48 protein-coding genes and 3 tRNA genes (1 of these 51 running past the window's edge) are annotated in these 57671 nt (G+C 44.0%); 25 read left to right on the forward strand and 26 right to left on the reverse strand.

Annotated features, from left to right (window positions below; translation table 11 throughout):
* Positions 1-53: 53 nt before the first annotated feature.
* The gene (locus B3Q63_RS01465; protein ID WP_201564553.1) at positions 54-548 is read right to left on the reverse strand and encodes a pyridoxamine 5'-phosphate oxidase family protein; all 495 of its coding nucleotides are present in this window, start codon (positions 546-548) and stop codon (positions 54-56) included.
* A gap of 551 nt (positions 549-1099) precedes the next feature.
* Between B3Q63_RS01465 and purL the strand changes: the two genes are divergently transcribed.
* Both purL and B3Q63_RS01475 read left to right on the forward strand, forming a co-directional pair.
* The gene (gene purL, locus B3Q63_RS01470) at positions 1100-5110 is read left to right on the forward strand and encodes a phosphoribosylformylglycinamidine synthase (protein WP_296172958.1); all 4011 of its coding nucleotides are present in this window, start codon (positions 1100-1102) and stop codon (positions 5108-5110) included.
* Between the two features lie 200 nt (positions 5111-5310).
* On the forward strand, positions 5311-7215 hold the full coding sequence (locus B3Q63_RS01475; RefSeq protein WP_296172960.1) for a P-loop NTPase fold protein: 1905 nt from the start codon (positions 5311-5313) through the stop codon (positions 7213-7215).
* A 108-nt stretch (positions 7216-7323) separates the two neighbouring features.
* Here B3Q63_RS01475 and B3Q63_RS01480 read toward each other — a convergent pair whose 3' ends face one another.
* The 7 genes from B3Q63_RS01480 to B3Q63_RS01510 all read right to left on the reverse strand — a co-directional run bounded on the left by B3Q63_RS01480 (position 7324) and on the right by B3Q63_RS01510 (position 14685).
* Entirely contained in the window at positions 7324-7530 is a 207-nt protein-coding gene (locus B3Q63_RS01480; RefSeq protein WP_296172963.1) for a hypothetical protein, read from the reverse strand.
* A 29-nt stretch (positions 7531-7559) separates the two neighbouring features.
* Positions 7560-8444: an N-acetylmuramoyl-L-alanine amidase gene (locus B3Q63_RS01485; protein WP_296172964.1), complete on the reverse strand. Its 885-nt coding sequence runs from the start codon at positions 8442-8444 to the stop codon at positions 7560-7562.
* Between the two features lie 93 nt (positions 8445-8537).
* A complete protein-coding gene (locus B3Q63_RS01490; RefSeq protein ID WP_296172966.1) occupies positions 8538-9308 on the reverse strand; it encodes an MOSC domain-containing protein in 771 nt (256 codons plus the stop codon).
* 245 nt (positions 9309-9553) lie between these two features.
* On the reverse strand, positions 9554-9967 hold the full coding sequence (gene rsfS, locus B3Q63_RS01495; RefSeq protein ID WP_201564570.1) for a ribosome silencing factor: 414 nt from the start codon (positions 9965-9967) through the stop codon (positions 9554-9556).
* A gap of 153 nt (positions 9968-10120) precedes the next feature.
* Entirely contained in the window at positions 10121-11017 is an 897-nt protein-coding gene (locus tag B3Q63_RS01500) for a nicotinate-nicotinamide nucleotide adenylyltransferase (protein ID WP_296172969.1), read from the reverse strand.
* Positions 11018-11229: 212 nt separating this feature from the next.
* Positions 11230-13386, reverse strand: coding sequence for a phosphate acetyltransferase (pta, locus tag B3Q63_RS01505; protein ID WP_296172971.1), 2157 nt, complete (start codon positions 13384-13386; stop codon positions 11230-11232).
* 66 nt (positions 13387-13452) lie between these two features.
* The gene (locus tag B3Q63_RS01510) at positions 13453-14685 is read right to left on the reverse strand and encodes an acetate/propionate family kinase (RefSeq protein WP_296172973.1); all 1233 of its coding nucleotides are present in this window, start codon (positions 14683-14685) and stop codon (positions 13453-13455) included.
* 713 nt (positions 14686-15398) lie between these two features.
* Between B3Q63_RS01510 and lptM the strand changes: the two genes are divergently transcribed.
* From lptM to B3Q63_RS01530, 4 genes are all read left to right on the forward strand, one after another.
* Entirely contained in the window at positions 15399-15737 is a 339-nt protein-coding gene (gene lptM / locus B3Q63_RS01515; protein ID WP_296172975.1) for an LPS translocon maturation chaperone LptM, read from the forward strand.
* Positions 15738-15861: 124 nt separating this feature from the next.
* Positions 15862-17196 (forward strand): diaminopimelate decarboxylase, encoded by a 1335-nt coding sequence (lysA, locus tag B3Q63_RS01520; RefSeq protein WP_296172977.1) that lies wholly within the window; start codon positions 15862-15864, stop codon positions 17194-17196.
* Positions 17197-17482: 286 nt separating this feature from the next.
* Entirely contained in the window at positions 17483-18370 is an 888-nt protein-coding gene (gene dapF, locus B3Q63_RS01525; RefSeq protein WP_296172979.1) for a diaminopimelate epimerase, read from the forward strand.
* Between the two features lie 79 nt (positions 18371-18449).
* Entirely contained in the window at positions 18450-19490 is a 1041-nt protein-coding gene (locus tag B3Q63_RS01530) for a tyrosine recombinase XerC (protein ID WP_414706295.1), read from the forward strand.
* A gap of 68 nt (positions 19491-19558) precedes the next feature.
* Here the strand turns inward: B3Q63_RS01530 and B3Q63_RS01535 are convergent, their stop codons facing one another.
* Positions 19559-20446, reverse strand: a complete 888-nt coding sequence (locus tag B3Q63_RS01535; RefSeq protein ID WP_296172981.1) for a nitrilase-related carbon-nitrogen hydrolase — start codon at positions 20444-20446, stop codon at positions 19559-19561.
* Positions 20447-20789: 343 nt separating this feature from the next.
* Between B3Q63_RS01535 and rpoN the strand changes: the two genes are divergently transcribed.
* Both rpoN and hpf read left to right on the forward strand, forming a co-directional pair.
* Positions 20790-22532, forward strand: coding sequence for an RNA polymerase factor sigma-54 (rpoN, locus tag B3Q63_RS01540; protein ID WP_296172982.1), 1743 nt, complete (start codon positions 20790-20792; stop codon positions 22530-22532).
* 462 nt (positions 22533-22994) lie between these two features.
* Positions 22995-23375 carry a ribosome hibernation-promoting factor, HPF/YfiA family gene (gene hpf, locus B3Q63_RS01545; RefSeq protein ID WP_201564601.1) on the forward strand — a complete coding sequence of 127 codons (381 nt, stop codon included), beginning with the start codon at positions 22995-22997 and terminating at the stop codon, positions 23373-23375.
* 251 nt (positions 23376-23626) lie between these two features.
* Here hpf and thiS read toward each other — a convergent pair whose 3' ends face one another.
* From thiS to B3Q63_RS01565, 4 genes are all read right to left on the reverse strand, one after another.
* The gene (thiS, locus tag B3Q63_RS01550; protein WP_201564603.1) at positions 23627-23827 is read right to left on the reverse strand and encodes a sulfur carrier protein ThiS; all 201 of its coding nucleotides are present in this window, start codon (positions 23825-23827) and stop codon (positions 23627-23629) included.
* A gap of 152 nt (positions 23828-23979) precedes the next feature.
* Entirely contained in the window at positions 23980-24354 is a 375-nt protein-coding gene (locus tag B3Q63_RS01555) for a DUF423 domain-containing protein (protein ID WP_201629177.1), read from the reverse strand.
* 76 nt (positions 24355-24430) lie between these two features.
* Positions 24431-25294 carry an RNA polymerase sigma factor RpoH gene (rpoH, locus tag B3Q63_RS01560; protein WP_201545792.1) on the reverse strand — a complete coding sequence of 288 codons (864 nt, stop codon included), beginning with the start codon at positions 25292-25294 and terminating at the stop codon, positions 24431-24433.
* 241 nt (positions 25295-25535) lie between these two features.
* Positions 25536-26033 (reverse strand): sulfurtransferase TusA family protein, encoded by a 498-nt coding sequence (locus B3Q63_RS01565; protein ID WP_296172987.1) that lies wholly within the window; start codon positions 26031-26033, stop codon positions 25536-25538.
* Between the two features lie 640 nt (positions 26034-26673).
* Here B3Q63_RS01565 and B3Q63_RS01570 point away from each other — a divergent pair.
* Positions 26674-28209 (forward strand): M48 family metallopeptidase, encoded by a 1536-nt coding sequence (locus tag B3Q63_RS01570; protein WP_296172988.1) that lies wholly within the window; start codon positions 26674-26676, stop codon positions 28207-28209.
* 64 nt (positions 28210-28273) lie between these two features.
* Here the strand turns inward: B3Q63_RS01570 and B3Q63_RS01575 are convergent, their stop codons facing one another.
* Together B3Q63_RS01575 and rpsU are read right to left on the reverse strand one after the other, a co-directional pair.
* Positions 28274-28723 carry a GatB/YqeY domain-containing protein gene (locus tag B3Q63_RS01575; protein WP_296172989.1) on the reverse strand — a complete coding sequence of 150 codons (450 nt, stop codon included), beginning with the start codon at positions 28721-28723 and terminating at the stop codon, positions 28274-28276.
* Between the two features lie 204 nt (positions 28724-28927).
* Positions 28928-29143, reverse strand: a complete 216-nt coding sequence (gene rpsU / locus B3Q63_RS01580) for a 30S ribosomal protein S21 (RefSeq protein WP_010195908.1) — start codon at positions 29141-29143, stop codon at positions 28928-28930.
* A 416-nt stretch (positions 29144-29559) separates the two neighbouring features.
* Here rpsU and B3Q63_RS01585 point away from each other — a divergent pair, with 416 nt between their 5' ends.
* The 4 genes from B3Q63_RS01585 to B3Q63_RS01600 all read left to right on the forward strand — a co-directional run bounded on the left by B3Q63_RS01585 (position 29560) and on the right by B3Q63_RS01600 (position 32186).
* Positions 29560-29952, forward strand: a complete 393-nt coding sequence (locus B3Q63_RS01585; protein ID WP_296172990.1) for a hypothetical protein — start codon at positions 29560-29562, stop codon at positions 29950-29952.
* A 138-nt stretch (positions 29953-30090) separates the two neighbouring features.
* The gene (locus B3Q63_RS01590) at positions 30091-30603 is read left to right on the forward strand and encodes a c-type cytochrome (protein WP_296172991.1); all 513 of its coding nucleotides are present in this window, start codon (positions 30091-30093) and stop codon (positions 30601-30603) included.
* 94 nt (positions 30604-30697) lie between these two features.
* Entirely contained in the window at positions 30698-31756 is a 1059-nt protein-coding gene (gene tsaD / locus B3Q63_RS01595) for a tRNA (adenosine(37)-N6)-threonylcarbamoyltransferase complex transferase subunit TsaD (protein ID WP_296172992.1), read from the forward strand.
* 58 nt (positions 31757-31814) lie between these two features.
* Complete coding sequence (locus tag B3Q63_RS01600; protein WP_201619043.1) at positions 31815-32186, forward strand: CrcB family protein; 372 nt, start codon at positions 31815-31817, stop codon at positions 32184-32186.
* 85 nt (positions 32187-32271) lie between these two features.
* Here B3Q63_RS01600 and B3Q63_RS01605 read toward each other — a convergent pair whose 3' ends face one another.
* The 4 genes from B3Q63_RS01605 to potA form a co-directional block, all read right to left on the reverse strand.
* Entirely contained in the window at positions 32272-33162 is an 891-nt protein-coding gene (locus B3Q63_RS01605; RefSeq protein ID WP_296172993.1) for a LysR family transcriptional regulator, read from the reverse strand.
* Between the two features lie 132 nt (positions 33163-33294).
* Positions 33295-34137 carry a spermidine/putrescine ABC transporter permease PotC gene (gene potC, locus B3Q63_RS01610; protein ID WP_201625295.1) on the reverse strand — a complete coding sequence of 281 codons (843 nt, stop codon included), beginning with the start codon at positions 34135-34137 and terminating at the stop codon, positions 33295-33297.
* Entirely contained in the window at positions 34137-35015 is an 879-nt protein-coding gene (gene potB, locus B3Q63_RS01615; protein ID WP_201625296.1) for a spermidine/putrescine ABC transporter permease PotB, read from the reverse strand. Before potB ends, potC begins: the two co-directional genes overlap by 1 nt.
* Positions 35015-36295: a spermidine/putrescine ABC transporter ATP-binding protein PotA gene (gene potA / locus B3Q63_RS01620; protein ID WP_296172994.1), complete on the reverse strand. Its 1281-nt coding sequence runs from the start codon at positions 36293-36295 to the stop codon at positions 35015-35017. The genes potB and potA overlap by 1 nt, the downstream gene beginning before the upstream one ends.
* Positions 36296-36810: 515 nt before the next feature.
* Between potA and B3Q63_RS01625 the strand changes: the two genes are divergently transcribed.
* Both B3Q63_RS01625 and gloA read left to right on the forward strand, forming a co-directional pair.
* The gene (locus tag B3Q63_RS01625) at positions 36811-37449 is read left to right on the forward strand and encodes a carbonic anhydrase (protein ID WP_201564647.1); all 639 of its coding nucleotides are present in this window, start codon (positions 36811-36813) and stop codon (positions 37447-37449) included.
* A gap of 113 nt (positions 37450-37562) precedes the next feature.
* Positions 37563-38162, forward strand: coding sequence for a lactoylglutathione lyase (gene gloA / locus B3Q63_RS01630; protein ID WP_296172995.1), 600 nt, complete (start codon positions 37563-37565; stop codon positions 38160-38162).
* A gap of 131 nt (positions 38163-38293) precedes the next feature.
* Here gloA and B3Q63_RS01635 read toward each other — a convergent pair whose 3' ends face one another.
* The 3 genes from B3Q63_RS01635 to ribA all read right to left on the reverse strand — a co-directional run bounded on the left by B3Q63_RS01635 (position 38294) and on the right by ribA (position 40990).
* Positions 38294-38764 (reverse strand): c-type cytochrome, encoded by a 471-nt coding sequence (locus B3Q63_RS01635; RefSeq protein ID WP_296172997.1) that lies wholly within the window; start codon positions 38762-38764, stop codon positions 38294-38296.
* A 504-nt stretch (positions 38765-39268) separates the two neighbouring features.
* A complete protein-coding gene (gene hemF, locus B3Q63_RS01640) occupies positions 39269-40237 on the reverse strand; it encodes an oxygen-dependent coproporphyrinogen oxidase (protein ID WP_296173337.1) in 969 nt (322 codons plus the stop codon).
* A 69-nt stretch (positions 40238-40306) separates the two neighbouring features.
* On the reverse strand, positions 40307-40990 hold the full coding sequence (gene ribA / locus B3Q63_RS01645) for a GTP cyclohydrolase II (RefSeq protein WP_296172999.1): 684 nt from the start codon (positions 40988-40990) through the stop codon (positions 40307-40309).
* Positions 40991-41584: 594 nt separating this feature from the next.
* Between ribA and dxs the strand changes: the two genes are divergently transcribed.
* Positions 41585-43633, forward strand: a complete 2049-nt coding sequence (dxs, locus tag B3Q63_RS01650) for a 1-deoxy-D-xylulose-5-phosphate synthase (protein ID WP_296173000.1) — start codon at positions 41585-41587, stop codon at positions 43631-43633.
* A gap of 274 nt (positions 43634-43907) precedes the next feature.
* A complete protein-coding gene (locus B3Q63_RS01655; protein ID WP_201562429.1) occupies positions 43908-44735 on the forward strand; it encodes an inositol monophosphatase family protein in 828 nt (275 codons plus the stop codon).
* 77 nt (positions 44736-44812) lie between these two features.
* Here B3Q63_RS01655 and B3Q63_RS01660 read toward each other — a convergent pair whose 3' ends face one another.
* Together B3Q63_RS01660 and B3Q63_RS01665 are read right to left on the reverse strand one after the other, a co-directional pair.
* Positions 44813-46252: a WS/DGAT/MGAT family O-acyltransferase gene (locus tag B3Q63_RS01660; RefSeq protein ID WP_296173006.1), complete on the reverse strand. Its 1440-nt coding sequence runs from the start codon at positions 46250-46252 to the stop codon at positions 44813-44815.
* A 223-nt stretch (positions 46253-46475) separates the two neighbouring features.
* Entirely contained in the window at positions 46476-47315 is an 840-nt protein-coding gene (locus B3Q63_RS01665) for a thiazole synthase (protein WP_296173008.1), read from the reverse strand.
* A gap of 461 nt (positions 47316-47776) precedes the next feature.
* On the opposite strand from B3Q63_RS01665, the gene gspE reads away from it, so the two are divergent.
* On the forward strand, positions 47777-49333 hold the full coding sequence (gspE, locus tag B3Q63_RS01670) for a type II secretion system ATPase GspE (protein ID WP_296173011.1): 1557 nt from the start codon (positions 47777-47779) through the stop codon (positions 49331-49333).
* A gap of 124 nt (positions 49334-49457) precedes the next feature.
* Here gspE and B3Q63_RS01675 read toward each other — a convergent pair whose 3' ends face one another.
* The gene (locus B3Q63_RS01675; protein ID WP_296173012.1) at positions 49458-49952 is read right to left on the reverse strand and encodes a RidA family protein; all 495 of its coding nucleotides are present in this window, start codon (positions 49950-49952) and stop codon (positions 49458-49460) included.
* A gap of 74 nt (positions 49953-50026) precedes the next feature.
* Positions 50027-50812, reverse strand: coding sequence for a DUF4442 domain-containing protein (locus tag B3Q63_RS01680; RefSeq protein ID WP_296173014.1), 786 nt, complete (start codon positions 50810-50812; stop codon positions 50027-50029).
* 461 nt (positions 50813-51273) lie between these two features.
* Between B3Q63_RS01680 and B3Q63_RS01685 the strand changes: the two genes are divergently transcribed.
* The 7 genes from B3Q63_RS01685 to B3Q63_RS01715 all read left to right on the forward strand — a co-directional run.
* Entirely contained in the window at positions 51274-52758 is a 1485-nt protein-coding gene (locus tag B3Q63_RS01685) for an McrB family protein (RefSeq protein ID WP_296173016.1), read from the forward strand.
* An 18-nt stretch (positions 52759-52776) separates the two neighbouring features.
* Positions 52777-54360: an McrC family protein gene (locus B3Q63_RS01690; RefSeq protein ID WP_296173018.1), complete on the forward strand. Its 1584-nt coding sequence runs from the start codon at positions 52777-52779 to the stop codon at positions 54358-54360.
* Positions 54361-54607: 247 nt separating this feature from the next.
* Positions 54608-54684 (forward strand) — tRNA-Pro (locus B3Q63_RS01695).
* Positions 54685-54777: 93 nt separating this feature from the next.
* Positions 54778-54854 (forward strand) — tRNA-Arg (locus B3Q63_RS01700).
* A 38-nt stretch (positions 54855-54892) separates the two neighbouring features.
* Positions 54893-54968: transfer RNA gene (locus B3Q63_RS01705), tRNA-His, on the forward strand.
* A 624-nt stretch (positions 54969-55592) separates the two neighbouring features.
* Positions 55593-56534, forward strand: coding sequence for an AraC family transcriptional regulator (locus B3Q63_RS01710; protein ID WP_296173020.1), 942 nt, complete (start codon positions 55593-55595; stop codon positions 56532-56534).
* A 340-nt stretch (positions 56535-56874) separates the two neighbouring features.
* Positions 56875-57671: the 5' portion of a hypothetical protein gene (locus B3Q63_RS01715; protein ID WP_296173021.1), read on the forward strand. Its footprint extends 385 nt past the window's final position; 797 of the gene's 1182 nt are visible here — the first part of the coding sequence; its start codon is at positions 56875-56877; its stop codon lies off the right edge, out of view.

The raw sequence follows: 57671 nt of genomic DNA on the forward strand, positions 1-57671 counted from the left end.
TGAATTGAAGACACGCTCTAATACTTTAGTTTCTTAAAGCATAGTCATAGGGTTTATAAAGAGACTGAAAAGGTTTCACCCATATCTTCGGCAGTTTTGCCATCTTGTACCGCTGCGGCTGCCATCTTAAACATATTCACCACAGTGCTGCCGCTAAGCCAGCATTCTGCACCATGAGGCACGATTTTAATCAATTGTACGTTTTCATCTTCTTTACCATGCTCAAAGAAGGCATTATAAACCGGTGACCAGAGCTCATCCAATTTAGCTTTGTCTGTCGGCAATTCAGCGTTAGCACTAATAGAAACGAAGTTCTTTTCATCTTGGGTGGCATAAGTCAGACCGATTCTTGCATCATCCTGAATATCTTTGACGACGTCTGAGGATTTATCGCCGATAAACCAAATTTCTTTCTTATCGAGATTGACCTCATTAGTAGTCATCGGCCAAGCATGGATATCGCCTTTTTTATTGGTGGTACTCATCATGGCGAACTTTACATCTTTAATAACGTCTTGAATTTTAGCGATATGCTCTTGGTTACTCATGGTGATTATCCTTTTTCATTATAGTGATTGATTTTTCGTTAATGGATTATTGTTATTGATTACGTTTTTGTTTCATTGAATCTTTAGTTTAAACGGTCAAGCTTTAGCTAAATAAGCAAATAGATAAGCGCTTAACTCGCCAGCAACTGCCATCTAGGATAACGATTACCCGTAGGAGATTTATATAGGCTGCCAGTAATGCGATGTGAGTGTTTGTAAGGACTATAAGGATTGGGTAAAAATTGTGACGCTGGACTTCATTCATTAAGGCTTTCTGTTGAGAAAAATTATTTGTAAAAGCTGTAGGTTAATAGGGAAGTTTAAAAGGGCAGTTAATAAAGCAATTGAAAAGGCTGTTTAAAAATAACTCAGAACAGTTATCTGCTAAGCGCTATTTTATAACGGTTTATGGCTTAGTAACTGACTTACTCACTGAGCTTTTCAGCAATTTATCTCGGTTTTGACCTGCTTATTACGGGGCTTCTTGTTATAATACGCAGACCATTTACTTTGCATGGCAGAGATGCCTTGATCTTACGGATTATGCCTTTATGATGACCATCGCCGGACAACCGTTTCTTACCGATTTTCAGACGCAGCAACTCATCAGTCAGTTTCAGCAAAAAACCGAGCTAAATGTCAGCCACATCCATACTCAGCAAGTTTATGTGCTATCACGGACACTTGAAGGTGATGAGCAGAAAAAAGCGCTGGATCTATTTGGGGTTAAGGCAGACACCCAACTCGCCGCTCCACAAAACAACCAATTACAAGTCATCGTAGGCCCGCGTTTTGGTACGATTTCGCCGTGGGCAAGTAAAGCGACCGATATTTTTAATAACTGTGATATTGAGATTAACCGTGTTGAGCGCGTCATTGTTTATACGCTAACCATTGATGGAAAAGCAGACGGCGAAATGGGTGCAACGCTACCTAAAGCCGCTGAGCAATTATTGTTTGACCGCATGACCCAAAGCTTGGTGTATGATTTAAATGATGTGAATAAATTGTTTGACGATGAAAAGCCGGCATCGCTTAATCATATCGATGTGATTGGACAAGGTCAGTCGGCGCTTGAAGCAGCCAATACAGAATTTGGCTTTGCGCTATCGAGCGAAGATATTGATTACTTGATGAATGCGTATGTCAATGAGCTAAAGCGCAATCCAACCGACGTTGAGCTCATGATGTTTGCCCAAGCAAACTCAGAGCATTGCCGTCATAAAATCTTTAACGCCGAATGGACAGTCGATGGCGCGGTACAGCCAAAATCCCTGTTCCAAATGATTAAGAATACTTATAAAGCCAATCCTCAAGGCATTTTGTCTGCTTATAAAGACAATGCTGCGGTAATGGCAGGTTCTGAAGGCTTACGTTTTTACCCAGTACCTACTGATGCAATGGATGCCAATTCAGCGCATCCTTACGATTTCCATCAAGAAGAAATCGACATCTTAATGAAAGTCGAAACCCATAACCATCCAACGGCGATTGCTCCTTATGCCGGTGCAGCGACGGGCGCGGGCGGTGAGATTCGTGATGAAGGCGCAACCGGTCGTGGCGGTAAACCAAAAGCCGGTTTAACGGGCTTTCATGTGTCACATTTACATATCCCAGAGCTTGCGGAAAAATGGGAGCAGTCAGGTCAACTAAGTACACAGGATTATGGTACGCCAGATCGTATGGCAACCAGTCTTGAAATTATGACCGAAGCGCCATTAGGCTCAGCCAATTTCTCAAATGAGTTTGGTCGTCCAAACCTATGCGGTTATTTTCGTAGCTTCCAATTGGATACGTCAGCGGCAAAAGACGGCAGCCAAATGCGCGGCTATCATAAGCCAATCATGCTGGCAGGTGGTTACGGTAATATCAAACGCAATCTGATTGAAAAAAATGCCATTCAACAAGGTGATTTATTAATCGTCCTTGGTGGTCCTGCGATGCAAATCGGTCTTGGTGGCGGTGCAGCATCTTCGGTCGATAGTGGTTCACTCGATGAAGGCCTGGACTTTGCTTCTGTACAGCGTGATAACGCTGAGATGGAGCGTCGCTGTCAGGAAGTTATCGATCGCTGCTGGGCCTTAGCTGGCAACGATATTGACGCAAGCAATAACAGCAAAGATGGCAACCCAATCGTCTCGCTACATGATGTTGGAGCAGGCGGATTATCGAATGCCATGCCAGAATTGGTCAATGACCATGAAATGGGCGCGGTGCTCAATCTACGGAAAATTCCATCGTTAGAAGCGGGCATGTCACCGATGGCTATCTGGTCAAACGAAGCACAAGAGCGTTATGTCCTTGCGATTCGCCCAGAGAGCAAAGATCAATTTGATGCCATCTGTGCCCGTGAGCGCTGCCCGTATGCCATCTTGGGTGAAGCCACGGAAATCCGTCAGCTGGTCGTTAATGATGAATTGCTATCTGAGCAGCCAGTCGATATGCCAATGCAAGTATTGCTTGGTGGTACACCGCAAATGCAGCGTAGCTTTAGCCGTCAAGAAACTACTTTGCCAGCATTAGAGCTTGGCGAAGTCAATCTAGCTGAATCAATAAAAGACGTGCTACGTCATCCAACCGTTGCCAGCAAGTCGTTCTTAATTAGCATTGGTGACCGCTCTATCACGGGTATGGTCGTACGCGATCAGTATGTCGGTCGCTATCAAGTGCCCGTATCAGATTGCGCTGTTACGGCTTCAGGCCTGATTGCGTTAGATGGTCAGCCAATGAGTGGTGAGGCGATGAGTGTTGGCGAACGTACGCCTGTTGCGTTGATTAATCCAAAAGCCTCTGCACGATTGGCGGTTGGTGAGGCGATTACCAATATCGCAGGCGCACGTATTACTCAGCTATCTGATATCACTATGTCAGCGAACTGGATGGCAGCTTGTGGCGAAGACGTAGAAGACGCTGCACTATTTGACGCCGTCTATACGGTTGGTGAAGAACTATGTCCAGCACTCGGTATCGCTATTCCAGTCGGTAAAGACTCGCTATCGATGCGCGCTAACTGGACAGATGAAGATGATAACGGCAGCACAGATAAATCAGTCGTTTCGCCAATGAGCTTAGTTATTACTGCTTTTGCGCCTGTTATTGACGTGGCAAAAACCCTAACGCCTGAGCTTATCAATGGTGATAGCGCCTTCTACCGTATCGACTTATCAAAAGGTCAATTGCGTCTAGGCGGTTCAATCCTTGCGCAAACACTTAGCCAATTAGGTAACGACTGCCCAGATTTAGCACAGCCAAGCGACTTGATCGACTTCTTTAACTTTATCCAAGCGGGTAATGCGCAAGGCGTCATTAGTGCTTATCACGATATCGGTGATGGTGGTTTGCTTGCGACCATCGCAGAGATGCAGTTCACCAGCCGCCAAGGTATCAAGCTGTCATTGACTGATGATAACTTGCTCGGTCAGCTGTTCAGTGAAGAGCTAGGCGCAGTGATTCAAGTCTTACCAGAAAACGTTGCCGCTTTAATGCAATTGGCAGAAGAGTTTAACGTCAGTGATATGCTCAGCCTCGTCGGTCAAAGCTCGGAAGAAGACAGCTTAATCATCCAAACACCAACGCTCATGGGTGACGACACCTTACGATTTAAGCGTTCTGAGCTGCAACAAGAATGGAGTCAGGTCAGCTATCAAATCGCGCGTCGCCGTGACAACCCAGCTTGCGTCCAGCAAGAGTATGACTTGATTAGCGATGCTAGCCATCAAGGTCTTATCGCCGCGCCAAACTTTGACCTCAATCAAAAGGTTGAAGAACCATACTTAAACAGCCGTGACACTAAGCCAAGAGTTGCAATCCTGCGTGAGCAAGGCGTCAATGGTCAGTCAGAAATGGCAGCAGGCTTTACCCAAGCTGGCTTTGAAGCGGTCGATGTCCACATGAGCGACCTGCTAGAAGGTCGCATCAATCTACGTGACTTCGACGGTTTAGTCGCTTGTGGTGGCTTTAGCTACGGTGATGTACTGGGCGCAGGCTCTGGCTGGGCAAACTCTATCTTGTTCCATGATGAGTTGCGCATGCAGTTTGTGCGTTTCTTTGCCCGCCCTGATACCTTCTCACTCGGTGTCTGTAACGGTTGTCAGATGATGGCTCAATTGAAAGACCTCATCCCAGGTGCGGAAAACTTCCCACGCTTTATCGCCAATAAGTCAGCCCGCTTTGAAGCGCGTACGGTCAACGTCAAAGTCGAGCGTACCAAGTCTATCTTGTTTAAAGGCATGCAAGACAGTATCTTACCAATCGCTGTCGCGCACGGTGAAGGCTATGCCACGCTGGACAACACCGAGATCGACGGTATGGCAAAACACGGTCAGCTCGCCATGCGCTTCGTCGATAGCCAAGGTCATCCAACCGAGACTTATCCGCTTAATCCAAACGGTTCGCTCGGCGGTGTCACAGGTCTGTGTAGCACCGACGGTCGCGTCACTATCATGATGCCGCACCCTGAGCGTACGCTACGTGCCTACAATCATAGCTGGAAGCCAGAAGAGTGGGACGAGGACGGCGCGTGGATGCGTATGTTCCGTAACGCCCGTGCTTGGTTGCGTTAAGATAGTTTGAGTTAACTTTAGACATAAAAAAAGGTGGGCTTCGGCTCACCTTTTTTGTGTTTGGGATTTGAGTTTTAAGAAGTAGGGGAGCTAATCCCGCCTTCCGCTTGTATCTGCCAGTCTGTACTAGCGGTGATATCCGTTATATTGCTAGACTCAATATCTATAACTAAATTTTAGAAAAATAAAAAGGGAGTTGTATGAGTAATCCAAACGAGCACATTGAAGAGTTTTTAAAATATTACTTTAAGTTATCCAGCCCACCGCAGTATGCTGTTTTGTTAAAGGGTAAGTGGGGTGTTGGTAAAACTTGGTTCTTAAAAGAAACAATGACAAGTTTGCATAATCCTGATTATCGAGTCAAAACACATTTATATGTGAGTTTATATGGTGTTGCCAGTTTCGAAGAAATAGAAAATGAGTTTTTTAGACAGCTTCATCCTGTTTTATCTTCTAAAGGTATGGCTTTAGCAGGAAAAATTGGAAAAGGACTTCTTAAAACTGCATTGAAGATTGATCTGAACGGTGATGGTAAAAGTGATGCTAGTGTATCGTCTCAAGTACCAGATATCAATTTGCCAGATTATTTATCTAATACAGAAGGTTTAATATTAGTATTCGATGATTTAGAGAGAGCTTCAATGGATCTAGAGAACCTATTAGGCTATATAAACTATTTCGTTGAGCATCAAGGTTATAAGGTGGTGATTATAGCCAATGAAGATGAGCTAGGTAGTAAAGAGGAAAAAGCTGAAGTTAGTTATAAACGTATAAAAGAAAAACTTATTGGTAAAACCTTCGAGATTCAGCCTCGCCTTGAATTAGCAATTAGTAATTTCATTAAGGAAGTAGAGAGTGGCTCTACGCAAGATTTATTCAATAGGAATATAGAGTTAATTAAAGATTATTATCGACGCTCTGCTTATTTAAACTTAAGGCACCTAAGACAAGCATTGATGGATTTTTCCAGATTAATAGAGTTCTTATCTGATGAAATTAAAGATAAAGAAGGCATTATTGAACAATTATTATCTATATATTTAGTACTTTCTTTTGAAATAAAAAGTGGAGAGATGTTGCCTGATGATATTAATAACTTTAATCAGTCATATTTAACTGAGTTAATGAACAGAAGTAGTAATAACGGAATGAAAGAAGGAGTAATTGATAGCCCTTACAGAAAGGTTAAAGAAAAATATCCTGCTTTCGATCCTTTTGATATGTTGTTGGAAAAAGCTGTATGGATTGATATGTTTGATAAGGGGTTGATCGATAAAGCTAAGATAGAAGAATCCTTGAAAAGCTCACGTTATTTTCATAGTGACAATCAGTCAGATTGGATGAAGTTGTGGCATTTTATGTATATTGCAGATAATGATTTTGATAGTCTATTAACTATAGTGCAGGAACGTTTCCATAATAAGCAGTATGAAGAGTTAGGTGAGATAAAGCACGTGACTGGCTTGTTTTTAGAGCTTGTAGAGCTAGGTCTTCTAGACATGACCAAAGAAGAAATTTTCGAAATAGCTAAAAACAATATAGATAATTTAATTACAGAAGGAAAAGAAATACCGCATTTTGATTATGTGGATATTTATGATGATACTCAGACATTTGGTTTAGAATTTCGTAATAGCAAGGATGCTTACTTCATCAAGTTATTAGAACACATAACTGAAGTATCTAAGAAACAGGTTTTAAATAACTTACCGGAAATTGGAAAGGAATTACTAGAAGATATAAAAAATGATGCGGATAGTTTCCATAAAAAAATATATTATACTGGCTCAGTAACTATTTACCAAAAAGAACCAATTTTAAAGTATATAAAACCAAATAATTTTGTAAGAGCTTTTATTGAAACCGAACCCTATGCGAGAAGAAATATTGCATTAGTAATTTCATCTAGATACAAGAAAACGCCAAGCATTGAGGTTTTTTTACCAGAATTAGGTTGGTTAAGAGAAGTAGTGAGTTTATTAGAGAATGAAGTCGAATCTAGAAAAGGTAAAGTTAGTGAGGCACAAATTAGATATCTTATTAATGCGTACTTTAATCCTGCTATTACAGCTTTAGATGAGACTAATAATAGTGATGCGGATTAAAAGTAGCGTAATTTGTATCAAGCTATAAAAGCCGCCGCATATATAGATGGTGGGTTGATTTTCCTAACATTCCTTACGGAAATTTAGAAAATAACCCACCCCACATGCTTACTCATTTTCTGAACTTTTTTTATGCTTCTTCTGAGCATCAGCTATTAAATCATGAATCTTCGCACTCTCTTTTAGTACACAAGCCTCATACGCAGAGAGAGGCTCAGCTTCCTGCTCTTTTTCTTGCGCTTGTTTGGCTTTTTCTTCTAGATATTTCTGAAGCTCGTCTTGCTCATTTTGCTCGTTGTATTGTGAGTTACTCATGGCTTATGTCTCCTAATATTTTTTATCCATTAATAAAAGTCATCACGACCAGCATACTTCTTATTGAGTGCCTTTAAAATAGCATAAGTTTCTAAATCCAGCTCGCCCGTTGGCTGCTGCGGTCTGAAATGCAATTGAAAGGCATACACGACATTGCGACTGGCTTTATCCCACGCGTCTGTGTCATTGATTTGATAACCGTAATCGCGAAATGCTTGCTTAATCTCGGGTATCGTTGCCGCTGCAAACGCGTCTTGATTCATAAAGAATTGCTTATCAAAGTCATCATACCAAGCGCCAATGCCGTAATCGAAATACAGTCGCTGCCAAGGAAATTTTGCACCGGGGTCGATTTTACGCGACGGTGCCATATCGGCATGACCGATGATATTCTTTGCTGGGATATTATATCTTTTTGCCAAGTCTTGCACCAGCTGCGCCACTTTTTTAATCTGCAATTCATCAAAGTCGACATAGTGCTCATAAGGATGATAGTCGAGCGCGCCGTTTTTTAAGGCATCTCGATATTCAGGCTTAATGCCTGCATTGACAATCTCGATGCCGATAGAGGTATCGTTGAGTATCGTTCTACCGGCAAAACCGCCCGCGCCAGCATGCCAAGCGCGTTCGCCCTCGGGCACTAAGTTATAAATTTTGTTGTCATCATGGTCTAAAATCAGATAGTGGGCGCTGACGTTACCGGTGGTCAAAAGCTTAATAGCGCGGGCATTATTGCTCACCGTATAATGCAAAATAATGGTTTTAATACGCTCACTTTTACCAGTGGCTTGGTAAGTCTCGCTATCAATAACGAAAGGCTCGCTGGTCGCTATTTGGGTGTTATTAGTCGTAGCGCAGCCAATTAGGGGTAGCGTTAAGGCACATGCTAATGCTAAAAAGATATTTTTTGCCATGAAATGCTCTGTATGAATAAGGATAGGCGATGATGCTTACCTTTATTTTATATTGGTAGTAGGTAGATAAGATTGAGATATTTTTAAAGCTTTTTAATCCTTGCGCATTTTCTTCGCTAAAACCGTTTTCCAACTGTCCTCCAAACATTCAATCGCAAGCCACGGCTCGATAACCTCGGCGTCAAATTTCTCTTTTGAATTAGCCAGTCGCCACAGTTTCTCAAGTGTCGCAAAAGGATAGGGACGCTCAATTAAATAAACCGGCAAATCAGAGCTAATCATACCGTCACGTACGACCTCAAAATACCAGCCAGCGATACCTTGCTTAGTCACCCAAAAGGCGATATTGGGCACTTTACTAAACTGTCCGATTTGGTCATTGATTTTGTAGCAGGGGCGGCGCGGTTGCACGATACGTAATTGCACGCTGTCGCCACCATTCCTATCAATGATTTCATCTTGACCATACTGAAAAACGTCACCAATACAAACCGTGGCTTCCGTCATTTCTAGCAGACCAGTGACCGCTTCGGTCGTTAAGTTCTCACCTAATGTGCCAACGCGTACCTTTAAAACAAACTCAGCGTTAATCTTATCGTAAGTCGCCACCGCTAGTTGATGCACGGCTTTTAGCGGGCCGCCATGATGGCGTCGGTCGGCTTGTTCATCGGTGGTGAGACCCATAAAATTGACCGCAACAGGCGCTTTGATGGGTGCTTTATCAATCGCGCTCATCTGTTCACGGGCGAATGGCATGGCTTTGCCAGCACGGACGCAGATTAGATTGGCGATATGTAGCGGTAAGGGTTGATTGAAATCAGCGCTATTTTTTTGGCTAGAAGATGCTATTTGCTCTATGCTCATGGATTATCCTAATCGATAGGGATTTATTAGGCGAGTGGCTAACTCATTAGTGATTTTAATGATGTTAATGATGCGTATTATCTTAGCCTAATCAGGCGGCTGATTATACGGTTGCAGCATTTTAAAGTTTATCAGCAGCTTAAGATGTATGAGTACTAATTTTTAAACAAAAAAAGACCAGAGTATTCATCTGGTCTTTTTGCTTGTGCTTTTTCAGTATTAAAAAATTATCGCAGTGGATAATCTTATTTGTTTTTATTGCGGCGACCAACGGTTTTCTTTTCACGTGGCACAGCGACCAGCTCAGCCAATTGCTCAGGCGACGACCATAGGCCTTCTAGGTCATAGAAATCACGGGCTTGTGGCGTCATCATATGTACGACAACGGCACCCAAATCGATTAGGGTCCAGTCAGAATCAATACCGCCTTCACGGCCAAGTGGCATAAAACCCGCTTGCTTAGCTTCAGCGCCGACACTGTCAGCCATGGCGCGTACATGGCGCTTAGAGGTACCGTCAGCGATGACGATACGCTCCATCACGTCAGTTAAACTTTCTACATTCATTACGGTGATGTTTTTCGCTTTCATATCTTCTAGAGCGCTTTGGACAAGGGTTAAGCACTCTTGTAAGCGTTCGTCAGTCATGGTGTTAGTCATAAATTGTAATCTCTTGAATCGTCAATATTAAAAATAAAATGGTAAATCGTCACAATGCCTTCTCTAACGTGCCCCTCAACATATAGGTAGATAGGCAGACGTTTTTTGAGACAAAATGGACAAAGTGGGCAAAATTAAAAGTATAAGGCGATTTTAACGGAATTGGGCAGCAGAATATAGCTGATGGGTAATAATATATTGATAAACAGCAGGATTTAGCCATTTAGCGAATGAATTGGGTGCAGTCTCGCTAATGATAGCATTTATTGGCTGTAAAGATGCGATTTGCGTTTCGGCAGCATGTTTTATATTTAGCGATTGAGGCGCTTGCGGCAGTGGTTGGTAAAGTTGTTGCTGCAATTGCCGCCTTACTTGCGTGCTCGATATCGCTGCCACAGGGCGTGGGTCTATATAAATGCGACCTTGGTAAGTGTTTTTCAATACACTGCTACCCGTTAAAGGTTGAATATTATGTATTAATAATTCAGTGATTGAATCGACGGTTAAAGGTTGCAGCGGCATAGGAAGTTGCGACTTTAAGGGAGTTTGCCAATCAGTCTCAAGGAGTTTTTTATTCAACTCAGGGTTTTCCTCACGATTAAACACCCATAGATTGACATAATCAGTCAGTGCTAAACCATGTTTCCATTTATCCAAACTGCGCGCGCTGTCCATCCCCATGATAAATATCAAACTGTCATTAGGGTAGCGCGCACGTAAGGTCTGTACGCTATCGATGGTATAAACGGGCGGCGCTTGCCAGAGCTCAAGCTCGTTAATTTGTAGCGGCGACTCTTGCGTTGCCAGCTTTAACATCGCCAATCGGTGCTCAGGGTTGGTGCTGTCTTCTTTAAAGGGCGAGCGCGCATTGGGTAATAATGACACCTGTAGCTCGCGCTGTTGCTGCTTAGCTATTGGCAGTAAACTTTGATAAACGTACATCGCCAGTTGTAGATGCCCGTTATGCACAGGATCAAATGAGCCACCCAAATAAGCGCGAATGGCTGGGGCAGTATTGGTTATAGGGAGATGCTTAACAGTATTTGGCATAAATAAGTGAGTGAAAAAGTAAATAAAAAGGTAGTTAAGGTTAATTTATTTTAGATGGACTATAGCATGTGGCTAATCACTTATCGCACTTATCGATTTTATTATGCTTAACTATAGCGTTGAACAGCCATAAAAAAACCGACCATCATAATGATAATCGGTTAAATATAGAGTGATTACTGATAACTGATTACTGATAATTTTTAAGACAATTAAATCGCATCGCTATGTGCTTGGATAGCAGTCAGGGCGATGGTATAAATAATATCATCGACTAATGCCCCGCGCGATAAGTCATTAACGGGCTTATTTAAGCCTTGCAACATCGGTCCAACACTGACCACATTGGCACTACGTTGTACCGCTTTATACGTGGTGTTACCGGTATTTAGGTCAGGGAAGATAAAGACGTTTGCTTGTCCAGCGACGGGTGAGTCAGGCGCTTTTTGCTTGCCAACGCTCATGACAGAGGCAGCATCATACTGCAAAGGTCCATCGACAGCGAGGTGCGGCGCACGCTGGCGGACGATTTCAGTCGCACGGATGACTTTTTCGACATCAGCGCCGGTACCTGAAGAGCCCGTTGAGTAACTAATCATGGCGACTTTTGGATTGATACCAAAGGCAGCGGCAGACTGCGCCGATTGAATAGCAATTTCGGCCAACTCTTCGGCATTCGGGTCAGGATTGATAGCACAGTCACCATAAACGACCACTTGCTCAGGTAACAGCATAAAGAATACTGACGACACGAGTGAGTATTCCGGTGCCGTTTTAATCAACTGAAACGCTGGGCGCACGGTATTTGCCGTGGTATGTATTGCTCCAGAAACCAAGCCATCAACTTCATCCATCTGTAGCATGGTCGTACCCAAATACACCGTATCTTTTAGGTATTCAGCAGCGACTTCGGCATTGGTTTTACCTTTACGGCGCTCGACCACGGCAGCGATATATTTATCCATATCAAGGCTATCAGGATCGATAATCTCAAGCCCTTCTGGCAAGACTAAGTCACGGTTTTTAGCGACTTGTTCGACGTCGCTACGCTTCGCAAGCAATACACAATTGGCAATACCGCGGCTTTGGCAAATACAAGCAGCTTCGACCGTACGTGGTTCCGAGCCTTCTGGTAGCACGATGCGTTTTTTGGCATTTTGCGCTTTTTTAACCACTTGATGACGGAAAGCTGATGGTGACAGGCGTGGCTCATGGTTTTGGCTAAAGTAGGCTTTAATCCAGCTCAAGTCCAAATGCGCGGCAACATAACGTGCGACTTCTTCAGCGCGCTCCGTATCATCGCTTGGAATCTCAGCGCTCATGTGTAATAGACTTTGTACCGTCTCAAAGCTGTCATCTTCGACACTCATCACAGGGATACCAGTTTTGAGCGCTGATTGCCATAGCTCAGCGACCGTTGGACTTGGTACCACGCCACCGGTTAATACCAAGCCTGCCAGTGGAATGCCGTTGATGCAGGCCAATCCCGCTGCCAATAATACATCATCACGGTCACCGGGCACGACAATAAGCGTGCCACGTTTAAATACTTCATCGACACGCGCAACCGAGCGCGCGGTCAAGCTGATACGGTTAATACGGCGTGATTTTGCTTCACCAACATTGAGCCAAGTGGCGTCGAGCTCAGCGGCGATATCCCACGTCCGCGGTACAGATAATGAGTCGCTAAATGGTACGACTCCTATTAAACGGAATTCCTCGGTATTAAAGTGTGGTGATAGGCGTTGGACTTCTTGCATAAAGCCTTCATCCAAGCTTACAACCGCTTCACCCGGTGCGACTATTTGATTTTCCATGGTGCTTTGTACGTTTGGCAAATCATGCATACGCATCAAGATACAGCCAAGCGTACGGTCGCTTGCCATACCGCCAAATTCGCGGGCATGGACATCGAGCTTATCGGCCAAATAGGCGGGCTTACTGGTATCAGCGGTGCTGACAAAAATAATCTTGGCATCGAGCGCATGGGCAATCGCACGGTTTATTTGGGCGGCATAAGAGGTTTCAGTGGTCGAGACCAGTCCTTCACAAATGACCACATCATAGTCATCGCCAAGGGTATGGTAGTTGACGACCACTTCTTCCATCAAGTCATCAAGATTGTCGTCACCTATCATGCGCTCAACCCGTTGACGGCTGATAGATGCTGGCGGCGTAAGCCCAAAAGCGTGCATGGCCAAAGCGCTTGAGCTGTCCAAGCTGTTTTGCTTATCGAGGGTGTCATCTTGCAAAAACGGCTTCATAAAGCCCGCTTTAATGCCGTTATAATCAAAAGCACGAATCAAGCCTAACGCCGCTGACGTCACACCGATACCGCGGCTGATGGGCACAAGTAAAATAGTTTGCATAATATATCCTACTGTTTATTATATTTTTAACGAGGTGGTACTACTCTTTATACGTTGCTACCAATCTTACTGTAAACCCAAGGCTTGACGCGTTTCTTGAGCGATACGGCATTCTTCATCGGTCGGTACTACCCACAGCTCAATGCTGCTATCGTCGGCTTGGAAACTGCCTTCGCGACCACCGACCAAGCTGGCGTTTTTAGCGGCATCTATTTTGATACCAAAATGCGGCATCATCTCTAAGATACGCGTACGCGTGGTGACCGAGTTTTCGCCAATACCACCGGTAAAGACAATACCCGTAAAGTTAGGTAGGGCACAGCTTAAGCTAGCAAGGTATTTGGCGACACGGTAGCAGAACATCTCAATAGCAAGCTTAGCGTCTTGATGACCTTCGTTGGCGGCTTGCTCAATAGTACGCAAGTCATTTGATAAGCCTGAGATACCGAGCAGACCACTTTCGTTATTAAGTACTTTATCAATTTCTTCTAAGCTCATACCGAGTTGGCGTTTAAGATGAATATGTAAGCTTGGATCCACATCACCGCTGCGCGTGCCCATCATTAGCCCTTCAAGCGGGGTCAGACCCATACTGGTATCAAGACTTTTGCCATCGTAAACAGCCGTTGCCGAGCAGCCATTGCCTAAATGCGCCGTTAACCAACCGTGCGGGCCTTTGGCGCTAGTAATTTCGCTGGCACGCTCTGATACATAGGCGTGCGAGGTACCATGGAAGCCATAACGGCGGATTTTATGTTCGTCATAAAAGGCTTTTGGTAGTGGATAACGGAAGGCAACAGGAGGCATGGTTTGATGGAAAGCAGTATCAAAGACCACCACTTGTGGAATCTCAGGATAAATGGCCTGTACCGCTTCGATACCCAAAGCATTAGCAGGGTTATGTAAGGGTGCCAACACCTTTAGACGTTTCACTTCTTCTAGCACATGCTGATTAACGCGCACCGCTTCTGAATATTCACGACCGCCGTGTACCACGCGATGACCGACCGCGATAAAGTGATACTGCTCTAAGAGCTCAAGGATTCTTTTTAAGGCAAGTTCGTGACGACCACCAGCAATGGCGATTTCTAGTTTTTCACCATTTAACGTCGTGTGTTTGATACGGGCGGTGTCGAGGCCTAAGTTCTCAGCCAAACCTGTGATGCGAGTAGAATTGTCTTCGCTGATTAGTGCGTATTTGATAGAAGAGGAACCGCAGTTGAGGACTAAGGTGGGGTTGGTCAGGTTTGATGTTTCAGTATTTTTGTCATCAAAAGTCGTGGTTAGGCTGGCACTCATACTCTATCCTTAGATTATATTTTGTAAGTGGTGAATCGTCATCGATTATCACCGGTTGTATAAACAAAAACCAGCCATATCCTTGCTGGCGTACGCCGAACAGCTGACATACGTAAACAATGACATCGCTGATTTTTATTGTTCTTGGGCTGGGACTGCTTTAAAGGACGTTAAAGGTTTGCATCTATCTGTTTTTAGAAGCCAGTTTTTAGAAATCTGGTCTTGCAAAACTTAGGTTTTCGTACTTTTAAAGGTTAATAGGACGCATGCTAGCGCCTCGTCACAGCCACAAGGGTTAAGTATAATGTACCATATTTTTGCGCGTATACCACGATAACTATAAGGCTTTAATCAGCAATCTCATAAGTGCTTGATACAAGTGTACACCGAAGGCCGCGAGTGTTTATCAGCTATAATGAGACAAAAATACACTCTATAAAAATTGTAAGTAAATTTTTCTGGGTTAATAGATTGATGCTTTATTAATGCTGTATTACCTCTCTATCAAAGCCATATATTCATACGTTCATCATTTATTTGCATAAATTTGTGGCTCAAACAGAGGTGGTAGGCGCACAGCTTTAACGAATAATGCTATGATTAAAAAATTGTCCTATTTCCCTATTGCAGCCTTGGTTGTTTTTTATGGATAGTTATTTTCATTCTTATTCTATCCAAACCAAACTGTTGCAAGATTACAGGTTAGCCATTCTATGTTTACTATACGCCGCACCTCTAAGATTAAAAGCGCTGATGCAAGCGCTTTTTCAAAAAATGTTCCAAGTGTTAGCGCCAGTCGCCCTGCTACTTATAAGCTTATCGCAGCTACTCTGGTGATAGGTTCTACAGTATTGACAGGCTGCGGGCAAAAAGGCGATTTGTATCTAGTAGAATCTAGCACCCAAACAGTTGAGACTAATAGTCCGGTGCTTGATAGCAGCAGTCATCCGCAAGATGCCGCCTTTGCTAAAATTGACGACAATCAAAATAACCAGCAAAACGCAGACAGTTTCCAACTGCCTAAACCAAGCACCGATCCCAACGATTATTAATCATTGATTATTGCTTATTACAATGCAAACGCTCAAACGATTTTTAGCGTATTCGGCAAGCTATTCACCTTTATGCCTTAATGCCTTAAAATCTTAATACATTGATTATATTAGAGATATTTATATGAGTCAGTCAGTCACTACCCAAACCGAGCAGGGATTGTATGTGCATCCTGAAGCCCTAACCGCCCATTTGCCTGCGCTCGATTATCGAGGCGGTGCCTTGTATATGGAGCAGGTTAATATTGATGAATTAGTTAAAAACTATGGCACGCCGTGCTATGTATACTCAAAACAAGCCATTTTAAATGTTTATCAAGCTTATACGACCAGCTTTGCCAGTCTACCGCATCAGATTTGTTATGCGGTAAAGGCCAACTCCAATTTGGCGGTATTGGGTATCTTAGCGCAAGCAGGAGCAGGGTTTGATATCGTTTCACGTGGTGAGCTCATGCGCGTATTGGCGGCAGGCGGCGAGGCTGCGCGCGTGGTATTCTCAGGCGTTGGCAAAACCTATAGCGATATCGAATATGCACTGACCCAAGGCATTGGCTGCTTTAACGTCGAGTCGATTAGCGAGCTGACTTTAATCAATGACGTCGCAAAGCAGTTGGATAAATCGGCACCAATCTCGCTACGGGTCAATCCAAATGTCGATGCCAAGACCCATCCGTATATTTCAACAGGGTTAAAAGACAATAAGTTTGGTATTGACCATGAAAATGCCGTCGCTGTCTATGAGCAAGCGGCGCAATTATCGCATATCGATATCGTCGGTATCGATTGTCATATTGGCTCGCAATTGACGGAAGTTGCGCCATTTGTAGCAGCTTTAGATAAAGTCATTGAGCTGATACATAGCCTGCGTGATAAAGGTATTGCGCTGCGTCATATTGATTTGGGCGGCGGTCTAGGCGTGCGTTATATCGATGAGACGCCCGTATCTATCGATGAATTTGCCCAAGCGTTATTACCAAAACTTAGTGAGCTTGGTTTAACGGTATTCTTTGAGCCGGGTCGTAGTATCGTGGCCAATGCTGGCGTGCTCTTAACTAAGGTTGATGTGTTAAAACCAACTGAGCATAAGAACTTTGCTATTGTCGATGCGGCAATGAATGATTTAATTCGCCCTGCTTTATATCAAGCTGAAATGGCGGTGATTCCAAGTGTTCTGCCCAACAAAGGCATCGATACTGATGGCACACAACCGTGGGATATTGTTGGTGCGATTTGTGAAACCGGTGACTTTTTAGCAAAAGACCGTTTGTTGTCATTAGCAACAGGCGATATCTTAGCGATAACGGGTGCTGGCGCGTACGGCTTTACCATGAGTAGCAATTACAACTCGCGCGGTCGTGCCAGCGAGGTGATGGTAGCCGATGATAATCATCAATTGATTCGGAAGCGTGAAACGCTTGAAGCGTTATATGCTGATGAAATGTTGTGGCAAGATAAGTAGCCTATTAAAAACGCCGCGATGTTTAATAATTAAAGTTTTATGATTAAAGCTTAATGATTAAAGCTTAATGATTAAAGCTTAATGGTTAAAGCTTAATAATTAAAAATGACCCATTGTTATAACGACAATGGGTTTTTTATGGCCTGCTTTAATTCAAAGTCTAATTAAAAATATTTGTTCGGTTGTAGAGCACTAACTTAGCGTTTGATAGCGGTGATAATTATGATTGTATCTGACAGCGTGCTAATATAAGGCATACATAAAAATAGGATAGGATAACAAGGATATGCTAATAGAATTTACAAAGATGCATGGGCTGGGTAATGACTTTATGGTCATCGATTTGGTGACCCAGCGCTTAGAGTTAACCAAGGATTTGGTGCAACTGTTGGGCGATCGTCATTTGGGCATTGGCTTTGATCAATTGCTCGTTGTTGAGCCGCCGATGCGTCCTGACGTTGATTTTAGTTATCGCATTTTTAATACCGATGGCACAGAGGTCGAGCAGTGTGGTAATGGCGCGCGCTGTTTTGCCCGTTTTGTGCAAGCGCGTAAGCTGTCATTTAAACAGCGCCTGCGGGTTGAGACGGCAAGCGGCATTATTTCGCTGACGACAGACCGTTATGGCTGGGTTGAAGTCGATATGGGTAAACCAAAGTTTGAGCCAAGCGAGATTCCCTTTACCCCAAGAGCGACGACCAAAATCCAAAACGCCTATCATTTAGACGTCAATGGCACGCCAGTGCAGCTGTATGTTGCCAATATGGGCAACCCACATGCGGTTATCAAAGTTGATGACGTGCTCGATGCCGACGTTGCAACCTTGGGCAAAGCTATCGAATCACATCCTGCCTTTCCAGAGCGCGTCAATGTCGGCTTCATGCAAGTGATGAACCAGCGCCATATTCGCTTGCGTGTCTATGAGCGCGGTGTTGGTGAGACGCAAGCTTGTGGTACGGGCGCCTGTGCCGCAGTGGCGGTCGGTATCCGTGAAGGCTGGCTCGATGAAGGCGAAGACGTACGCGCCCAGCTTTATGGCGGCAGCATGATTATCAAATGGCAGCCGGGTTATTCAGTGATGATGACCGGCCCAACGGCGTTCGTCTACGAAGGCGTCTTTAGCCCAGATGGTCTGATGGCACAAGCCGGCATCAAACCTACTCCAGAAGGTTAATGGATAATAGGTTAATGAACAATGACAAGCGGTGTAGGTTTGCTGCTAGGTAAATGTTATGGTCATCTCTAAGAAGGCTATGTTCAATAAAAACCGTCAGACGACAGAGCCTAGCTCAGATTCTGAGTCGAAAGCGTGGCTATCAGTTGAGCATGCTGCTGCTATAGAGTCGGATGCCGCGCTACGTGAACTGTTAGCACCGGTACATCGTTGGCTCAATACGCTGTCAGTGCGTAACCATTCAGAACATACGCTGGTGGCTTATTTTGCGGGCTTAAACCAGTTGGCGCTATTTTTACGCGGCAAACGTCTGACGTGGACGCGCTGTGATAAGCGCCAATTAGCCCAGCATATCAGCCAGCGCCTAGATGAAGACAAGCTGGCACTTGCCAGCGTCCAGCAAGAGCTATCGGCTATCCGTCATTTTTATGGCTGGCTGATAGAAGAAGATTTAGCACGTATTAACCCAACCACTGGCTATCAGCTTAAGCGCAGTCCTAGACCGCTGCCGTCTATTGCCGATGTGGATTTATTAACGCAATTGCTTGACCAAGAGATACCTGATACGCCCGAACAAGCACGCTTGTGGTTGCGTGATAAGGCGATGTTTGAACTGCTTTATAGCAGCGGTCTGCGTGTCGGTGAATTGGTGGCGCTCGATATGGCAGATATCGACTTGGCTGACCTGCGTGTGCGCGTGACGGGTAAAGGCAATAAAACGCGCTTGGTGCCCTTAGGTATCAAAGCTGCCGAGGCGATTAAACGTTATCTGCCGCACCGAAATCTGTGGGTAGAGCAGATGGATAGCGCCTTGTTTATCAGTGAGAAATTAGGCACACGATTGTCTACACGGGCAGTACAGCAACGTCTCAAGGTTGCGGCTACACGTGCGGGCATTGCGCAAAATATGTATCCTCATTTATTACGCCACTGCTTTGCGTCGCATATGTTATCTGGTAGTGGCGATTTGCGCGCGGTACAAGAAATGCTTGGTCATAGTGATATCAGCACCACGCAAATTTATACTCATGTTGATTTTGCTAAACTCACCCAAGTCTATGACCGCGCCCATCCGCGCGCCACTCATGCGCAAAATAACAGTGACAGCGATATTACTTAAGTTGAAGCTACTTAATTTGCAGTTACAGATCTAGTGCCAGTTTCATTTTTAATCATTTAAACCTACATCTATGCCAAACGATGGCAGTCAAAGATAGGCATCTTTTGTCGTCCTTGGATTTGTAATTTTTTATCTAAGTTTGCTAATACCAAAGCATAATTTTTATTAGCAGGGTCTTTCAAGTCACTATCCTCATAGCTGTTGATAATCGTGCCATCATAAGCGGTAATCGTGCTATGTCCCCATGTCTGACGGCTACTGCCATCCTTATAAGCATGCTCGCCGCCTTGTGCTGCGCCAATCACCATACACTGACTGTCTAACGCCCGCGCGCGTAGTAACAGCGACCAGTGCGCCTGCCCCGTCAAATAAGTAAAGGCTGATGGCGCGCTTAGCAAATCCGCGCCCGCTTGCCGTAGCCGCTGCGCCAATGCTGGAAAGCGTAAATCAAAGCAAACCATCATACCGAGCTGATAAATACCATCATTTGCTTCGAGTGTCGTAACGACTGTTTGGGTGCCGGGCTCAAAGGTCGCCGCTTCATTATAGCTGCCTTGCTTATCGGCGACAGTCGCAGTAAACAGGTGAATCTTATCGTAGCGCGCTACTCGCGTACCATCGGGGGCAAACAGCTGACTGACTTGGCGCAATCTACCATCGGGTACAATGACGCCATCAGGGCGGTAAGGGCAGGGCAGTGAGCCTGCAAGTACATAGATGCCATAAGTACGCGCATAGTCAGCTATCGTGTCGGATAGCTCATCAAAACGCTCAGCAGTGGCAAACTGTCGACCCATGCTACAGCAGTTTTCTGGTAGCACTACCAACTGAGTGCCTTGTGCATGTGCATCGATAATGGCGGCTTTTATATCTGCTAAATTGTCTTCGATATTTTGCTGGCTGTTGATCTGCACAGCAGCAACGGTTAGTTGTCCGTTATTTCTTATCTCATTCATAGTATTCTTCCCGATTTTAAGCTGTATTGAGTTTCCCTTTTATCTGCTCTTTTATCCTATTGTTACTCACGACTTTTATGCATAGGTTTTGCATGGGTCTTACATGATTAAGCGCTTAGCAGCCCTACAAAGCTATTGATGTTTTTATAGTTTGAGCAAGTGCTGAACAATAGCTTATCTGGACAGGGTATAAATTATCATAGCAACATTGTAGCAAAAAATGCTATCGTCATGACCTGACCGCTTAAAGCCCTTTTTTAATCGGTATAAGCGTTAATAATCGCAAGCTTTAACCAGCATAACATATAGAATCTTACCCTAATCGGAGTGTAATAAGTCACCCATGAGTATGTCGTTTGGATTGGCGACCACGCTGAGCACCTCACAAAAACTGACCCCGCAAATGCAACAAGCTATTAAATTGCTGCAGCTCTCTAGTCTTGAGCTCGCGCAGGAGGTACAGGCGAAGCTCGATAGCAATCCATTGCTTGAACGTATCGAAGATGACGATGATGATAATGATGAGTACGACAAGAGTGATGATGAGGCGCTCAATGAGTTTGGCGAGCCATTAACGCTAGATAGTTGGAATCAACACGCTAGCGTTGATACGTTTTCTACCTCTACTCATTTATCAGATGATGGTTTTGACTATGCTGACAATAGCAGCGATGACAATAGCAGCGATGACACTATCACTGATGAATATAGCAGCGACAGCTTAGATAAGTTACAGCAGGCCAGTTTTGATGATGAAGCGATAGACAATTATGCGCTAGATGGCGAGGACTATAGTGGTTTTGAAAGCAGTAATTATGCCTCTGCTGCGCCAAGCGCTGGCAGTCTGTCCAATCATTCAGGTCGCGGAGGCGATGAAGACTTTGATAGCTATCAGGGCAGCACCAGCGCGACCATTCAAGACCATGTGCGCTGGCAGCTAAATTTTAAACATCTCTCCGAGACAGATACGCTCATCGCCGAATACTTGATGGACTCTATGGATGATATGGGCTTTGTGCGCCTTGATATTGATGAGTTGTTACAGAGCTTTGATACCATGGCAAGCTTTTACCAATGGGATGAGCGCGTTGAGCATGATGAGATCATGGCGGTACTGCGCATTATTCAATCGTGTGACCCGCTTGGTGTTGGCGCGCGCAATCTCAACGAATGCTTAGCGCTGCAATTGTCCAAGCTTGATACGAATACAAAGTATCTTAAAGAAGCCCAAGCACTTCTCTCAGCCAGTGAGCATTTAGTTAGTAATAATATCAAAGCCTTGACTGAGCTGACGGGACTCGCGCCTGAATATATCACACCCGCTCTTACTCTATTACGCACTTTGAATCCTTCACCCGGTTTGTTATTCCAAAGCAGTCAGCCTGATTATATGCAGCCATCAGCAAGCTATGATATTCCTGATGTGTTGGTTACGCCTATTCGCCGCCACAATAGCAATAATAGCAATAATAGCAACAGAGGTGATATTACTGCCCAAGTAGATGGCTGGCAGGTGCGTCTTAATCCTGAAACCTTGCCCAAGCTGCGGGTCAATCAAGAATATGCCAGTTTAGTCAAACGCGGTGATGATAGCCCTGACAATCAGTATCTGCGTGAAAACCTCACCGATGCGCGCTTGTTTATTCGTAGTATCGAGGAGCGCAATCAAAACTTGTTAAAAGTAGCGACCAGTATCGTGCGCTACCAGCAAGAGTTTTTGCAACATGGTGCAACCGCCATGCAGCCGCTTATTTTAAAAGCCATTGCCGAAGAAGTGGATTTGCATGAATCGACCGTCTCGCGCCTGACTACCAGTAAGACCATCTTGACGCCACAAGGGTTATTTTCCCTTAAGCACTTCTTCTCATCTCACGTTAGCAGCAGTGACGGTGATATCTCTTCAACCGCCATCAGTGCCATGATTAAGCAGCTTATCGCAGATGAAGACCCTAAAAAGCCCTTATCTGACAGTCGCATAAAAGATTTTTTATTAGCAGAAGGTATCGATATCGCCAGACGAACAGTAGCTAAATATCGTGAAGCGATGAATATCGGCTCCTCTACCCAGCGCAAACAAAAGTATTAAATGTTGTGATTCAATGGCTTATCAATGCAGTACTGCTCTTATCAATATTTTTTTTCGTAAATATAAAAAATAAAATTTTTTGATTATATAGAAACATGCAGGAAACATCAGTTTTTATTACATTTAGTTACAGTTTAGTGTCTTGCTACTATTCGCTTTTCATGACAAATTAGAGTCATACCAACAACGAAAACCAAGTATCGATTTGGCTTATTTGTATAAATCATCAATCTAAAATATGATAAAAATGCGTTTATATTTTACTAAAGGAGTAGAGGGATAAAGACGTTAATGATTAAAAAGCTAAGCGCTAAATCTTATTAAATATGTTTATTAAACATGCTTATTAAATATAAAAAGATACTAGGTCGGTTATTGGTAAGGCAGGGTGATAAAAGCATAAGTGCTGGCTCATCTGTTGATTATAAGTAACAATATAAGCAATAATAAAAGGACAATAATATGAATGTTTCTATCAGTGGTCACCATATCAGTATTACCGATGCCATGGACAAAGCGGTTCGCGAAAAACTTGAAAAAGTAGAGCGTCACTTCGATCAGATTCAAAGTATTAAAGTGATATTATCGCTAGACAACAGCGGCGCAAGTGATGGCGGTAAAAAGACTCATAAAGCCGAAGCAATTATGCGAGTCGCAGGTCAAGAGATGTTTGTCCAAGCCCTTGAAGACGATATGTATAAAGCTATTAACGACATGGCAGACAAACTTGATAGACAAGTGCGTAAATATAAAACCCGTCAAGACCGTAAGAAAACTCAGGGTCCAGGGCGCGATGAACGCTATGAAGATTTAACCGATGTAGAGGCAGCGCCTGCAGTTTAGCTTTAAATGCCACACGGTTTAATAGCAATGTTTAGCTGTCATGTTAGGCGGATCTTCTATCATATAAGCTTTATTGTCGTAACCATTGATAATTCTTAGCTCATAAATAAATAGTATAAATAGCAGGATTGTCAATGATAGACGATTAATAGTGTTAATGATTGAAATGAAACAAACGATAAGCTAAGCAAAAAAAGGACCTCCAACGTATTATCGTTGAGGTCTTTTTTAAACGGTGTGGCTTATAAATCTTAGCCGCCGCCAACCGCTTGTACAACTTCGATATTCATACCTTCAACGATACGCAGTTTATCAAGCTCGCTTTTTGGTATCAGCTCGCCATCGACTTCAACGGCGTAGCGTCCAGTACTAAGCCCAAGTTCATTGACGACCAATTGTACCGTTTGATGGGTGGTCTGCAGTGTCTTACCGTTTACATTAATATTACTCATAGTATGTGCTCCCTAATGACTTGAGATTCCTTTTTATCAAATTATCTTTAATCTATGTTTATCTGTAACTGAAATTTTATCGATGACGGTTAGCTGTGTTATTCATTTTAAACGACCGATTGTGCGTTTTAATTATTGAAACCAAGTAGCTATTAAATACCGGCGTGATTTAAACGAGACGTCGTTACTGCAAGCCATAACCAACCTGCGATCATCAATACACCGCCAATAGGAGTAATCGCCCCAAACCAGCGCGGCGCACCAAGCGTCATCGCATATAAACTGCCGGCAAAGATAATCACCCCGACCTGCAATAACCACGCCGTGGTTTGAGTCGCATAATTTAGCCGAATAAGAATGCCCACCAGCAATAACCCAAGCCCATGTATAAACCAGTATAAGGTTGCTGTTTGCCACCATTCAAGCTGCTGAGTACTGACGATAGCTTTAAGACCATGGGCACCAAAGGCACCCAAAGCCACGGCGATAGCCATATTAAGCGCCGCAATACTTATCCAATTTAGCATGGTCAAACTCGTATTATAAATAGGGCTTTGATAATGGTTCTTTTCATCTAATAAGAAGCTTCAACTGACAAGCTGCTTACTGAATATCATCAGGTAATATCACACTATCGATGGTCATGGCTTCACGGATTTTATCCATGGCATTTTTCTCGATTTGGCGCACACGTTCTGCTGAGATAGAGTAGACCGCTGCCAATTCATGCAAGGTTGATTTTTGCTCAGAAAGCCAGCGCTGCTCAACGATATCGCGCGAACGATCATCCAAGGTATCCATCGCCGCCAGTAGTGCAGAAGAGTTATTTTCTTCCCAGTCAGATTCTTCAACCATCTCGGCAGGGTCAATACCGTCCTCTAAGAACAGCTGCGGCGCATAGCGTCCATCGTCATCATCGCTTGACTGCGCTTCAAATGATGCATCATACGACGTCAAACGTGATTCCATTTCAAGCACTTGCTTGCGCGTCACATTTAAATCATTGGCAATCGCATCAGCTTCTTCAAGGGTTAGCTGGTTGTTGGTCTTTTTAAGGCTACGTAAGTTAAAGAATAGTTTACGATGCGCTTTGGTGGTGGCAACTTTGACAATGCGCCAGTTACGAATGACAAATTCGTGAATTTCAGCCTTAATCCAATGCACGGCAAAGGATACCAAACGTACGCCTTTATTCGGGTCAAAGCGTTTTACCGCTTTCATTAGCCCTAAATTGCCTTCTTGGATTAAATCGGCTTGTGGCAGACCGTAGCCTGAGTAGCTACGCGCGATATGAATAACAAAACGCAGGTGCGACATAACAAGTAAACGCGCCGCTTCAACGTCGCCTTCATCGTAATAGCGATGGGCAAGCTCTTGCTCTTGGGTCGGTGTCAAAATTGGTATTTGATGCACGGTATTGATATATGCACCCAAGTTTACCCCAGGCGCAGATAAATGCGTTGGCATCGCAGGGACCAAATCGCGAGTACTGGTATCACCAAGCGCGCTGGCGTCATAAGGCGGACGCGCCGCTGCAGCTTTTAGCGCCGCATCGCGTGCTTCGTTTTTTTCGGGCGCTGCGCTGTCTTTTTTACGGGAATTTGCAGCGTTAGTAGAAGTATTAGCCATATTCTTGACCTTGGTTAAATAGATAAGCAATGAGTCAGATAAAAATCTTTATAGTTGTAATTGTAAAGGATAGCGCCGCTTAGTTGCTATCAGTTTTGGTAATGATGAAGTGATATATTGTATCAACAGAATATTTAGATTTTGTTACTGTAGTCTCTTCGCTATTTGCTGCTGTTGCCTGATTGATAAGCAATAATAATGGGTTTACGGTATCTGTTTTTTGGCTCTGCTCACAAAACGCAGTGATATCGGCTTGCGAGTTTGGGTCGGTTGCAACCACATATAACGATTCGCCTGCGGCTACATGACGTAGCGCCACTTTGGTTTTGAGCAGTGGCATCGGGCAGGCAAGTCCGCGGCCGTCTACCATATCTTTAATAGTAATCGTCGCTTGCGCCAGACCTGCGCTATCATTTAGTTTACCGTTATCGGTTACACTAAAGGTATCTGCTGGCAATAATCCTAACAGCTGTCTTATTGCTTGCTGCTTTGCTTCAGGCAAGGTATCTGATAAAGCTTCTGACAGATGCACAGCATGCGAGCCTTGTACAATGATGGATTGGTTATCAGCAGACATAAAATTAACCTTTAAGATATCAATGTTTAAGGTAGCAGTATTCAAGACAGTACGGCTGATTAAGAGAGCTTAGCTTTGTATAGTACTGCCCAGAAGCCTTTATCATGGCCTACCATTATAGCAAATTGCCACTATGTAATTGCAGTTGAATATAGTCATCATAACGTTTGGTCAATCAGAACACCTTATTAGGGCGTGTCCTCAATTCAATCGATGGACATCTAAATGGGCTAAAAATGGCTAAATTTTGCCAAACCTCGTCAAATAGCTGGGTAATATCCCGATATTAACTGCACTATTTTCCTCGTTTGGCTACAATTTATCTCACTTTTATCACCATTTTTAAAGTGAGGATACGCCCTAGCATTAAGCAATAGATTTATGTTTTAAACCTTAAGTTCGGACTATAAATTTACACCGTCTAGATTTACACAACCATGTTGCACAATCGTGACGCACGGCAGCGTGATTGGTAGCCAGAAGCAGACGACAATTGACCTTGGATAAACAAGCTCGTATAGTCAAAAAGACGTTATGATTACTCGTATAGGATACGCACTTGTATTATTCTCATAGACCATCGCTGCTTAAAAAAACAGTAAAGACATTAGCAGAAGGCACATTTGCGCTAAAGTTAAGTATGTCTGCTACCTTACTGATGCTGGCAACCACGGCCAACGCTATCAGCACACAAGCTGCGCCTTTTGCTTATGATTCATGGCAGTCTAGCAATGCAGACGAGTTAGATTTGCCAAATTTACGCGGGCAGGGTTTAAGTTTTGCTGAGCAATATCAAAATAAACTGCTTGGCGAATGGTCGTTAAGAAACATCAATGGTCGCACTAAGATGGAGCATGACCCTTGGATACACGAAACGGTCAAAGACATCACATGGCGATTAAATGCTCAAGCACGCCAGCAAGCGCCACTCGGCTTGGTCATTATTGATAATCCCAGTATCAATGCTTTTGCCGCGCCAGGTGGGGTTATCGGGCTGAATACCGGGACGATAATGGCGGCAAGCAGTATGGATGAGCTTGCCAGCGTCATCGCGCATGAAGTAGCACATATTAGCCAAAACCATTATGAGAGCGGGGCGGATGAGCGCAAAAAAGCCTTGCTGATGCAAATAGGCGGTATGCTTGCGGCGATTGCGGCGTCAGCGGTCGATGGTGACGCAGCCGCTGCCGTCATGATGGGCAGCCAAACGGCGACGATGAATAGCAGTATGGCTTTTAGCCGTAATAATGAGCGTGAAGCTGACCGCGTTGGGATGCAAATCATGAACCAAGCTGGTTATGATCCACGGGCGATGCCGCGATTTTTTGCAACGATGAATCAACAAAGCCAATTAAACCAAACCGCCAATCAATTCTTACCCAGTTTTGTGCGCTCGCATCCTTTAAGTAATGAGCGCTTAAGTGAGTCGCAAAGCCGCGCTCAGCGTTATACCTCGTTGTCATTAAACCAGCAGCAGCGCCATCAAGCGTTGTTTGATTTGCTGTATTGGCGTGTACAAAGTACCGGCAAACACGTCTCTGAAACTGCATTGACGACCGCTGCTAAAAATAGCGTTGGCGCAAAATTGGCGCTGATGTATTGGTATGGCGAACAGCAGCGTTTTAAAGAGGCCAATGAGCTATATACTGAGCTATCAGCGTTGCCCGCAACGCAGCGCCAAGTATTAGAGCCTTTATTGTCTATTACCCAAAGCCAAATCCTTACTGAGCAAAATCAATGGCAACAAGCGGCTGAACTGCTAGAGAGTCAGCAGCGCCTCTATCCTGAGCGCCGTGACCTGCGTCTTTATTTGGCTGAAGCACTGACCAATAGCAATCAGCCAACCAAAGCGCAAGCACTGCTTAAGCCCTTGACTGAGCAGCAGCCAAGCGACCGTTATGCATGGCAAAGTTTGCAATTGGCCAATGAAAAAATTGCTAAAACCACCGATTCAGCGCCGCTGGCAAAAATTGCCACCATCAATGCGCTGCGTTATCGCAGTCATGACCAGTTATGGAGTGGCCGCTATGACCGCGCGCTGACCTCGTTGACGCAAGCCAAGCAATTGACTGAGCAAATGCAAAGAACCGCGCAAGCGAGCAGCGCTCGTCCGTTACTTGCTAATATTAATGCTGAAATCAAAGCCGTAAAAACCGCCAAAGACTTTAAGCCTTAGGCGGTTGTTTTTATCGCTTGGGTCGATACGTAGATTAAGAATATATAACTTTTCTTAACTTTAATTAACCCTGCAGCGCATCTTTCACCAATTTAGAGATGAGTGCAGGGTCAGCACGGCCCGCGGTTTTATTTTTTAACACACCCATCACACTGCCCATATCACGCATCGATGTAGCACCTTGCTCAGCGATTTCGGCATTGACCAAAGCGGCAAGCTCGGCATCATCCATTTGTTTTGGCATAAACTCGTTGATGATATCGATTTCAAACTGCTCTTTATTTGCCAAATCATCACGACCATTTTCGGTAAAGATCGTCAGTGACTCATGGCGTTGTTTTAGCTGCTTTTGTAGCACTTCCAATACTTGCGCATCATCAAGTTCGGTCTGGCGGTCAATCTCAATTTGTTTGACCACTGATTGGACGTTGCGCAATACTTTAACGCGCTCAAGCTCACGCGCTTTCATCGAAGTTTTGATGCTGTCAGACAAGCTCTGTTTAAGTTGGCTCATTGTTATTATTCCTTATGAGTATGGATAAAATAGTTTTTAGTAAAATAACTGTTGGTAAAATAATTGGGGTAAAGTGTTAAATAAAAATCTGCTGAGCATTTATCAGCATGAATAACAAAAATTGTAGCATAAAAAACGCCACTGTTATTCATCGATAACAGTGGCGTTAGTGTAGCGCTGGTATTTAGCTAATCGTATTAGTGATTAGTACATACGAGTGGTACGAATAGTTTCGCGTTGTAATTTCTTTTTATAACGCTTTACAGCAGCGGCTTTTTTGCGCTTGCGTACTTGCGTTGGTTTTTCATAAAATTCACGCTTACGTACGTCTGATAGAACGCCGGCTTTTTCACAAGCACGTTTAAAACGACGGATAGCGATGTCAACTGGTTCGTTTTCTTTAACCTTAACTGCAGGCATGAAAGCTCCTTTATTAGGATGAGATGTAAGGGCATTAGTTTGGCTGTGTATTAGTATTTAGCCGTAATATCTCAAGATTACCGGCATCAGCTCAAACTAGGATAGTCTTGCGCAATAGCACAAGGGCGCTTATTTTAATCAAAAATGGCAGTAAAGTCAAAGGCTTTTGCGCATTAATCCATAATTATCATTAAGTTGCACGCTATTATCAGCAATAACGGTCGTAACTCATTTAGACTCATGATTTGCTTGCCCTTAACATAGTGCTCTTTAAAAGTGTATGAATGGATAAATTTGCTGCATGGTACAAACAGAAATAAAAAACCCTACTGTCTATAACGGTTTAGGCAGAGTTTATGCTATGATAATTTGCATAATATCAATCGTTTTATGTGCACTTTATTAAGGATGTTGCAATGAAGAAATCAGTACTAAACACGGCGCTAAGCACAGCATTTATCGTCGCCCTTGGCTTTGGTATCAGTGCTTGCAGTGGGGATAAAGAAGGCGAGTCGCACGAAGTTTTAGCAAAAGACCGCGTCGATGAAGCAGCAGAGCTTGCGCGTAAAAACGCCCCTGAAGCAGAAGAGCTGAATTTCCCAGAAACAGCGCCAATGCCAGCGGCTGAAGCAGACGCCGCGGCAAGTACTGAATCTACCACAGCTAGCACAGAAGCAGGCGCTGTTGCTACATCAGAAGCGACTGCGACTGCAAGCGCGGATACCGAAGTGGCTAGCACTGAAACTGAAAGTACAGAGGCGCCAGCTACGGATTCAGCAACTACGGACGCAACAGCAGTAGCGAATTAGTAGCTTTTACGATAAAAGTACGTTGTGATGAAGGTAGGGACAGCCACTAGCCAGCTATTTTATTAACAAGCTATTTTATTAACAAGCTATTTTATTAACAAGCTGTTTTACTAACAAGCTATAGACGAGGGAATAACCATGAAACAAAATACCATGAAGAAAAAATCAGTTGTGAAATTGGTGCTGTCTGGCCTGAGTCTTAGTGCGTTATTAACACTCAGTGCTTGTAGTGGCGGCGACAATACGGCGGCTGAAGAGCCTGCTGCTGTCAATGAAACAGAGACAGTGGTTGTAGAGCCTGAAGCGCCAGTTGCAGAAACTGAAGTAGCCACTGAACCTGCCGTTGAAGCAGAAGCAACTGAAGTAGCCGAGGCTGAGCCTACAGCTGCTGCTGAGACAGAAGCGTTAGCCGCTGATGCTGGTGCAAAGCTGTATGAAAAACAGTGTAAAGTTTGCCATGAAAGCGGTTTGTTAGAAGCGCCGAAATTTGGTAATAAAGAAGATTGGGCACCGCACCTTGCTAAAGACATAGATACGCTACGTATGCATTCTGCCAAAGGATTTAACAAAATGCCGGCGCAGGCAAATGCGGAAGTAAGTGAAGCGCAAGTGCATGCCGCAGTTGATTATATGGTCGCTGCAGTCAGCTAATCTTGCTTGTTGAAATTTGCTCGACTGACCGCCATTGTAAGCTAACAGTGGCGGTTTTTTATTAATGCTACAAGGCAAATATAAAGGCATATAGATGAAAGTATTGGGTTTAGAGACCTCTTGCGATGAGACTGGTCTGGCGATTTTTGATAGCGAGCAGATAACGAGCGGCAATAAAGGTCTGCTAGGGCAGGTACTGTATTCACAAATAGAGCTGCACGCCCTTTATGGCGGTGTGGTGCCCGAGCTTGCCAGCCGCGACCATATTCGTAAGCTGGTGCCTTTATTTAACGAATTGCTGGAGCAGTGCAATATCACTAAAGATGAGATTGATGCTGTTGCTTATACCAAAGGTCCGGGGCTTATCGGTGCGCTGATGACGGGCGCATTATTTGGTCGCAGCTTGGCTTATGGGTTAGATATTCCAGCGATTGGTATTCACCATATGGAAGGGCATTTATTAGCGCCGCTCATGGGTGCGAATCCGCCAGCTTTTCCATTTGTCTCGTTGCTGGTTTCTGGTGGTCATACTTTGCTGATTGCCGCACACGGTATCGGACAATATGAAATCCTTGGTGAATCCATCGATGATGCGGCCGGTGAGTGTTTCGATAAAGCGGCAAAAATGCTCGGTTTGCCATATCCGGGTGGTCCAAACATCGCTAAATTAGCGGAAACAGGCAATCAAAATGCTTATGATTTACCACGTCCAATGCTCCATCGTGGTTTGGATTTTTCTTTTAGCGGTATGAAAACTGCGGTACATAATCTTATCAAAGACACCCCATGCTCAGGGGGCTCGGGCAATGGCTCTGCTAGTGATCCGCAAGTTCGCGCCGATATTGCCGCCAGTTTCCAGCATGCCGTGGTTGATACCTTGGTGAAAAAATGCGTTAAAGCGCTTAAACAAGTCGATATGAGCCGCTTGGTCATTGCCGGCGGCGTCAGTGCCAATAGCCATTTGCGTGAAACCTTAGAAAGCGAGCTTGCTAAAATAAATGCCACCGTTCATTACGCACCGCCAGCTCTATGTACCGATAATGGGGCGATGATTGCTTATGCAGGTTACGAGCGTTTGCAAGCGGGTCAAGCAGATGATTTGGCTGTCAGCTGCGTACCACGTTGGCCGATGACCGAGTTACCTGCGGTATAAGCGCTATAAAGTCGCTTATATCCAGTTTATTAAACTTTATCTCACTCAAGGATAACTTATGCAGTGGCTTGCAATTGGACTAGGTGCTGCCATTGGCGCTTGCCTGCGAGGGTGGCTGGCGCGTTTTAATCCGCTGCATCACTGGATACCCCTTGGGACGCTTGGCGCTAATGTCTTAGGTGGGCTATTGATAGGGCTAGCTCTGGTATGGTTTGAGCGAGTGGGCAGCGGCTTGTCTCCCAATATCAGGTTGTTTGTGATTACTGGTTTTTTGGGCGGACTGACGACTTTTAGCACCTTTAGCGTCGAAGTATTTACCTTTATCCATAATGGCAAACTGCTGGCAGGCTTGGGGCTGATTGGGCTACATGTGGGGCTGACGTTATTAGCAACCGCAATTGGCTTTTATTTCTTTAAGTTGGTTTTGTAATAATAAAAATGCAGCAATAAAAAAGAGCCATATTAATTTTTAATACGGCTCTTTTTTTAAACAACTTTTAAAAAAAAACCACTAGCTATACCGGTTTTACAATCCCTTCTAATAAACTCGCAAACCCTTGCATATAGGCAATCTCTTGGCTCGAGGTGCGCGTTGCCGCATAGAGCTGACAGTAGACGCCACTGCCTAATGGCCGCGAAACCACCCAGCCTTTTTTCTCATATTCAGCGACCACCCAATCAGGTAATGCCGCCACCCCGCGTTCACTAGCAACCAATTGAATTAGCATCGCAGTCAGCTCGGTGGTACGCATGCTTTTAAAGCTGACCTGTGCTGGCGTCATAAAATTAGCAATGATATCGAGGCGCTTAGCTTCCACCGGATAGGCAATCAAAGTTTCATCAACCAAGTCTTTGGCATGAATAAATTGTTGCTCAGCCAAGTCATGGGTAGGCGACAGCACCAAACGGCTTTCATACTCAAATAATGGCTGATAGCTGATACCTTCTATCGGTAAATTACTGGTGGTAATCAATAAATCGATATCACCTTCCATCAATAAATGATGCGGCTCAGGCTCAAAACCGGTAGCGAAATCCAATTCGACATCCGACCATTCGCGGCGATAATGATTAAGTATCGGCATCAACCAGTCAAAGCAGCTATGACATTCAGACGCTAAGCGCAATCTGCCCGCTTGACCATGGGCTAAGCGTTTTAAGTTTGCTTTGGTGCGCGTGACCTGCGGCATGATACTGTCTGCCAGTGCCAATACCGTTTTGCCCGCTGGCGTAAAAGTCAGCGGACGCGTGCGCCGATTGACCAAACTGATATCGTAGTAATTTTCCAGCTCTTTTAACTGATGGGAGACCGCAGAGGCGGTGACATGCAGCTCATCGGCAGCAGCGGCCAATGAGCCATGGGCTCGCAGCGCAGTTAGTGTATTAAGATGACGAAGCTCTAGCATAAAATGACCTAACCACTGACGTTAAAAAAATGAGAAATTGCGACTTATAAAGGCTTAAAAATAAAGGCTGAAAAAACGGTTAAAGCTTTTTATTTAATAATGTTAAAGCTGTTATGAAAGTAAAATTTAACATCAGCGCCGACGTAGGAGTAATTGCGAGATAACCACCAAAATTAACGAAGCGACGAGTAAAATGGTCCCAATGGCATTGACTTCAGGCTTAAGTCCCACGCGTACCATAGAATAAATACGCAACGGCAAAATCTCATAGCTAGGGCCGGTGACAAAGGTCGATACCACTACATCATCAAGCGATAAGGTAAAGGCAAGCAACCAACCTGCCATCACCGCAGGGAAAATTACTGGTATCAAGACCGTACGCACCATCATTGATTCGCTAGCACCCAAATCTCGCGCCGCTTCCATTAAACGTTCATCCAAACTACTTAAGCGCGCAAAGACAGTAATGACCACAAACGGCAGGCAAAAAGTAATATGCGCCAGTAGCAGCGAGACAAAACCGAGCTGCAGTCCGATTAATAAAAACAGCGCTAGTAGCGATATCGCCAAGACAATCTCAGGCGACATCATCAGCACAAATAGCAGCCCGTTTAGCAGCCCTTTACCGCGAAAGTCATAGCGATGCAGCGCCAGTGCAGTCAGAGTGCCGATAACGGTGGAAACCGTGGCGGCAACCAAGCCCAAGACAATAGAATGCCAAAAGGCATCAAGCATCGCCTGATTGTTAAAGAGCGACTCGTACCACTTTAAACTAAAGCCGCCCCAGTTATAGCCAATTTTTGACTTATTAAATGACATCACCACCAAGACGATGATGGGCAGATATAATAAAGTGTAAATCAGACCAAGATAGCCTTTGGCGGCGATACTGCCGATACTAGGTCGCTTGATAGAGCGTTTGGCTTTTATGGGTGAACTATTGATTGACGAGTTATTAGATGAATTACCAGACATTAAGCCACCTCGCTAAAATCAGTCTTGCCAATGCGGCGGCTACTGGCGCGATAAGCGAGTAATAATACCGCCATCGCAAGCGTTAATAGCACACTGGCGGCCGCGCCAAATGGCCAATCACGCGCATCTAAAAACTGGTTTTTGATAATATTACCAACGAGTAAATTACGCGAGCCGCCCAAAATATCGGCGACGTAAAACATCCCCATCGCTGGCAGTAGTACCAACAGCACCCCTGAGATAATCCCCGGTGTGGTCAAGGGTAGCACCACATGCCAAAAGGTTTGTCGTTTTGAGGCGCCCAAATCTTGCGAGGCAAGCAGCATATCATTGCGTAAGTCGCTAAATACCGCATATAAAGGCAGCACCATAAAAGGAAATAACAAATAAGTTAAACCCGCAATGACCGCCCCTTGGGTATATAAAATATCAATGGGCGCATCGATGATGCCGATTGCTAATAAGGATTTGTTAATCAAACCGTTACTGGCAAATAATAGTTTTAGCGCATAAGTTCGTACCAAAGAATTGGTCCAAAATGGCAATATTAGCATGAGCATCAACAGTGGCTGCCAGCGTTTACTAACTCGAGATACAAACCAAGCAAACGGGTAGCCGAGTAATAAGCAAATGACCGTTGTGATGCCCGCCATCCATAATGAATGCACAAAGACATCGAAATAAAGCGGGTCAATCATGCGCACATAGCTGTCAATAGTGACCGGCAAACTGATAAAAGCTGTGCTATCACGCGTCAAAAAGCTGACCGCAATCACCAGTATATTTGGCAATAAGGCAAAGATGAGTAGCCAACCCCAAATCAGCCATAGTGTTGCAGTACGAAAAGGGCTGTTGTTGCTTAAGTTAGGACGCGCCATTAGCTGATATCCTTTTGGACAGCTAATTTGCTAGTGCTATTATTCATCCCATTATCAATGCCGCTATCAAGCGTACCGTCTTGTTCTTCTGGCAATACCCATTCCCAGCCATCTACCCATGACACTTTAACGCCTTCGTTAAGCTTATAATCAAAACTTGGGTCATCTTCATCAAAGAATTCCGAGGCTTTAATAATATGACCGTTCGTTAGCTCAATAATCGAGTCTAAGGTGCTGCCTTTATAATTACTTTCAATTACCCGCCCAAGTAAGCCGCCATGCTCTTTATCATTGGGATCATAAATGCGCAAATCTTCCGGACGTAGCAATAAATTGACGATATCGCCAACTTGCACGTCATTGGCAAAGTCAGGACGGCGCAGATTACGTAAGGTCGTCGGACCCTCTTGCGCTTGTGCCTCGCAGACCTCGACTTCAATCCGCCCATTGGTCACACGCCCATCACGATCAGGTTGCTCAGGGTAGACTCCTTTGACTTCCGCTTTAAATAAATTGGTCTCACCGATAAATTTGGCGGTAAATAAATTGGCAGGGGTTTCATAAATCTCAATCGGCGTACCAATTTGCTGAAATCTGCCATCCTTCATTACCGCAATGCGGTCTGACATCGACAGCGCTTCTTCTTGATCGTGGGTGACAAAGACAAAAGTAATGCCAAGCTCCCGTTGCAGACGTTTAAGCTCAGATTGCATTTGCAGACGCAGCTTATGGTCGAGCGCCGATAAAGGCTCATCGAGCAATAATAGTTTAGGACGATTAATCACCGCGCGTGCAATCGCTACGCGCTGCTGCTGACCACCGGACAAATCTTGCGGTTTGCGATTGGCAAGATGCTCAAGTTGTACCATCGCTAGCATCTCACGCACCCGCGTTTGAATCTCATCTTTTGGCACTTTTTTTAATTTAAGCCCGTAAGCGACGTTTTGCGCGACTGTCATATGCGGAAATAGCGCATATTGCTGAAACACGGTATTGACCGGACGCTTATCAGCGGGCAAGCCTGCCATTTGGACGCCATCGAGATAAATCGCCCCAGCATTAGGCTGCTCAAAACCGGCAATCAACCGTAATAACGTCGTTTTACCGCAGCCTGATGGACCAAGCAAGGTGATAAATTCACCATGCTGAATATCAAGGTTAATGTCCTTTAATACTTCGGTTTGGTCATAGATTTTTTTTAGACCAGTCAGTTGCAGCAGCACCTTGTCAGTATGGGTTGAGGCAGACGTGGACTGCGTCTGTAAATTTGATTCGGTCATAAGGTTGATTCCTAAAATACCAAACGCTCAGTAGCGTTATGAATATTAGATACTGCCAGCAATGTCAGTAGCATAATGGCTTTTTGGTTTAACGAATTATTTAAGGTAGCTAATGGCTTATTGAGTCATTTGGTATCGCACGGTATTTAGCATGGCGATAAGCGATGGCTATATGCGGTCTGCTTGCTGCGTATTATAACAAACCCTTGCAGTAAATTAGTGCAAGTTCGTTATCCGTTGGTTGGTGGCGCTTGTTCATGTTTAGCATAGGGGCTGTATCTATGTGCCAAAGTTATCTTATGGTTGTTAATAAATCGGCAAGGTAACGAGTGATATTAAAATAAAGAATTTTTACCATTTTTTTGGCTTGCTTCCTATACAATCATTCTATGTATGCTAAATACAGTGATATTTGCCATAGCAACCGGCTGAGCTTGAAGATAAGTCAACGTCAAAAGCAGTACGCTAGCGCAACGTAGAATATTACCCACATTAATAATCAAGGATCCCTTTTTATGCCTAACGATACCCGCCCAAAAACTGGTCAAGAAGCATTAGCGCTGCTTAAAGAAGGCAATGCACGCTATGTCGATAGTTTGACCAGCACCGACCCCTGTACCCAAAAACGTCCAGAATTAATCAGTGATCAAGACCCGTTAGCGATTATTTTGGGCTGCTCGGACGCACGTGTACCGGTTGAGATTGTATTTGATCAGGGCTTGGGCGATTTGTTTGTCATACGCGTGGCGGGTAATGTGGTTGCGCCATCGCAAATTGGTTCGGTTGAGTTTGCCGCCGAAAAATTTGGCACCAAGTTGGTGGTGGTGCTTGGGCATTCGCATTGCGGCGCGGTGACCGCATGTGTTGAGGCGCTGATTAATCCTGAGCAAAACTATTCACCAAACTTACAATCAATCGTTGATCGTATCCGTCCTAGTGTCTATAACTTGCATGAACTTGCTACTGCCAATGGTCAAGATGTTGATGCAGATGAGCTGGTCGATCGCTCTATTCGTGCCAATGTAAGGATGTCGGTTAGCCAATTAAAACATGGTTCGCGCGCGCTAGAAGACCTCACCAATAGCGGTCAGCTGCTTGTTGTGGGTGCCGAGTATAATTTAGAGACAGGCAAGGTACGGTTTTTAGATGTTTAATAGACATTTAGCATGAAATGTCTATCATAGTTAGGATACGGCTGGCTGATACGCGATAACATCGACAGCGTATCCACTATTAACGATTAAAATACTGAAATATTGGGGAAATTATGACTGATTCAGAAAGCTTAAATAGCAATCAAGAAGCAGGTAACCAAGCAACTAATCATCAAAACGCTATAGCCCAACCTGCAAGCAGCGTAAAAACTGCTGGCGTTCAGCCGATTTCAGCTCAAACCACAGGCTATACCTTTAATCATACGATGCTGCGGGTAAAAGATCCTGCTAAGTCATTGGCGTTTTATACCGGCGTCTTAGGAATGACCTTATTGGCGGTGAAAAAATTCCCAGCGATGGGTTTTGATTTGTACTTTTTAGCCAAGCTGACTGAAAGCGAGCGTGAAAACTTGCCAGCTGGTGCTGATTTAGACATTTTTGCTTTCCGTCAACGCGGTATTTTAGAATTAACTCATAACTATGGCACCGAGACCCAAGCGGATTTTAGTTATCATGATGGCAATGCTGAACCGCAAGGTTTTGGCCATATCTGTTTTAGTGTGCCCAATTTGGATGAAGCAGTTGCTTGGTTCGATGAAAATAACGTTGAGTTTAAAAAACGCCCAGATGAGGGCAGTATGAAAAATATCGTCTTTATTAAAGATATTGACGGCTACTGGATTGAAATCGTGCAAGCGGATTTAATGGGCTAATTTTTTAAAAGTTTGATAAACCTATTAATAAGATGGATTATCTAAACAAGTTTGTAGGTTTGAGAAATCACCAATAAAAAAGCCGCTATCTTAACGATAGCGGCTTTTTTATTGGTGATAGCAAAGGCTCATTAGTCTTTTTTCACTTTAAAATCGGTATGGCATGATTTGCAGCTGTCACCGACTTGTCCAAGCGCAGGTAAAACTTGATCGACACTGGTTGCCGTTTGTGCCGCCGCATTCAAGTTAGCAGTGGCTTTTTGGAAGTCATCAGCTTCAGCGCGGAAACCGTCAACGTTGCTCCAAACTGCTTCAGTAGCATTACCTGTGGCCTCTTGGTTTTCAAAGTGGCTCCAAGGATTGGCAGAGTCTTTTGCTAAAAATGCCGCTTGTTCTTTAAAGACTTCGGCATCAAAGGTATCAGGCGCTTCAGCCATGTCGCCCATGATACCCATCGCATCGCCCCAGCTTTTCATGGTGTCTTGACGCGCTTTGACGTCAGGGTCAACTGGCGTACTACAAGCCGTTAGACCTAAGGCGGCTGCCATCAAAGTTACGCCGACGATAGACTTGAATGATTTATTATTAGAAACCTGTGCCATCTGTATTGCTCCTTTATACGTGGCTAATAAAAAGGTGCCGAAGCACTTGCATGCTCGCCACCTGTTATATTGCTACTATGAATTGAATATTATGTGGTTGTTCTAAATGTTAAAGACAGCTAAGTTGTGGTCTTTTACCATATAGCCTGTTAAAACAACATGGCTTTAAATCTATACCACTTTAAACCCATACTGCTGTTAATTAAACCTCAACAGGCTAAAATAAAGTAGGATAATAAAGTACCTTTTTGTAATGGCATCTTTGTAATGGTATTTTAATCAGCTATGAATTTTCGCCAAAGCGCGTTTTATAAGCTAAAAGTCAAAATGACCTATCTAACAATTTGGCTGCTCTTAGGCTGCTCTCAAATAAAAAATAGTAAATAATAAAGGTCAGCAGTAACGCTGACCTTGATAGTGTTTTTCTGAAGTTTTAAAGAGAGCAAATAGGGCTGTTTATACAAGAACCAAAACGCTGTCTGCGGCTTATTATGCCAATGAAGACTATAAAGTCAACCAATCACGAGGTTTTAGATAAAAATCGGTCAATTCAAACTCAGGCGCCCCTTCAGTAGGCTCAAAGCGATAATGCCAACTGGCAAGCGGTGGCATGCTGACTAAGATAGATTCGATGCGTCCATTACTCTGTAGCCCAAACAGGGTGCCGCGGTCATAAACAAGATTATATTCGACATAGCGTCCACGGCGATAGAGTTGAAATTCACGCTGGGCTTCGGTATATGGAGTATTTTTACGCTGCTCAAAGATGGGCAATATCCCTTCAAGGTAGCCATTGCCGACCGCTTGCATAAACTTAAAGCAGGTCTCGAAATCCCAACCACGACTCTCAAGATTGACGTCATCATAAAATAAACCACCGATACCGCGCTGCTCATTACGATGACGCAGATGGAAATATTCATCACACCATTGTTTAAAGTCAGGATAGACGCTATCGCCAAAGGGAGCGCAAAGGTCATGACAGACCTGATGCCAATGCACGCAGTCAGCCAACACCGGATAAAATGGCGTCAAATCAAAACCGCCGCCAAACCACCAAATGGGGTCTTCACCCTCTTTTTCTGCCACGAATAAACGCACGTTGGCATGGCTGGTTGGGACGTTAGGGTTTTTAGGATGCACAACCAAAGAGACGCCCATCGCTTGTGCTTTACGACCAGCGATATCAGGATGGCGCGCAGTTGCCGAGGCGGGCAAGTTCTGCACATGGATATGACTAAACATCACACCCGCTTTTTCAATGACGTCACCATCGGCTAAAACACACGAGCGACCGCCGCCGCCTTCAGGACGTTCCCAGTCGTCAGGCACGAAAGTAGCCGGTTTATCATAGCTACTGCCATCACGCTCTTGCGCTTCTAATGCTTGACAGATACGTGCTTGCAAATCGACCAGAAACTCACGCACACGCATGATGTCGTTATGGGTCGGTGTCGTTGTTGCATTTGACATAGAATCTGTTGTGAGAGGATTGGTATTACTCTCTATATTTGGCATACTCATAAAATATCTAATTATTTACTATTTATTAAGGTGTAAGGCAGTATTAAAGTCTTTATCTAGCAGATGCCCCATACGATCGCGTTTGGTTGCTAGATATTCAGCATTCATGTCGTTAACCCCAACCAATAATGGCACTCGTTCAACAACATTGATACCATGCTGGGTTAAATAAGCGACTTTATCGGGGTTATTGGTAATCAAGCGTACGCTATCAACACCGACATGAGCGAGCATCGGCCCGCACATATCATAAACGCGCGCATCAGCCGGTAAGCCTAACATGAGATTGGCATCTAAGGTATCATGACCTTGATCTTGCAAGGCGTAAGCGCGGATTTTATTGGTCAGACCAATCCCGCGACCTTCTTGGCGCAGGTATAATATCGCCCCGCAGCCAGTCTCTTGTATCGCTTGCATGGCAGTGTTTAGCTGTGGACCACAGTCGCATTTTAGCGAGCTAAAGGCATCACCCGTTAAACATTCCGAATGAATACGTATCAGCGGGATGAGGGGCTCTGTTAGCGACGCGCCTTGTTGGTTTAGCGCTGTATCAGCCTGATTTAAAGCATCAGCTTGATTGACCACAGGTAAACCCACGGTAAGCATGACATGCTCTTGACCGTCTTCATTTTCAAAGATATGAATATCAAACTCGCCGTGACGAGTAGGTAGTTTGGCAGTAGTAATAAATTGATATGACATTAATGTCCTGCATAAGCCGATCATCGTGGCGCTAGAGGTCTATTTAAGCTTTGTGGTATCTGTTAAAGCTTTATAATAATAGCTAAGGTATTGCCTAGGCGCTGCTGATTCAAATAGCAGGTGGCTGATATTTAGTGGAAAAACACACAAAGTTCACAGACGGCGCACGATGATTAAAGCGACAATTAAAAATAAATGCTATTATGCCATACTATTTTGACGGATACAGTGACAAGTCTTTGCCCTTACATTACTATGTCGTCACCAAGGTCCGATATGTATGCAAAATCATTAAGCATCATCATTAAACATTGCCATGATTTATAACAGCATTGATAACCGTCTTTATCACTGCCTTTAGCATTATAAGATTAAAAGCAACATAAGATTAAAAGCAACGCCTTATACTAATAGCGTATTTTTCGTTATTCACAGCTATATTAAAAGCTGTATCAATAATTATATAGCCTGTGGTATCAAGTATTTTATGATGCCGCGCTATTATTAACGCCACTTAGACAGTTGCTAGTAACAGTTGCTAGCCACTGTCTAAGGTAGCATCTTGTCAGCAGATTGGTAGGTATCGTACGTTCTATGCAGCAGTCAACTCATTCCCCACAGTCTAAGTCATTATCTGCGTCAGCCATTGATTCTGCTGCACCGCTATCAAACCTGCAGCAAACGTATGCAGCAATTCCACGTGAGCGTCCGCATACACCGCTACTTGATACGGTAGACGCACCGATTGATTTAAAAGCGTTTAGCGAGAGTCAGCTAATTACCTTAGCGGATGAGCTACGGCTTTTTTTGCTTTATTCAGCTGGTCAAAGTGGCGGTCATTTTGGTGCCAACTTAGGCGTGATTGAGTTGACCATTGCGCTGCATTATCTGCTAGATGCGCCGCAAGATCAGATTGTCTGGGATGTAGGTCATCAAGCTTATGCCCATAAAGTATTGACCGGTCGCCGTGATAAGCTTGGCACCATTCGCTCAAAAGACGGTTTGACCGCTTTTCCAGAACGCGCTGAGTCGGTCTATGATACTTTTGGGGTTGGACATTCATCGACGTCTATCTCAGCAGCTTTGGGTATGAGCTTAGCGCTTCGTTACCAAGGCCTTAAACAAACGGTTGCCTGTATTATTGGTGATGGGGCGATGACCGGTGGCATGGCTTTTGAAGCGATGAATGACGCCGTACAACAAGATGCTGATTTGCTAGTGATTTTAAATGACAATGATATGTCAATATCTTGCTCTATCGGTGGTTTCTCGCGGCATTTAGCGACGCTATGGGAGTCGGGTTATCAGGTTGATATCTCTGATGCAGGCGAGCCAGTACTGTGTCAGCGCCCTGATATGCAAGCCTTTGACCGCCGTAAGCGTCATAAAGAGCTGCGTGATGTCCCGCAATTAGAAGACAATTTATTTAAAGCAATTGGTTTTACCTATTTTGGTCCATTTGATGGGCATGATATTCCTGAGCTGCTGCGCGTACTATCGCTTGCCAAGCAGTTAAAAGGCCCTGTTTTAGTCCATATTTATACCACTAAAGGTAAAGGTTTTGCGCCTGCTGAATTAGACCCAGTCGGCTATCACGCTATCAGTAAATTACCTGCTGAAGATAGCCAGAAGGAAGCAGTAAAAGACAGTCCAAAAGAAAGCACACCGCTCTTAAAATACTCGCAAGTATTTGGCCAGTTTTTATGCGATAAAGCTACTACTGACGAGAAATTGCTTGCCATTACCCCAGCGATGGAAGAAGGCTCGGGAATGATTGAGTTTGCGCGTCAATTTCCTAAGCGCTTTTTTGATGTGGCGATTGCTGAGCAACATGCGGTAACTTTAGCAGGCGGCATGGCAACCCAAGGCGTCAAACCTATCGTCGCGATTTATTCAACCTTTTTGCAGCGTGGCTACGATCAACTTATCCATGATGTGGCTTTACAAAATCTTGACGTGATGTTTGCCATTGATCGCGCCGGTTTGGTCGGTGAAGATGGCGCAACCCATGCAGGGGTATTCGATTTTGCTTTTTTACGCTGCGTGCCTAATATGCTGATTGCCGCGCCAAAAGACGAAAACGAATGCTACCATCTGCTTAATACTTGCTATGAATATCAAGGTTGCACGGCTGTACGCTATCCGCGTGGCGTTGGTACAGGCGCAGTCATTACTCAGCCAGCACAAGTTTACCCCATTGGCAAAGCAGTGGTAGAGTCGGTATTAGGTCAAGACGACGCCCCTAATAAATTGGCGTTATTAGCCTTTGGTACGATGGTTGCGACGGCTCAGCAAGCGGCAGAAAGCCTAATTAACGATAGTATAAAATCACACTGTCAGGTACATGTGGTGAATATGCGCTGGGTAAAACCTTTAGATACCCATTTGCTTGAAACCTTAATCGAGCAAGGTGTTACTCATATTGCGACGCTGGAAGAGCATATGATTATGGGCGGCGCGGGCAGTGCAGTAAATGAGTATTTACTTAACGAATCGCCAGCCTTCAAAAATAGCCACCCAGTTATCTGTAATATCGGTATCTCTGATCGCTTTATCGCCCATGGTTCGCCAGCAGAACAAATGGCTGATTGTGGTCTAGATGTTGCAGGGGTCGTCAGTCAGCTCCAGCAATTGCTAAAATAAAACACTATCATTCATAAAAAATTGCTAAAATAGCGGATTGAAAAATAAAGCATGTCTGTTTCCTTGCTTAAACCTCGCCTACTTGCCGTAGGTGTGAATTATTTGACAACTTGGGCGGTACAACTGCGGGCAACCATATATTTGGTTTGCTAGGCGGCTATGGGTTTTTATTAATTATTACTATGCTTCAGCTTTGAAGCAGATTTTATTTTTCGTACATTTTATAAGTCACATCTCTTAAGTAGTATTCATTCATCAAGCAAATAGGTTATTTATGGAACCCATGGTCGTCATCGCAGCGCGTGCTGCTGAAAAAGTCGGTAAAGAGATTTTATATGCGCATCAAAACCGCCACAAAATCGAGCTAGATATCGAGTCAAAAGGACTTGATGGTTTGGTCACCCGTATTGATCGTTTCAGTGAAGAGCTGACGATTGAGACCCTAAAAGCCAGCTATCCAAATCATTCGTTCTTAGGTGAAGAGTTTGGTATGCAAGAAGGTCGCGGCGAAGATGCTGACTGGTGCTGGATTATTGATCCGCTAGATGGCACTAAAAACTTTGTACATGGTGTGCCGCAGTTTTGTGTATCTATCGCGGTGCAGCATAAAGGTGTGACCCAACACGGCGTCATCTATGATCCTGTTCGTGATGAGATGTTTTCTGCCAGCCGTGGTAAAGGCGCGCGTCTAAACCAACGCCGTATCAATGTTAGTGAGCGTAAAACGATTGATGGTGGTTTATTTACTACCGGTCATCCGCTTGAGCGTAAACGCAATGGTGAAGTCATCTCTTATGCCAAGCAGCATTTTGAGAGCTTACAGAAAATCTCTGAAGAAGGTGGTCAAGTTCGCCGTTTAGGTTCAGCTGCGCTTGATTTATGTTATGTAGCAGCGGGTCGTTTTGACGGTTATTTTGAGATGTCTATCAAGCCTTGGGATATTGCTGCCGGTGAGCTAATCGTGACCGAAGCACGTGGCGTGGTGGTTGACCATACAGGCGCGCACAACTCGATGACCTCAGGCTCTATTTTCGCTTGTAATATCAAGCTATTAAAACCATTGATGCAAGTGGTTGTCCCAACTTGGGGTGATGCGTTTTAAGCACCGCCTAAGCGTCAACTCTAAGCATCATCTAAGTATAGTTATTGAGACAACTTAATATTAAAAAGCTGGTTCCGTTATGGAGCCAGCTTTTTTGTTTTGCCATTTTTCTTGTCACTACTTTTATCTGTCACCGTAATGCCTTGAAATTCAAGCTCTTTACTGGTTCGCTCTAACAGCTGCAGCTCCTCTTCTATGAGGACGAGCATATCTTGTACATGCGGTAGAGCTTTGCTGCAAGCGGTGATGCCAAATTCAATCTTATCCAAATAGCTGGCGAGAGTGATATTCATCGCTTGTCCATTAAATACAATTGATGCCGGATACAAAGATTGCAGCCGCGCGCCGTTCCAATACAGCGGCTTTTCTGACCCAGGGACGTTGGAGATAATCAGGTTAAAGGCCTGTTTTTTCGGGAACAGCCCAGTTGCCAAATTGATGCCTTCCCACGCATAAGAAATCACACTGTAATTGATAACCTGCGCTTGATTCATACGGCGGAAGCGGCGTTTACCATTATTCATACTGCGATGAATCAGCTCGATTCTGCTTAATGGATCGTCTAAATGCGTGCCTAAATTGGCCAGTACAAAGGACAACTGATTGCCAGCAACGCTATTATCGGTGCGTAATGACATCGGTACAAAGGCAATCAAGGGCTTACTCGGTAGCGCGTCTATCGATAGTAAATAGCGACGAATAGCACCAGCACAAACAGCCAGCACCACATCATTTTTACTGATGTTTAAGCGCTCAGCAATATCATTAAAGCGCTGTATCTCATACGACTGGGCAGCAATGCGCCTTGATGCTGAAATGCGTTTATTGAGTACACTCATCGGCGCGGCAAAGGTGCTGACATAACTGTCGTCGCCATAATTTTTTAAATTGTCGAGCAATTCTGTAAATACTGGCTTAATGGTAGAAACTTGCTCTTTAATGATACCCAAAGCAGAGCGCTCTTTAGGCAGAATCGCATCGACTTGGTTGCGATGGCGTGCCATTAACGACCAGATTGGTAATGTAACCGGTTCGGTCGGTGATTGAGATAAGGATTTTTTGACCAGTCGCATCGCCGCAATGCCATCAACCAACGAATGGTGGATTTTAAAATATAAAGCAAAACGCTCAGGAGCGCCTTCGTTCTCTGGCTCAATACCTTCAATGACGTGACATTCCCATAGCGGCATCGCACGGTCTAAGAGACGGCCATGCTCTCTTGAAACGTACATCAAGAGCTCGCGTACACGGGCGGGCTTTGGTAGTGCCACATGATGCAAGTGATGCTCAACATCAAAGTGCTTGTCTTTTTTCCAGAATATTAAATGTTCGAGCACTTGGTTAAACGGAAAGGTTGGCGGCACCTCAGAGTGTTGCATTTGTTTAACCAATTGACAAACAAAACTGTTATCCGCATTTTCTGGCAATTCAAATAGGAATAGACCCCCAACATGCATGGGTTGTTTACGCGACTCAAGAAGTAAGAACAACTGGTCGACTGCTGTGAGAAGTCGCATAATAAATCCTTTTATGACGATGAATGAAAAATGGCAATAAAATAAATAGGTATTCAGTTAAACAAAGGTAAAGCATAACTAGGATAAAGCATTTAGCAAAAACGATTAAAAACCTAAAATAAAAGTAGTCACAAAAATATCTTAATATAAAAAGTATGGGTCACGGGACTTTTATTATTTAATTATGCCATAACCCATATTTTTAGCAGTTTAAGCTAAAAAACTACTGAAAAAAGTATCCGGTCTGCGGCGAGCTGGCAGCGGCCATTTTGCGCATCGGCATACGACCGGCCAAAAATGCCTGACGTCCTGCCCAAATAGCATGTTTCATAGCATTTGCCATCATCACTGGATTTTGCGCATTGGCAATGGCTGAGTTCATCAGCACGCCATCACAGCCAAGCTCCATGGCAATCGCGGCATCAGAAGCAGTACCGACGCCAGCATCAACCAATACGGGTACATTGGCATTCTCGATAATAAGACTTAGGGTATGGCGATTGAGCAAACCAAGGCCAGAGCCAATCAAGCTACCAAGCGGCATAATCGCCACGCAACCCATGCTTTCCAATTCTTGAGCGACAATAGGGTCGTCAGAGGTATAAACCATGACCTCAAAGCCATCATCGATTAATACCTTTGCCGCTTTTAAAGTTTCCATCACATTTGGATAAAGGGTTTTTTCATCGCCCAAAACTTCTAGCTTAACCAGATTATGCCCGCCTAATAGCTCACGAGCAAGTTTACAAGTACGAATCGCGGTTTCGGCATCAAAACAGCCTGCGGTATTGGGCAAGATGGTATATTTATCCGGTGAAATGACATCTAATAAATTTGGCTCATTGCTATTTTGACCAATATTGGTACGGCGAATAGCAACGGTGACAATCTCAGCTTCTGAGGCACCAATAGCCGCACCCGTTTCAGCCATGTCTTTATATTTACCGGTACCGACCAACAATCGAGAAGAAAATGTACGACTGCCGACAGTAAAAGTGTCTTTTGACAAGGTATCTTGTGAAAATGACTGAGCGTTGGTAGTAGAATTTGCGGCGTGTGACATAAGGATAATCCTAATAGCGGGCGAACAAAGGTGACTAATGACGTAGTGAACAAGGTGACAAAAAGTAATGAGCAAAAACTGGCATCAATACTAGCAATGATTAACGCAGAATTATTAAACACACAATAATTAAATATAGCTAGTCATCATAGTATAAATAGAGGCTTGTGCTGTCTTGAGCCTCATCATACTGATGCTTAAGCGACAAAGCGATAAATCACATGAAAGCCTTGCTACTTGTATAAAACAAAATGTTATTATAACAAACTCATGCGCGCTTACTGACAATCTTTACCCAGTTTAACGATTTAGGCAGGCGGCTTTAAACAGTCAAGTCAGTAGTATTTATTAGCATGTATTAGATTGTGTTTTCAAGGCTGTTTTCAAAGCCATTTTCAAAGTTATTTTATAAGCTGTTTTATAAGTCCTTTTTTAAATTAGCCACTCACTAGGTCGTCTTTATGCTGCAGCTGCCGTACAGTTTTGCAAAACGCCATCAAATTTTGGCCATTCTTGCTATTGATCCCGAGTTGCCGCCGACACTGGTGTTGACCAAAACCACGCCACTGTCCACCATTAATGAAGCGGTGCGGTTTTTACAGCAGCAAGGCGTGCGCGGTGTACCAAATTACGAAAGTATCAGCGCCGATGATTTTGAAAAACGCATGAATGCCGCTTATGCCGGTAATACGGGTGAGTCGCAGCATATCGCCGCTGGGCTTGAAGACCATCCTGATCTTGATAGCTTGGCAGATAGCGTCCCCGAAACGGAAGACTTGATGGACCAACAAGACGATGCGCCAATTATTCGTCTGATTAATGCGCTATTGTCGGAAGCGATACGTTTAAATGCCTCAGATATTCATATTGAAACTTTTGAGAAACGGCTAGTGGTACGCTTTCGTGTCGATGGAGAGCTTAAAGAAATCATCACGCCAAAACGCCAATTGGCGCCGTTACTGGTCTCGCGTATCAAGGTCATGGCTAAGCTAGATATCGCTGAAAAGCGTGTGCCACAAGACGGTCGTATCAGTTTAAGACTGGCAGGGCGTGAGGTCGATGTGCGGGTATCGACGCTGCCATCAAGTTTTGGTGAGCGGGTAGTGATGCGCCTGCTCGATAAGCAAGCGGGTCGTCTCAATATGACGTATCTTGGACTCTCTGATAATGACTATAGCGAGCTTAAGCGCTTAATCCATCGTCCGCATGGCATTATATTGGTCACTGGACCAACGGGTTCGGGGAAAACCACGACGCTATATTCGGCATTAACTGATTTGAACGACCAAACCCGTAATATTTTGACCGCTGAAGATCCGATTGAGTTTCAGCTCGATGGCATTGGGCAAACGCAAGTTAATAATAAAGTCGATATGACCTTTGCTAAGAGTTTACGCGCCATGTTGCGGCAAGATCCAGATGTGGTGATGGTTGGTGAGATTCGCGATTTAGAGACCGCGGAAATTGCCGTACAAGCGTCTTTGACAGGGCATTTGGTATTATCAACGCTGCATACCAATACCGCCATCGGTGCAGTCACACGTTTGCAGGATATGGGCGTTGAGCCTTTCTTATTATCGTCATCGCTGATTGGGGTCGTTGCTCAGCGCTTGGTACGGACGCTATGCACGCATTGTCATGGCTGGCAAGCTGCTGATAACGAGCAGGCCAAATTATTTACTGAAATTGGTATAGCGGCAAATGCTAAAAGTACAGGTACTGAAAAATTAGTAGAGAATATTATTAATTTACCGAAACCCGTTGGCTGTGATAAATGTAATAATTCAGGCTTTAAAGGGCGGACGGCAATTTATGAAGTGGTGCCGATTGACGATACCTTGCGCAGGATGATTCATAGTAATACTGCCGAGTATGAGCTAGAAGAATACGCCCGTCAGCAGACGCCATCGATACGAGCTGATGGACTACGCAAAGTCATAGAAGGTCGGACGACGTTAGAAGAGGTACTGCGGGTAACCAAAGAAAGCGCCCTGACTGATGATGCTATTATTGTATAAAAAAACGATTGTATAAAGAAAAACGATTGTATAAAGCAAAACGGTTATTGAGTCAAAAGTCAGTGCAATTGGCTCAATAACCGCGTAATCAAAAAGTTAGTTTGGCTTATTTTAAATAGCGCTGCTATTTTGCGGCGATACATTCAACTTCAACGCTTGCGCCCGCTGCCAGCTCTGAAACGCCAAAGGCTGAGCGTACAGGGTAAGGCTTAGCCAACTCTGCTTTATAGACTTTATTAAAGTCATCAAAATCATCCATATCGGTCAGCATCGCCATACATTTGACGATGTCTGATTTTTGATAGCCGTACTTTAATAAGGTTTCATGGATATTATCGAGCGCTTGTTTGGCTTCCGCTTTTACGCCGCCTTTGACCAATTTGCCGTCTTTAAAACCAATCTGTCCTGACATATATAACGTATCGCCAACACGTACCGCTTCTGAAAATGGATAGTTGCCACCATCACCGAGAAAGACTGGGCTAGATTTGGTGACGGTTGCATTATTAGTCGTTGGCGCTGCATTGGCAGTAACCGCAAAGCCCAAGCCTAATAAACAGGCGCTAACCAGCACCGCTTTAGATAATTGAGTAGTCAGTTTATCAATATATATAGACATGCTTGTCTCCTTATTATTGTGGTATTTCTTAAATCCATTTTTTGGTAGCTATTTGCTTCTTTAACAAATTGAAATTAATTGCTCTCTAGCTCTTGCGTCGAGTGCTCGCTGCTCTCTTCACTTTCAGATTGCTCTATTTCAGGTTGTTTGTCTTCAGATGGTTGGTTTTTAGACGGCTCATCTTCAGTTTTTTTATTGTCAACTTGCTTATTCTCTAGCGCTTTAGCGGCTTTACCTTGACGACGCGCTTCTAGCTCAGATTTGGGTATCCAAGCCCAAGTCATCTCAACGACGATAGGGTCACGGTCGCTATCCGACTCACGGTCATGAATCACGCAAGGAATTACCATTTCACCCTTTGGCGTATTTAAAATATCCAAGCGCTGCTCGTCTGATAATGACGCCACGGCAGCAATCTGACCTTTTTTAATCGGACGATAAAAATTCACCGAATAAGACTTAATCAATAATACGCGGTCAGACGGTAGGTTTAAACCCAAAATGAACCCAGTGGCGGTTTCCGCAAGCAAGGTAATGGCAACGGCATGGACTGAGCCAATATGGTTTTGCACCGCTTTGGTATTATTTAAGCTGACCACCACTTGATTGGGGTCGACAGTCTCATAATAGATACCCGTTGTGCCCACGTACGGCACCACTTTACCAAAGGCTTTCGATAAAATGCTGGCGCGCGCACCCGCCGGTAAATATTTGGTGACTGATAGCAGCTTGGTAAATTGGTTGCTGATAGGTTTTAAGGTGCTATTTGGTTTTTCGACTGGCAATCTTGTGTTGTCAGCTACTTTGGCTGCTCGTTTATTGGTCAGCTTGGTAGGGAGTTTTTTTAATAATCCTGACATACAACATTCCTCAATTTGGAGTGGTTGAATCATATTAATTAACCAAGCTAGTTCATTAGACTAGCCAACTGGGTTAATTAACGGGTGGTTAGAAAATAAGCGCTAAATGAGAAAAGTAACCAGCTTTATCCTAGCAGCTATTTTAACGCTGGCGCATTTCTAACTTAGTAAATTTCTAACTATGGTACATTAAGTGCCGTATCGCTACTATTATTAACATGAACTACTGCGCTTATAAAATATGACTAACGTAACGATACCTTAAATGTTCGCAATAAATATTAGCAATAACATCGCTAAAAGTAAGGTTGCTAAAAATGGTACGACTGAAAAACAGCATCACTGAATGTTAGGTCATTTAATGCAAAAGAGCTACGTTATAATAGCTAGACTTTCACGTGGCTGAAATGCTGAAGTATCGTTGCCGTGATTTTTTAATACTGGATAAGGCTATGCCGGATATGTCTCCTCAAAAACCGACCAATATCATTTATACCGGCGTCGCTGGTACGGGTAAAACCTATCGCTTGCTACAAATCGCGCGGCAATATACCGATTATCTGCCAAGGATAAATGACAAGGATTTATTGGGGCAATTGCTGCAAGAATTAAGCTGGCGTGATGTTGTTTGTTTGATATTTTTGGATTTTAAGTCTAAAAAACAGGACTTGGTTAAGGTGCCGGAAATTGTCAGTCATGAGTTTTTTGTTGGCAAAGCGGCGCAAAATGCGCGTGATAAAAACTTAAGCAATACCGCTTGGTCTGTGCTGCAAATGCATACGCCTGCTAGCTCACAAACGGTGAGTTATAAAAATCGAGCCAGCCAAGCCTATTTTGATAAAGATAATAGCGGCGCATGGTATCTGCTCCCAGAAAGCATGGATTTGTTAAGTAACTTAGCGCAGCAATTGGCCGAGTTTCAACAAGCACAGCGCGAGAATAATAGCCAAAACCAAGAGTTTCGCCAACAGCGCTTTAGTATGGTCAGCTTCCATCAAGCCTATGGTTATGAAGAATTCGTCGAAGGTATCCGCCCGGTGATGGCGGCGACCAGTCCTGCAACGAATAGTTCGTCGCAAATGAGTTACACCATTCAAGACGGCGCATTTTTAAAATTGTGCCAACGCGCTGCTAATGACCCTGATCAGCGTTATGCGATGCTGATTGATGAGATCAATCGGGCTAACGTGTCACGTGTCTTTGGCGAGCTGTTAAGTTTGATTGAATCAGACAAACGTGCTGGCATGACAAATGCGATGACGGTCAATTTGGCTTATTCAGGGCGAACCTTTAGCGTTCCTGCCAACGTTGATATTTATGCCACCATGAACAGCCAAGACCATTCATTAGCGCCGCTTGATATGGCATTACGAAGGCGTTTTCGCTTTATTGACTGCCCGCCGCAGCCTAAATTATTGCCTATTCTTTATCTTAATCTCAATCAAGACTCAGAAGCAGTTAATTCAGTAACGCTTAATACAAAAACAGCTAATCCAGCAGAAAACCGTTATCCAACAGAAACCATTGATTTAGCGAAACTCTTAACGGGTTTAAATAATCGCATCGCGCAAACGCTTGGGGCAGAGGCGCAATTAGGTCATGCGTTTTTATGGTCAGTAGACAGTCTTGAGCAATTGCAAACGGCACTGATTGAACAAATCATTCCGCAATTGGCGCAAGCCGCGGCTGGACAAGTCACGATTTTGCAATATATCTTCCAAGATGAGCAGCAGCCGATAAGTGCGCAGTTTATACAAGATAGCCAAGCGCTCATCAATAATGATGCAGATAATCTGGTTAATCCAAATAGTCCGAATCAGCTGTTTGCAGGACAGCAGTCCTTTCTCGGTCAGTCTATAAGCAGTGGCAGTTATAAAATTAATGCAGATTTATTAGATAACAGCGCTGAGTTTACAAAGCCGTTTGTCTATCAGCGTTTATATTAATAAGGTTGCTAGCTAGTGATGAGTAGAGTATTACAGTCTGAGGGTAAAGCAATAGGTAGCAGCGCTAATGGTGCTAATAGCACTAATAGCGTCAATGCAACTACGACTGATACTCATATTATTACGGTGTTTGAACACCAACGTTTAACAGCACGTGATTTCATGCACGTAGCGGATTTTCACTGGTTAATGGCGCAAGAATATGCCGTTTTTAGTATTAAACGCCAGCAAGGACAATGGCAGCTAAAGGTTGGCCATTATATTGGTATTATTTTATTGCCAAGTGGTATGACACTTGAGATATTGCCCAAGTTGATGGCAAAAATGTCTACTAAGCAAAATCAGCAGCAACCATATGATTCAGCTAAATCTAGCGCTATCAATCAGACGCGCCAATGGGTGCAGGATATGTTGGCTGATTTAACCAATAGTAGCCAATCTAAAAGCAAGCTCCCTAATACAAAAAACTTAGATCAATTTAGCAATCAGTTAGCCGCGCTACCACTCACAGCACTGCCATTATCAGACTGGCTGATTGCGCAGTTTTTACAGCGTTTAGCTTATTATCGACCGACCAAGCACTATCAGACGCAAGTTCATAACCAAGCAGCGCTACAAGGTCGCTTGCTTATCAAAGAGCAATTACGCCACAATAGTATGCAACCGCATAAGTTCGTCTGTGAGAGCAGTGTGCTAAGCCAAGAGATGCTCAGTAATCGTTTGATTAAAAGCGCGCTGGTTTTACTTGCACCGTTATTTTCAGTATCACCGCCATCATTACAGCAGTGGCAACAAGTAGCAGTATTAAGTCGCTATGAGCTGCAGCGGCTTGAGCTGTTATATCAGCAAGCAAAACGCCAGTTAGCGCTGCAGCCTTTATCTCGGCAGCAATTACAAGCGGCGCAGCAGTTATTAGATTTGGCTTATTGGCTCTTGCAACAATCTGACGCCCATACCGGTAATGGTATTGATCCGAATCCATCAGTCGCTCTCAATCCCTCTCAACCACGCTTATGTTTATTGATTGATATGAATCAAGCGTTTGAGCAATGGGCAAGCCTGCGTATAGCGACAATGTTTCAGCAAACCAATTCGGCTTATAAGCCCTTATTTCAAACACAAAGCGTCTGGCTAAACGATGCAGAAGGGCAGGCATGTCTGTCTATTCGTCCAGATTTATTGATATATAAAGCAGCTGCTGACAAAGGTGCTTATTTCAATTTAGGTCAGAAGAAAAATCAGGATGATATAGAAGTCAGTGAGAGCGAGAGCGCAAGTGATTGTAGCTTAGGTAGCTATAGCCACGTGATTGATATGAAGTGGAAGCACCTAGCTCACGCCGGTGCGATTAGCGCCAATGACGCCTATCAGTTGACCAGTTATGCGCAGGCTTACCACGCAGAGCAAGTATGGTTGGTTTATCCGGTGCAAGATGATATCAGGCAACCCGTCGAGCTTAGACAACAAGCTTATAATGAGAGTACAGACTGTCGTAAAACACCTGACCAGCAGTCAAATCCCGCCCGATTATGGCTGATACCTTTTAATGTTATTACGGGAAAGATAAATGGTGGCTTGCTTCCAGACGTAAATGTAGTATAATGAGCGCTGTCGAAAACGACAGTATGTATTATGGTTGATAGAATCGACATTGCGTCAGCGCTATTTGTATTAAGATTTAAGGTTTTTTAAAAGAGTTTAACGATTCTTTGAAAATAATCAAAAATAAGTGTTGACACAACCGGCTTTAACCCTTAATATGTGCACCTCGATAGCAAGTAACATTAACAAGTTAGCGGTATTACCGATAATAAGTTAAAAAGCAAACTATCGTGATAATAGAAAATTTCGGAGTGTGGCGCAGTTTGGTAGCGCATCTGGTTTGGGACCAGAGGGTCGTAGGTTCGAATCCTATCACTCCGACCATCTATTTAAAGAGCCTTACAGGCTTTTTTTTATGTATAATGGTTTAGTTTCTGCTATGCTAAACTTACCAAGATATATAAAAGTCTTCTAAGAGCGCCTGTAGCTCAGTTGGATAGAGCATCTCCCTTCTAAGGAGGTGGCCGCAGGTTCGAATCCTGCCAGGCGCACCATTTAGCCTGTCAATCTTGCCTTTTTGGCAACAGTTATGGCGGTTGTAGCTCAGTTGGTAGAGCCCCGGGTTGTGATCTCGGTTGTCGTGGGTTCGAGTCCCATCAGTCGCCCCATATTTTATTCTGCATTACCTTCCTCACTACATTCAAAAAATATTAAAATAACTCTATTTGCCATTATTGGCATTTTTTCGTGCCTGTCTGTTTAATATTCATGCGTGCTCTCTAAGTTATGATGCTATGCAAACTATTCTGCTGTTTCAATTCTTATCAGTTATAAACTTCCTAGGCATTTAATTATCTAAGCGCCTGCTAGCCTTTTTTCGCTTTTTTTCTTATGATAGATGTCTTTGCTGACTTGCTAGGATTGTCAAATAATTGTTTGACAATCCTTCTTAAATCCAGCTGCTAAATCAAATTATTTGCTTGATGTTTTTAGACGTTTTTTTACTTCGACTTTATCAAACATAAAACTTCTATCGTCAGTTCAAAATAAAATTGATACGTTAATAGTGATGGGCGATGCGACGGGTATAAATTTCCTTACTTGCTGCTATCACAGCGGCCACGCAACACGCAACATTCAGCCCAATCGCACTGTATCGGTTTTAAAGTGAATCCTTTATAGAAAATAAAAATTGCACCTTGAATACTTTAAGAGATTTTGCAGTGATAAGCGCTTTGTCTCTTTTTTTAAATGTGATGGCTATTACGTACATATTACTGAGGAAGTGATGGATGGACGCACTGAGTGTGTTGCTACAAAATGTGCATTTATTCGAAACGAAATATTATCGTTTAAATGGCGTGGGTAATTGGTCTTATTCAATCACAAGACAAGATACGATTTTATTTTATTTGGTGATGTCGGGTGGTTTTGCTATCGATGTCGGCAATGGCCCGCGAGAAGTGCATGCCGGTGATATGATTATGGTTCCAAGTGCGCATAAGCATGTCAGTTACGCGCTAAATCATCATGGTGATAATGCTGCATCGTTAGATGCGTCATTGGCAAATTGTCAAAAACATACATTGGATATTCAAAATGAGGCTGACGGTGAACCCAATTCATCGCTGATACTGATTGAATGTAAGTACGATAAGGCGATGATTCGGCCTTTATTGTCCGTCTTGCCAGCGATATTGCCTGAAATCAGCGAAGAAGCTGATGGTCGGTTTGAAGTCATTGATGTCGAGATTCGGCTGCTGACGTTAGAGACTGAACACGAGCGTATGGGCAAAGCTGCGGTCATCAATCATTGGGCAAGTATTATGATGATTGAGTGCCTGCGGGTATATATTGAAAGTCTACCTGAAGCGACTGATAATTGGCTTATCGCTATGAAAGACCCATTTTTGACCAAAGCGCTGGTAGCGATGCATGAGTCGCCAAGCAAAAATTGGACGATTCATAAGCTCGCTGAGGTGGCAGGAATGTCACGTTCAAGCTTTGCGCAGCGTTTTAAAGAAGTGGTCGGCATACCACCATTGACCTATTTGATGGATTATCGCCTGCGCTTAGCCGCCCGTTATTTGCGGTTGCAGCAAAATAGTATTAGCCGTATCAGTGAATTGGTCGGTTACGCCTCAGATTCGACCTTTAGCCAAGCCTTTAAGCGTGTTTATGGTGTCTCGCCAAAAGCCTATCGCCAGCAGTATCAGCAGCAAACGCTTGCTTAGTCAGCTCTTAACTGTCGTGCATCTTTAAAAAGCGGTACGGCTATTTATGTGCCTGAGCGCTTTTTTTATTCAATACTCATTATTGATTGGATGTTTTTACTGCTTAACAGACCCTTTATCACTGAGTTTGATGCCTAGTATTTTGGTGATGGACAGCTGACAATGTACTGAGGTTCAGGTACTATAGAATCATGAGTTGCCCAAGACTAGATGTACTGATGCGCGTTGATGCGTTGATTTTTTAGCAGGTTATATCTCAATCTCATGGTATGACAGCCATGCGATGGTGATAGCTAATAGGACTTGGGTAATGTTGATTTTTTGCAGCTGATGGTATTTTATGACTGAACCGACCGCTAAACCAACCGTAACCTTAAATGATTCTCAAGGCGCTACTATGCCTACTAATCATACAAACGACGTTAATAAAAAAAGCGTTAATCAAAAAGACGTTAAAAGTAAGGTAAAAAACAATCAGCGAACGGTAAAAAATAAGCAAAAAGGTCAAGTGACGGCTGCGCTTGATAAAGCGGCATTATTGGCATTATTTACTTTGCCAAATGCTGAGCATAACTCTGACGAATTATCAGTCGAAAATCTAGCAGCTGAAAAATTGGCAACTAAACAATTACCGCTTGAACAAGCTGGCGTGAATAGTGACAACGAAATATCTACTAGTCAAATATCTACTAACCAACTAGCTGCCCATCAAACCCTAAGCACTGCCAACACAGAGACCAATGTCGCCGCTCAGCGCGTGGCGCTTTATCGTGCGCAGCATGAGCGTACGCGCCAACTTTATATGGCGTCTGCTGCGACCCGTCCTACTTATTTGGTGCAAACGCTAAAAACACAGTTTGCAGAATATCAGCAATATTTACTGGCGCAGCAGCTGGATAAACGTGGTCTGATGGATACCGATGGGCTAGAGCGCCTATGGCAGCAGCTGCATGTGGTCGATGATATTATCGAAGATATTGTGCGTCATATGCCCGCGCAGCAGCCTGCCGGTTGGCAGTTAACGACGCAAGATGGGCACAATCCATTACGCTTTGCTACCATCGGTAAGCTCAAACATGGCAAGCCTATTTTAGATCAAGGCAGTTTAAACAGCTATGTCCTCGGGCACTTTGGGGT

This window comes from Psychrobacter sp. UBA2769 (assembly GCF_002352555.1).
Taxonomy (GTDB): domain Bacteria; phylum Pseudomonadota; class Gammaproteobacteria; order Pseudomonadales; family Moraxellaceae; genus Psychrobacter; species Psychrobacter maritimus.

Bases quoted from the DNA above. Each gene is read 5' to 3' on its own strand.
- B3Q63_RS01465 (WP_201564553.1), bottom strand. From the start codon at position 548: ATGAGTAACCAAGAGCATATCGCTAAAATTCAAGACGTTATTAAAGAT.
- purL (WP_296172958.1), top strand. From the start codon at position 1,100: ATGATGACCATCGCCGGACAACCGTTTCTTACCGATTTTCAGACGCAG.
- B3Q63_RS01475 (WP_296172960.1), top strand. From the start codon at position 5,311: ATGAGTAATCCAAACGAGCACATTGAAGAGTTTTTAAAATATTACTTT.
- B3Q63_RS01480 (WP_296172963.1), bottom strand. From the start codon at position 7,530: ATGAGTAACTCACAATACAACGAGCAAAATGAGCAAGACGAGCTTCAG.
- B3Q63_RS01485 (WP_296172964.1), bottom strand. From the start codon at position 8,444: ATGGCAAAAAATATCTTTTTAGCATTAGCATGTGCCTTAACGCTACCC.
- B3Q63_RS01490 (WP_296172966.1), bottom strand. From the start codon at position 9,308: ATGAGCATAGAGCAAATAGCATCTTCTAGCCAAAAAAATAGCGCTGAT.
- rsfS (WP_201564570.1), bottom strand. From the start codon at position 9,967: ATGACTAACACCATGACTGACGAACGCTTACAAGAGTGCTTAACCCTT.
- B3Q63_RS01500 (WP_296172969.1), bottom strand. From the start codon at position 11,017: ATGCCAAATACTGTTAAGCATCTCCCTATAACCAATACTGCCCCAGCC.
- pta (WP_296172971.1), bottom strand. From the start codon at position 13,386: ATGCAAACTATTTTACTTGTGCCCATCAGCCGCGGTATCGGTGTGACG.
- B3Q63_RS01510 (WP_296172973.1), bottom strand. From the start codon at position 14,685: ATGAGTGCCAGCCTAACCACGACTTTTGATGACAAAAATACTGAAACA.
- lptM (WP_296172975.1), top strand. From the start codon at position 15,399: ATGTTTACTATACGCCGCACCTCTAAGATTAAAAGCGCTGATGCAAGC.
- lysA (WP_296172977.1), top strand. From the start codon at position 15,862: ATGAGTCAGTCAGTCACTACCCAAACCGAGCAGGGATTGTATGTGCAT.
- dapF (WP_296172979.1), top strand. From the start codon at position 17,483: ATGCTAATAGAATTTACAAAGATGCATGGGCTGGGTAATGACTTTATG.
- B3Q63_RS01530 (WP_414706295.1), top strand. From the start codon at position 18,450: ATGTTCAATAAAAACCGTCAGACGACAGAGCCTAGCTCAGATTCTGAG.
- B3Q63_RS01535 (WP_296172981.1), bottom strand. From the start codon at position 20,446: ATGAATGAGATAAGAAATAACGGACAACTAACCGTTGCTGCTGTGCAG.
- rpoN (WP_296172982.1), top strand. From the start codon at position 20,790: ATGAGTATGTCGTTTGGATTGGCGACCACGCTGAGCACCTCACAAAAA.
- hpf (WP_201564601.1), top strand. From the start codon at position 22,995: ATGAATGTTTCTATCAGTGGTCACCATATCAGTATTACCGATGCCATG.
- thiS (WP_201564603.1), bottom strand. From the start codon at position 23,827: ATGAGTAATATTAATGTAAACGGTAAGACACTGCAGACCACCCATCAA.
- B3Q63_RS01555 (WP_201629177.1), bottom strand. From the start codon at position 24,354: ATGCTAAATTGGATAAGTATTGCGGCGCTTAATATGGCTATCGCCGTG.
- rpoH (WP_201545792.1), bottom strand. From the start codon at position 25,294: ATGCCAACGCATTTATCTGCGCCTGGGGTAAACTTGGGTGCATATATC.
- B3Q63_RS01565 (WP_296172987.1), bottom strand. From the start codon at position 26,033: ATGTCTGCTGATAACCAATCCATCATTGTACAAGGCTCGCATGCTGTG.
- B3Q63_RS01570 (WP_296172988.1), top strand. From the start codon at position 26,674: ATGTCTGCTACCTTACTGATGCTGGCAACCACGGCCAACGCTATCAGC.
- B3Q63_RS01575 (WP_296172989.1), bottom strand. From the start codon at position 28,723: ATGAGCCAACTTAAACAGAGCTTGTCTGACAGCATCAAAACTTCGATG.
- rpsU (WP_010195908.1), bottom strand. From the start codon at position 29,143: ATGCCTGCAGTTAAGGTTAAAGAAAACGAACCAGTTGACATCGCTATC.
- B3Q63_RS01585 (WP_296172990.1), top strand. From the start codon at position 29,560: ATGAAGAAATCAGTACTAAACACGGCGCTAAGCACAGCATTTATCGTC.
- B3Q63_RS01590 (WP_296172991.1), top strand. From the start codon at position 30,091: ATGAAACAAAATACCATGAAGAAAAAATCAGTTGTGAAATTGGTGCTG.
- tsaD (WP_296172992.1), top strand. From the start codon at position 30,698: ATGAAAGTATTGGGTTTAGAGACCTCTTGCGATGAGACTGGTCTGGCG.
- B3Q63_RS01600 (WP_201619043.1), top strand. From the start codon at position 31,815: ATGCAGTGGCTTGCAATTGGACTAGGTGCTGCCATTGGCGCTTGCCTG.
- B3Q63_RS01605 (WP_296172993.1), bottom strand. From the start codon at position 33,162: ATGCTAGAGCTTCGTCATCTTAATACACTAACTGCGCTGCGAGCCCAT.
- potC (WP_201625295.1), bottom strand. From the start codon at position 34,137: ATGTCTGGTAATTCATCTAATAACTCGTCAATCAATAGTTCACCCATA.
- potB (WP_201625296.1), bottom strand. From the start codon at position 35,015: ATGGCGCGTCCTAACTTAAGCAACAACAGCCCTTTTCGTACTGCAACA.
- potA (WP_296172994.1), bottom strand. From the start codon at position 36,295: ATGACCGAATCAAATTTACAGACGCAGTCCACGTCTGCCTCAACCCAT.
- B3Q63_RS01625 (WP_201564647.1), top strand. From the start codon at position 36,811: ATGCCTAACGATACCCGCCCAAAAACTGGTCAAGAAGCATTAGCGCTG.
- gloA (WP_296172995.1), top strand. From the start codon at position 37,563: ATGACTGATTCAGAAAGCTTAAATAGCAATCAAGAAGCAGGTAACCAA.
- B3Q63_RS01635 (WP_296172997.1), bottom strand. From the start codon at position 38,764: ATGGCACAGGTTTCTAATAATAAATCATTCAAGTCTATCGTCGGCGTA.
- hemF (WP_296173337.1), bottom strand. From the start codon at position 40,237: ATGTCAAATGCAACAACGACACCGACCCATAACGACATCATGCGTGTG.
- ribA (WP_296172999.1), bottom strand. From the start codon at position 40,990: ATGTCATATCAATTTATTACTACTGCCAAACTACCTACTCGTCACGGC.
- dxs (WP_296173000.1), top strand. From the start codon at position 41,585: ATGCAGCAGTCAACTCATTCCCCACAGTCTAAGTCATTATCTGCGTCA.
- B3Q63_RS01655 (WP_201562429.1), top strand. From the start codon at position 43,908: ATGGAACCCATGGTCGTCATCGCAGCGCGTGCTGCTGAAAAAGTCGGT.
- B3Q63_RS01660 (WP_296173006.1), bottom strand. From the start codon at position 46,252: ATGCGACTTCTCACAGCAGTCGACCAGTTGTTCTTACTTCTTGAGTCG.
- B3Q63_RS01665 (WP_296173008.1), bottom strand. From the start codon at position 47,315: ATGTCACACGCCGCAAATTCTACTACCAACGCTCAGTCATTTTCACAA.
- gspE (WP_296173011.1), top strand. From the start codon at position 47,777: ATGCTGCAGCTGCCGTACAGTTTTGCAAAACGCCATCAAATTTTGGCC.
- B3Q63_RS01675 (WP_296173012.1), bottom strand. From the start codon at position 49,952: ATGTCTATATATATTGATAAACTGACTACTCAATTATCTAAAGCGGTG.
- B3Q63_RS01680 (WP_296173014.1), bottom strand. From the start codon at position 50,812: ATGTCAGGATTATTAAAAAAACTCCCTACCAAGCTGACCAATAAACGA.
- B3Q63_RS01685 (WP_296173016.1), top strand. From the start codon at position 51,274: ATGTCTCCTCAAAAACCGACCAATATCATTTATACCGGCGTCGCTGGT.
- B3Q63_RS01690 (WP_296173018.1), top strand. From the start codon at position 52,777: ATGAGTAGAGTATTACAGTCTGAGGGTAAAGCAATAGGTAGCAGCGCT.
- B3Q63_RS01710 (WP_296173020.1), top strand. From the start codon at position 55,593: ATGGACGCACTGAGTGTGTTGCTACAAAATGTGCATTTATTCGAAACG.